The sequence below is a fragment of the Streptosporangium roseum DSM 43021 genome (assembly GCF_000024865.1).
Taxonomy (GTDB): Bacteria; Actinomycetota; Actinomycetes; order Streptosporangiales; family Streptosporangiaceae; genus Streptosporangium; species Streptosporangium roseum.
The window spans coordinates 4289305-4346975 of record NC_013595.1 but is presented as its reverse complement, the minus strand read 5'-3'; the positions used below and the strand labels follow the sequence as shown (position 1 = coordinate 4346975).

50 protein-coding genes (2 of these 50 only partly in view) are annotated in these 57671 nt (G+C 72.8%); 20 read left to right on the top strand and 30 right to left on the bottom strand.

Going from position 1 to position 57671, the window contains the following annotated elements; genetic code table 11:
• The 3 genes from SROS_RS18935 to SROS_RS18925 all read right to left on the bottom strand — a co-directional run.
• Positions 1-2 carry a 2-nt sliver of an MBL fold metallo-hydrolase gene (locus SROS_RS18935; RefSeq protein ID WP_012890562.1) on the bottom strand. The gene continues 1114 nt to the left of window position 1, outside the view, so a 2-nt sliver of its 1116-nt coding sequence is all that appears in the window; the start codon is cut by the window's left edge — 2 of its three bases fall inside, at positions 1-2; its stop codon lies off the left edge, out of view.
• Between the two features lie 169 nt (positions 3-171).
• The gene (locus SROS_RS18930) at positions 172-474 is read right to left on the bottom strand and encodes a thiamine-binding protein (RefSeq protein ID WP_012890561.1); all 303 of its coding nucleotides are present in this window, start codon (positions 472-474) and stop codon (positions 172-174) included.
• Positions 475-501: 27 nt separating this feature from the next.
• Positions 502-1245: an MOSC domain-containing protein gene (locus tag SROS_RS18925; RefSeq protein ID WP_012890560.1), complete on the bottom strand. Its 744-nt coding sequence runs from the start codon at positions 1243-1245 to the stop codon at positions 502-504.
• A 26-nt stretch (positions 1246-1271) separates the two neighbouring features.
• Between SROS_RS18925 and SROS_RS18920 the strand changes: the two genes are divergently transcribed.
• The 8 genes from SROS_RS18920 to SROS_RS18885 all read left to right on the top strand — a co-directional run bounded on the left by SROS_RS18920 (position 1272) and on the right by SROS_RS18885 (position 10912).
• Positions 1272-1943, top strand: a complete 672-nt coding sequence (locus tag SROS_RS18920) for an endonuclease V (RefSeq protein ID WP_012890559.1) — start codon at positions 1272-1274, stop codon at positions 1941-1943.
• 23 nt (positions 1944-1966) lie between these two features.
• Positions 1967-2962: an ankyrin repeat domain-containing protein gene (locus SROS_RS18915; RefSeq protein ID WP_012890558.1), complete on the top strand. Its 996-nt coding sequence runs from the start codon at positions 1967-1969 to the stop codon at positions 2960-2962.
• Between the two features lie 12 nt (positions 2963-2974).
• Positions 2975-3523: a hypothetical protein gene (locus SROS_RS18910; protein ID WP_012890557.1), complete on the top strand. Its 549-nt coding sequence runs from the start codon at positions 2975-2977 to the stop codon at positions 3521-3523.
• Between the two features lie 187 nt (positions 3524-3710).
• Positions 3711-4673, top strand: coding sequence for a LysR family transcriptional regulator (locus SROS_RS18905; protein WP_043652325.1), 963 nt, complete (start codon positions 3711-3713; stop codon positions 4671-4673).
• A gap of 138 nt (positions 4674-4811) precedes the next feature.
• Positions 4812-8045 carry a M28 family peptidase gene (locus SROS_RS18900; protein WP_012890555.1) on the top strand — a complete coding sequence of 1078 codons (3234 nt, stop codon included), beginning with the start codon at positions 4812-4814 and terminating at the stop codon, positions 8043-8045.
• 245 nt (positions 8046-8290) lie between these two features.
• Positions 8291-9763, top strand: coding sequence for an MFS transporter (locus SROS_RS18895; RefSeq protein ID WP_012890554.1), 1473 nt, complete (start codon positions 8291-8293; stop codon positions 9761-9763).
• Between the two features lie 500 nt (positions 9764-10263).
• The gene (locus SROS_RS18890) at positions 10264-10473 is read left to right on the top strand and encodes a hypothetical protein (protein ID WP_043652322.1); all 210 of its coding nucleotides are present in this window, start codon (positions 10264-10266) and stop codon (positions 10471-10473) included.
• A gap of 82 nt (positions 10474-10555) precedes the next feature.
• Entirely contained in the window at positions 10556-10912 is a 357-nt protein-coding gene (locus SROS_RS18885; protein ID WP_012890552.1) for a type II toxin-antitoxin system VapC family toxin, read from the top strand.
• A 96-nt stretch (positions 10913-11008) separates the two neighbouring features.
• Here the strand turns inward: SROS_RS18885 and SROS_RS18880 are convergent, their stop codons facing one another.
• The 9 genes from SROS_RS18880 to SROS_RS18840 all read right to left on the bottom strand — a co-directional run bounded on the left by SROS_RS18880 (position 11009) and on the right by SROS_RS18840 (position 28308).
• Complete coding sequence (locus SROS_RS18880) at positions 11009-11653, bottom strand: lysoplasmalogenase (protein WP_012890551.1); 645 nt, start codon at positions 11651-11653, stop codon at positions 11009-11011.
• A 526-nt stretch (positions 11654-12179) separates the two neighbouring features.
• Positions 12180-12575, bottom strand: a complete 396-nt coding sequence (locus SROS_RS18875) for a GNAT family N-acetyltransferase (protein WP_012890549.1) — start codon at positions 12573-12575, stop codon at positions 12180-12182.
• A gap of 264 nt (positions 12576-12839) precedes the next feature.
• The gene (locus SROS_RS18870; protein WP_012890548.1) at positions 12840-13643 is read right to left on the bottom strand and encodes an SAM-dependent methyltransferase; all 804 of its coding nucleotides are present in this window, start codon (positions 13641-13643) and stop codon (positions 12840-12842) included.
• 190 nt (positions 13644-13833) lie between these two features.
• Positions 13834-14994: a saccharopine dehydrogenase family protein gene (locus tag SROS_RS18865; protein WP_012890547.1), complete on the bottom strand. Its 1161-nt coding sequence runs from the start codon at positions 14992-14994 to the stop codon at positions 13834-13836.
• Between the two features lie 133 nt (positions 14995-15127).
• Positions 15128-17188 carry an SWIM zinc finger family protein gene (locus tag SROS_RS18860; protein ID WP_012890546.1) on the bottom strand — a complete coding sequence of 687 codons (2061 nt, stop codon included), beginning with the start codon at positions 17186-17188 and terminating at the stop codon, positions 15128-15130.
• The gene (locus SROS_RS18855; protein WP_012890545.1) at positions 17185-21177 is read right to left on the bottom strand and encodes a vWA domain-containing protein; all 3993 of its coding nucleotides are present in this window, start codon (positions 21175-21177) and stop codon (positions 17185-17187) included. Before SROS_RS18855 ends, SROS_RS18860 begins: the two co-directional genes overlap by 4 nt.
• Positions 21174-22349 (bottom strand): ATP-binding protein, encoded by a 1176-nt coding sequence (locus tag SROS_RS18850; RefSeq protein WP_012890544.1) that lies wholly within the window; start codon positions 22347-22349, stop codon positions 21174-21176. Before SROS_RS18850 ends, SROS_RS18855 begins: the two co-directional genes overlap by 4 nt.
• Positions 22350-22525: 176 nt before the next feature.
• Positions 22526-27436: a DNA-binding protein gene (locus SROS_RS18845; protein ID WP_218919873.1), complete on the bottom strand. Its 4911-nt coding sequence runs from the start codon at positions 27434-27436 to the stop codon at positions 22526-22528.
• Positions 27433-28308 carry a DUF4132 domain-containing protein gene (locus tag SROS_RS18840; protein WP_012890542.1) on the bottom strand — a complete coding sequence of 292 codons (876 nt, stop codon included), beginning with the start codon at positions 28306-28308 and terminating at the stop codon, positions 27433-27435. Before SROS_RS18840 ends, SROS_RS18845 begins: the two co-directional genes overlap by 4 nt.
• 370 nt (positions 28309-28678) lie before the next feature.
• On the opposite strand from SROS_RS18840, the gene SROS_RS18835 reads away from it, so the two are divergent.
• Together SROS_RS18835 and SROS_RS18830 are read left to right on the top strand one after the other, a co-directional pair.
• The gene (locus SROS_RS18835) at positions 28679-29161 is read left to right on the top strand and encodes a cation:proton antiporter regulatory subunit (protein WP_012890541.1); all 483 of its coding nucleotides are present in this window, start codon (positions 28679-28681) and stop codon (positions 29159-29161) included.
• Positions 29162-29169: 8 nt separating this feature from the next.
• Complete coding sequence (locus tag SROS_RS18830) at positions 29170-30330, top strand: cation:proton antiporter (RefSeq protein ID WP_012890540.1); 1161 nt, start codon at positions 29170-29172, stop codon at positions 30328-30330.
• Between the two features lie 82 nt (positions 30331-30412).
• On the opposite strand, the gene SROS_RS18825 is transcribed toward SROS_RS18830, so the two are convergent.
• The 4 genes from SROS_RS18825 to SROS_RS52990 are packed head-to-tail and all read right to left on the bottom strand — an operon-like array spanning position 30413 to position 35101.
• Positions 30413-31534, bottom strand: coding sequence for an MsnO8 family LLM class oxidoreductase (locus SROS_RS18825; RefSeq protein ID WP_012890539.1), 1122 nt, complete (start codon positions 31532-31534; stop codon positions 30413-30415).
• Positions 31531-32604: an LLM class flavin-dependent oxidoreductase gene (locus tag SROS_RS18820; RefSeq protein WP_012890538.1), complete on the bottom strand. Its 1074-nt coding sequence runs from the start codon at positions 32602-32604 to the stop codon at positions 31531-31533. Before SROS_RS18820 ends, SROS_RS18825 begins: the two co-directional genes overlap by 4 nt.
• Positions 32601-33926, bottom strand: coding sequence for an NtaA/DmoA family FMN-dependent monooxygenase (locus SROS_RS18815; protein WP_012890537.1), 1326 nt, complete (start codon positions 33924-33926; stop codon positions 32601-32603). The genes SROS_RS18820 and SROS_RS18815 overlap by 4 nt, the downstream gene beginning before the upstream one ends.
• A complete protein-coding gene (locus SROS_RS52990) occupies positions 33923-35101 on the bottom strand; it encodes an LLM class flavin-dependent oxidoreductase (RefSeq protein ID WP_012890536.1) in 1179 nt (392 codons plus the stop codon). Before SROS_RS52990 ends, SROS_RS18815 begins: the two co-directional genes overlap by 4 nt.
• Positions 35102-35219: 118 nt before the next feature.
• On the opposite strand from SROS_RS52990, the gene SROS_RS18805 reads away from it, so the two are divergent.
• Positions 35220-35774 carry a carboxymuconolactone decarboxylase family protein gene (locus SROS_RS18805; protein ID WP_012890535.1) on the top strand — a complete coding sequence of 185 codons (555 nt, stop codon included), beginning with the start codon at positions 35220-35222 and terminating at the stop codon, positions 35772-35774.
• 108 nt (positions 35775-35882) lie between these two features.
• Here the strand turns inward: SROS_RS18805 and SROS_RS18800 are convergent, their stop codons facing one another.
• Both SROS_RS18800 and SROS_RS18795 read right to left on the bottom strand, forming a co-directional pair.
• Positions 35883-36245, bottom strand: a complete 363-nt coding sequence (locus SROS_RS18800; protein WP_012890534.1) for an MmcQ/YjbR family DNA-binding protein — start codon at positions 36243-36245, stop codon at positions 35883-35885.
• Positions 36242-36667 (bottom strand): MarR family winged helix-turn-helix transcriptional regulator, encoded by a 426-nt coding sequence (locus tag SROS_RS18795; protein WP_012890533.1) that lies wholly within the window; start codon positions 36665-36667, stop codon positions 36242-36244. The genes SROS_RS18800 and SROS_RS18795 overlap by 4 nt, the downstream gene beginning before the upstream one ends.
• A gap of 84 nt (positions 36668-36751) precedes the next feature.
• Here SROS_RS18795 and SROS_RS18790 point away from each other — a divergent pair, with 84 nt between their 5' ends.
• Positions 36752-37162 (top strand): organic hydroperoxide resistance protein, encoded by a 411-nt coding sequence (locus SROS_RS18790; protein WP_012890532.1) that lies wholly within the window; start codon positions 36752-36754, stop codon positions 37160-37162.
• Between the two features lie 3 nt (positions 37163-37165).
• Here SROS_RS18790 and SROS_RS18785 read toward each other — a convergent pair whose 3' ends face one another.
• The gene (locus tag SROS_RS18785) at positions 37166-37534 is read right to left on the bottom strand and encodes a DUF2203 domain-containing protein (protein WP_012890531.1); all 369 of its coding nucleotides are present in this window, start codon (positions 37532-37534) and stop codon (positions 37166-37168) included.
• A gap of 83 nt (positions 37535-37617) precedes the next feature.
• Positions 37618-38916, bottom strand: a complete 1299-nt coding sequence (locus SROS_RS18780) for a cation:dicarboxylate symporter family transporter (protein ID WP_245564672.1) — start codon at positions 38914-38916, stop codon at positions 37618-37620.
• A 138-nt stretch (positions 38917-39054) separates the two neighbouring features.
• Between SROS_RS18780 and SROS_RS18775 the strand changes: the two genes are divergently transcribed.
• The 3 genes from SROS_RS18775 (at position 39055) to SROS_RS18765 (ending at position 41731) form a co-directional block, all read left to right on the top strand.
• On the top strand, positions 39055-40638 hold the full coding sequence (locus SROS_RS18775) for a sensor histidine kinase (RefSeq protein WP_245564752.1): 1584 nt from the start codon (positions 39055-39057) through the stop codon (positions 40636-40638).
• Positions 40635-41306 (top strand): response regulator, encoded by a 672-nt coding sequence (locus SROS_RS18770; RefSeq protein WP_012890528.1) that lies wholly within the window; start codon positions 40635-40637, stop codon positions 41304-41306. The genes SROS_RS18775 and SROS_RS18770 overlap by 4 nt, the downstream gene beginning before the upstream one ends.
• A gap of 80 nt (positions 41307-41386) precedes the next feature.
• A complete protein-coding gene (locus SROS_RS18765) occupies positions 41387-41731 on the top strand; it encodes an anti-sigma factor antagonist (RefSeq protein WP_012890527.1) in 345 nt (114 codons plus the stop codon).
• Here SROS_RS18765 and SROS_RS18760 read toward each other — a convergent pair whose 3' ends face one another.
• Positions 41732-41956 carry an HGxxPAAW family protein gene (locus SROS_RS18760; RefSeq protein WP_012890526.1) on the bottom strand — a complete coding sequence of 75 codons (225 nt, stop codon included), beginning with the start codon at positions 41954-41956 and terminating at the stop codon, positions 41732-41734.
• Between the two features lie 27 nt (positions 41957-41983).
• Positions 41984-42421 (bottom strand): MarR family winged helix-turn-helix transcriptional regulator, encoded by a 438-nt coding sequence (locus SROS_RS18755; protein ID WP_043656048.1) that lies wholly within the window; start codon positions 42419-42421, stop codon positions 41984-41986.
• A gap of 89 nt (positions 42422-42510) precedes the next feature.
• On the opposite strand from SROS_RS18755, the gene SROS_RS18750 reads away from it, so the two are divergent.
• On the top strand, positions 42511-42693 hold the full coding sequence (locus tag SROS_RS18750) for a hypothetical protein (RefSeq protein ID WP_012890524.1): 183 nt from the start codon (positions 42511-42513) through the stop codon (positions 42691-42693).
• A 4-nt stretch (positions 42694-42697) separates the two neighbouring features.
• Here the strand turns inward: SROS_RS18750 and SROS_RS50995 are convergent, their stop codons facing one another.
• On the bottom strand, positions 42698-42859 hold the full coding sequence (locus SROS_RS50995; protein ID WP_169369314.1) for a hypothetical protein: 162 nt from the start codon (positions 42857-42859) through the stop codon (positions 42698-42700).
• Positions 42860-42996: 137 nt separating this feature from the next.
• On the opposite strand from SROS_RS50995, the gene SROS_RS18745 reads away from it, so the two are divergent.
• From SROS_RS18745 to SROS_RS18735, 3 genes are all read left to right on the top strand, one after another.
• Positions 42997-44169 (top strand): Gfo/Idh/MocA family protein, encoded by a 1173-nt coding sequence (locus SROS_RS18745; protein ID WP_012890523.1) that lies wholly within the window; start codon positions 42997-42999, stop codon positions 44167-44169.
• A 358-nt stretch (positions 44170-44527) separates the two neighbouring features.
• On the top strand, positions 44528-44722 hold the full coding sequence (locus SROS_RS18740) for a DUF5302 domain-containing protein (protein WP_012890522.1): 195 nt from the start codon (positions 44528-44530) through the stop codon (positions 44720-44722).
• Positions 44723-44938: 216 nt separating this feature from the next.
• Positions 44939-46162, top strand: coding sequence for an exonuclease domain-containing protein (locus SROS_RS18735; RefSeq protein ID WP_012890521.1), 1224 nt, complete (start codon positions 44939-44941; stop codon positions 46160-46162).
• Between the two features lie 19 nt (positions 46163-46181).
• Here the strand turns inward: SROS_RS18735 and SROS_RS18730 are convergent, their stop codons facing one another.
• From SROS_RS18730 to betA, 6 genes are all read right to left on the bottom strand, one after another.
• Positions 46182-46754 (bottom strand): sarcosine oxidase subunit gamma, encoded by a 573-nt coding sequence (locus tag SROS_RS18730; RefSeq protein WP_012890520.1) that lies wholly within the window; start codon positions 46752-46754, stop codon positions 46182-46184.
• 30 nt (positions 46755-46784) lie between these two features.
• Entirely contained in the window at positions 46785-49598 is a 2814-nt protein-coding gene (locus SROS_RS18725; RefSeq protein ID WP_012890519.1) for a 2Fe-2S iron-sulfur cluster-binding protein, read from the bottom strand.
• Complete coding sequence (locus tag SROS_RS52185) at positions 49595-49873, bottom strand: sarcosine oxidase subunit delta (protein WP_012890518.1); 279 nt, start codon at positions 49871-49873, stop codon at positions 49595-49597. The genes SROS_RS18725 and SROS_RS52185 overlap by 4 nt, the downstream gene beginning before the upstream one ends.
• 32 nt (positions 49874-49905) lie before the next feature.
• Positions 49906-51132: a sarcosine oxidase subunit beta family protein gene (locus SROS_RS18715; RefSeq protein ID WP_012890517.1), complete on the bottom strand. Its 1227-nt coding sequence runs from the start codon at positions 51130-51132 to the stop codon at positions 49906-49908.
• Between the two features lie 42 nt (positions 51133-51174).
• Entirely contained in the window at positions 51175-53601 is a 2427-nt protein-coding gene (locus SROS_RS18710) for a GcvT family protein (protein ID WP_012890516.1), read from the bottom strand.
• Between the two features lie 152 nt (positions 53602-53753).
• Positions 53754-55412 carry a choline dehydrogenase gene (gene betA / locus SROS_RS18705; protein ID WP_245564670.1) on the bottom strand — a complete coding sequence of 553 codons (1659 nt, stop codon included), beginning with the start codon at positions 55410-55412 and terminating at the stop codon, positions 53754-53756.
• A 115-nt stretch (positions 55413-55527) separates the two neighbouring features.
• Between betA and SROS_RS18700 the strand changes: the two genes are divergently transcribed.
• Positions 55528-56319 carry an IclR family transcriptional regulator gene (locus SROS_RS18700; RefSeq protein WP_012890514.1) on the top strand — a complete coding sequence of 264 codons (792 nt, stop codon included), beginning with the start codon at positions 55528-55530 and terminating at the stop codon, positions 56317-56319.
• Here SROS_RS18700 and SROS_RS18695 read toward each other — a convergent pair.
• On the bottom strand, positions 56291-57671 hold the 3' portion of the coding sequence (locus SROS_RS18695; RefSeq protein WP_012890513.1) for an FdhF/YdeP family oxidoreductase. It continues 908 nt past the right edge of the window; the window shows 1381 of its 2289 coding nt (coding positions 909-2289); the start codon falls outside the window, past its right edge — the gene reads right to left on this strand; it ends in the stop codon at positions 56291-56293. The genes SROS_RS18700 and SROS_RS18695 overlap by 29 nt on opposite strands.

Below are 57671 nucleotides of genomic sequence, written 5' to 3'. Positions count from 1 at the left end.
ATCAATCCACGCTCCAGAAATAGCTTTGATCTTGCGACTGTCCCCGGCCCCGCCGGCGTCCCCGGCCGGAGGGCCGCGCCGCGCGCCCGCCGGAGGGCGGGGCGGCAGGGCTCTGCGGACGCCTCCGGGACGCGGGGGCGGGGAGCCCGCCGCGGGACGGCGTCCAGGAGTTTAGGGGGCGAGATGGCGCTCGACGGTGGCCACCTTGGCGTCCAGCCGCCCGCTCTGCCCGGCGCGGACGTCGGCCTTCAGCACGAGACTGACCCGCCCGCAGCGCGCCTCGACCGCCGCGACCGCGCCCTTCACCACACCCATGACCTCGTCCCAGCTCTCGCCCTCCACGGTGGTGAACATGGCGTCGGTCCGGTTCGGCAGTCCCGACGCGCGGACCACCCGCACCGCCTCGGCGACGAGCTCGCCGACGTCCTCTCCCGCTCCGATCGGCGTCACACTGAATGCCACGAGCACCGACATGTCCGGCTCCCTTCTCCGCGGATCTGCTTACCGCACCCTAATTTCCCCGGCCGCGGGACGCGGATCCGCGACCGCCCGGTCCCCGCGCCGGGCGGTCCCGGGCCGGGTCACCCGCATGATCACGCCGAACTTGTTCTCGTGCTCCCTGATCAGCCACTTCTGCAGCCCGGGCCAGCGCTCCCGCCCGTCCGGATCCCAGCTGGGCACGGCACAGCGGATGCACGGTCCGGTGTGGTCGCCGGTGACCGCGAGCTCCACCTCGCCCACGGTGAGCGTGGTGCCGGGGCCCCAGCCCTCCTCGGCGAACGCGGGCGCGTCGAGCCCGAGGTGCAGGTTGGGGCGGAACCTGCGCAGATCGACCGGCGCGCCGAGCTCCTCCTCCAGCGCCACCAGGGAGGCCTCGAAGGTGACCAGCACGGTCGGCCCGCGGTCCTGCTGCCCGTCGGCCGCGCGCAGGTGCAGCGGCGTCCCGAGCGACCGCGCCAGCGCCCCGGCCAGGCCGGGGTCGTGCCACTGCCAGACCGTCCCGTCCGGAGCGGTCAGCTCCGGCGCGTCGCCGCTCCCGTAGGCGGCACGCCAGTGAAGCATCTCGGAACGCCGGCGCACGGTCAGCACCTTGCCGGCGGGGCCGTCCCGATCGTCGACGAGGGAGTAGGCCCGGTCGCCCGCCATCCCCCGGTCGTCGAACAGCGCCTCCTGGAGCTCCTCACCCCGCAGTGACTTCACCGGCCACCTCAGCAAACGCCGCAAACTCCCACTGTGTGTCTTCATGCTCTAAAAATAGCGATCATGTATACATGAAGGCACAAACTCCCCGCACCATCCTGGAGGCCGAGGCGATCCAGGACGAGCTCCGGCCCCTGCTCGACCTGACCGGACCGGGCCCCGGAACGCCCGCCACGGTCGCGGGCGTGGACGTGGCCTACGACGGGGAACGGCTCGCGGCGGCGGTGGCCGTACTGGACGCGAGCACGCTGGAGGTCGTCGAGCAGGTGACCGTCGGCGGCCGGGTGGCCTTCGACTATGTCCCCGGCCTGCTCGCCTTCCGGGAGGTCCCCGCCCTCCTCGAGGCCCTCGAACGCCTGACGGTCACCCCGGACCTGGTCGTCTGCGACGGATACGGCCTGGCCCATCCACGCCGCTTCGGGCTGGCCTGCCATCTGGGCGTGCTGACCGGCCTGCCCACGATCGGGGTCGGCAAGACCGCCTTCGTGGGCTCCTATCCCGATCCAGCCCCCGAGCGGGGCTCGTGGACCGACCTGACCCTGGACGGCGACGTCGTCGGCCGCGTGCTCCGCACCCGGCACGGGGTCAAGCCGGTCTTCGTCTCCGTCGGCCACCGCGTCGACCTCGACACCGCCTGCCGCAACGTCCTGGCCCTGACCCCTCACTACCGGCTGCCGGAGACGACCCGCGTCTCCGACCGGCTTTCACGGTTGGCTTTGATCGAAAATGTCACCTTCGACTGATTTGATCCACTCAGCACTACGAGATGGGAACGACAGTGAGCGACAACGAGTGGGTCGGTGGCGCGGGCGCCTGGAGTGACACGAACCTGGCGGAGATCCAGGAACGGCTGGCCGACGGGTTCGACCCCGGACAGCGGCTCTTCTGGCTCCGTTCGACGCCCCTGCACCAGGCCGCGCAGGAAGGGGCGGTCAAGGTGATCGAGTTGCTCCTGGCCTCGGGAGCCGAGGTGGACCCCGCCGACAGCTACGGGGCCACTCCCCTGTGGGAGGCCGTACGCCACGGCCAGGACGACGCCGTCCGGCTCCTGCTGGCCGCCGGCGCCGACCCCTGGCGGCCGTGCATCGCCGGACGCTCCCCCGGCCTTCAGGCGCTCTTCACCGAGCTCGCCGACCTGTTCGCCCACCTGCCCGGCGCTCCCCGCGTCAGCCCGCGGCTCCGCGAGCTCCAGGAGACCGTCGACGAGATGATGTTCTCCTACGAGGACTACAACGAGGGGTTCTGTATCGCCTTCGTCGGCGAGGTCGCCGAGGACGAGGTCATCCGCCGGCTGGGGGCCGATCCCGGACTCTGCCCGCCGGTGGAGGCCGGGGCCCTGTGGGAGGCCGAGCACGCCTCCCCCGCCGAGCTCCTGCGGGTCGCCAGCCCTCCCGGGGGCGGGGTCGTGCTCATCCAGACGGAGGGCGTCCTGCCGGTGCACGACGGCGTCGCCCGGCGGGTCACCACCGGCGGCGGGGTCCTGGCCGGCGCGTTCCCGCTCGCCGGCACCTCGGTCGACATCTGGCGGGACGGCTTCAGCATCGCCCGCCCCTCGGTCCACGAGCAGCTCAGCGACGACAGCCTGTTCGAGCTGTGGATGTGCCGGTTCGGCGACTGCGGCGCGCACCCGTCCGTCTCCATGGAACGCATCCTGGCGCTGATGACGCTCCTGACCGCCACCTACGTCACCGAGGAGTGGCTGTGGAGTGCCCCGATGAGACTGGTCCCGGTCGAACTGCGGAGCGACGGCCAGGGTAGATAGGGTCGCAAAACCATGAGAAAGCACACGATCACTGCAGTATGGGAAGAGATCCCCGACGACGCCGACGATCTCGTCCTGGTCCGCGGCGGTTTCCGGCTCTACCTGTGCCTGTGCGGTACGCACCTGGCGGACCGGGCGGCCGCGGAGCTGCACGCCGCGGAGACCAACCAGTGCACCACGTGCCTGGGCTCCGCCACCGAGGAGATCGTGCCGGGCTTCTCCCAGGAGTGCACGGCCTGCGCCGGAACCGGCCGGCGCAAGGCGCAGCTCACCTGGGAGCTCGCCTACGTCGAAGCCGAAACCATGATCACCGTTGACCTCGTCCGCACGGTGATCGCCCCGTTCACCGAGCCGTTCCAGCTCTCCCTGGTGGCCGACACGGTCCGCTCCACCCTCGGCCTGCCGGTCGGCCGGCTGCCCGTGGGCCCGCGCGTCCGCGACGTCCTGCGCCAGCTCGAGGCCGCCGGCGAGCTCACCCTGGTCTCCGCCCCGGACGAGCTGCTCCGCGGCACCACCGTCGTGCTCTACCGCGACCCCTACTGGCAGCACGCCTCCGAATAGGGACGGGCCGCGGGCGGGGACGGCCGCCCCGGAGCCGGACGGTCCCGGGGCGGGGCATGCGCCGGCCGCGGCCGGCCACGCGGCCCGGGGGCGGCCGGCGGCAGGTCACGTGAGGTCGGGGCACATGGGACCGCCTTTCCGAAACTTGGGTCTTACCGGAAAGATTCTTTACTATTAACCTTTCGGTGTGGACCTAGAAGTGCGTCATTTACGAGCCATCTGTGCGATCGCCGAATCGGGCAGCATTTCCAAGGCGGCGACCGCACTCAAGATGTCGCAGCCCGCGCTGGCCACGCAACTGCGACGCATCGAGCGGATGTTCGGCGGGCCACTGTTCGAGCGGGGCCGGGAGGGAACGCGGCCCACGCAGCTCGGCACGTGGGTGCTGATCAGGGCACGGTCGCTGCTGCCGGCGTTCGACGAGCTTCGGCGGGACGGCATGCGCTACGCCGAGCAGGCCGCGGAGAAACTCAAGATTCGGCTGGGCTGTATGTCCAGTCATCTAGCGATAAATGTCATTAAATGCCTTAATGAACTGCTGACCGGTGCCGACATCACCGTCCGCACCGAGGAGGCAATGGACCTGCTGCCCGGACTGCTGGAGTCCGAGCGCCTGGAGCTCGCCACCCTCGGCGACTATCCGGGACACGAGCTCCTTCCGCCTCCGGGCGTGGTCTACGCGGGCGTGGCCGTCGAGCCGATCTTCGTCGGGCTGGCCGTCTCCCATCCGCTCGCCCAGCGGGAGGAGATCGAGCTGCGGGACCTCGCCTCCGAGGACTGGACCCTGCACGCGCTGGCCGAGGCGGGACACCGCGAGCACTTCTGGGCCGCCTGCGGCCGGCAGGGCTTCGCGCCGAAGATCGCCTACTCCGCCGACCTCAGCCTCGCCATCGACCTCATCTCCTCCGCCCGGTGCGTGGGCATGTTCCAGGCGACCAGCAAGGGCTACCCGGGGATCGTCATCCGGCCGCTCGCCGGGACCCCGCTCCGGTTCCGGCACATGATCGGGTGGACCGAGCACGGACCGGTCGCCCGGCACGGGCCCGACCTGGTCCAGGCGGTCACCAAGACCTACTGGGCCGAGGTGCGGCGCGCCCCCGTCTACGCCTCCTGGCTGAAGCGCCATCTGCCGCTCTCACCACCTGTTTAGCCGCCTATATCGCGAAGTTATGGAATTTCGTGGGGTACTCGCCCCGCATTCACGGTGTCAGCTTTGGTCCAGCCCAAACCGTCAGGGCTCCTTGCATCCCTCTAACCCCCCAAGGGACACCGAGAGGAGTCACCCCGCGTGAATCCCAAGGTCAAACTGGGCGCGGTCGCCGTACTGGCCGCCGTCGCCATGACCGCCACCTCGGTGGTGAGCGCCGCCGGCGCCGCCACAGCCCCCGCGGGCATCGTCGCCCGCACCATATCCGCAGACCCACCGGCGTTCGCCCCGCCGGACCCCGAATCCCGCAAGCGCGCGATATCCAGCGCCGACGGCGCCCTCGCCCTCAGGTCCGACGTCCTGTTCAAGGCGGCGGAGGACGACTTCACGCTGACGAACACCGTCGCGGGAACCCGCGGCCTGCAGTACCTGACCTACTCGCGGACCCACCGCGGGCTGCCCGTCTACGGCGGTGACGTCGTCGTCACCACCGACAAGACGGGCCAGGAGGTCGGGTCCGTGGCCTCGGGCCAGCGTGCCGAGATCAAGGTCGGCGTCAAGAGCAAGGTCGACGCCACCACCGCTGCCGTCACCGCCCGCGGCGAGCTGCCGACCGTGGAGAGCGTGAGCACGCCCCGGCTGGTCGTGCACGCGGCGGGCAAGCGGCCCAGGCTGGCCTGGGAGGTGGTCGTCACCGGCGCCACGAAGCAGGCCCCGAGCGTCCTGCACGTCTTCGTGGACGCCCTCGACGGGTCGGTCGTGGACTCCTACGACGACGTCCGCGCCGGAACCGGCAACGGCTTCTACAACGGCAACCCGGTGACCATCCAGACCTCCGGGTCCGGTGGTTCGTACTCGATGACCGACACCACCCGGCCGGGGCTGCGCTGCGGCGGCCAGAACGGCTCGGCCTACACCGGCACCGACGACGCCTGGGGCAACGGCCAGGGCACCAACCTGGAGACCGCCTGCGTCGACGCGCTGTACGCCGCCCAGACCGAGTGGAACATGCTGCGCGACTGGCTGGGCCGCAGTGGCTTCAACGGCTCCGGCGGCGCCTTCCCCGCCCGCGTGGGGCTGACGGACGTCAACGCCTACTGGAACGGCTCCTACACCAACTTCGGCCGCAACCAGGCCAACACCCAGCAGGCCACCCCGATGGACGTGGTCGGCCACGAGTACGGCCACGCGATCTTCCAGTTCTCCGGATCCGGCGGCGCGGGCAGCGGCAACGAGGCCGGCGGCCTGAACGAGTCGACCGGTGACATCTTCGGCGCGCTGACCGAGCACTTCGCGGCCAACGCCTCCGACCCGCCGGACTACCTGGTCGGCGAGGAGGTCAACCTGGTCGGCCAGGGCCCGATCCGCAACATGTACAACCCTGGCGCGCTGGGCGACCCCAACTGCTACAGCTCCTCGATCCCCAACACCGAGGTGCACGCGGCGGCCGGACCGCAGAACCACTGGTTCTACCTGCTGGCCGAGGGCACCAACCCGGGCGGCGGCAAGCCCTCCAGCACGGTCTGCTCCGGCCCGTCCAGCCTGACCGGCATCGGCATCCAGAAGGCCGGCCAGATCTTCATGTCCGGCCTGAACAGCAAGACCACGCCGTGGACGCACGCCAAGGCCCGCTCGACCACCGTGGCCGCGGCCAAGCAGCTCTTCCCCAACAGCTGCGTCGAGGTCAACGCGACCAAGGCCGCGTGGGCCGCCGTCAACGTCCCGGCGCAGAGCGGCGAGGCGCCCTGCACGGCGAACCCCGGCAACGACTTCTCGCTCTCGCTCAGCCCGACCTCGGGCAGCGTGCAGGCCGGGCAGTCCGCCACCACCACCGTGAGGACCACGGTGACCGGCGGTAACGCCCAGTCCATCACGCTGCGGGCCTCCGGCCTGCCCTCGGGCGCGACCGCGTCCTTCAGCCCGGCCACCATCACGGCCGGCCAGACGTCGACGCTGACGCTGGCCACCTCGGGGAGCACCCCGTCCGGCACCTCCTCGGTGACGGTTACCGCCGACGGCGCCGACGTGGACAGGACAGCGAGCTACTCGCTGACGGTCGGTACCGGCAACCCGCCGGGAGCGCCGGACATCCCCGTGGCCAACGTGACGGCGCACCTGAACCAGCTGCAGTCGATCGCCTCCAGCAACGGCGGCAACCGGGCCTCGGCCACCTCCGGCTACACCGCCTCGCTGAACTACATCAAGGGCAGGCTGGACGCGGCCGGCTACACCACCGCGGTGCAGAACTTCACCTACAACGGCCAGACCCACTCCAACCTGATCGCCAACTGGCCGGCCGGTCCCACCGGCCCGACGATCATGCTCGGCAGCCACCTGGACAGCGTCAGCTCCGGGCCCGGCATCAACGACAACGGCTCGGGCTCGGCGGCGCTGCTGGAGGTCGCGCTGACCCTGGCGAACCGCAACCCCACGCTGGACAAGCACGTCCGCTTCGCCTGGTGGGGCGCCGAGGAGCTGGGCCTGCGCGGCTCGCAGTACTACGTGCAGAACGGCGGAGCCACCGGGGTCGAGACCTACCTCAACTTCGACATGATCGCCTCGCCGAACCCGGGCTACTTCGTCTACGACGACAACCCGGCCATCGAGAAGATCTTCAAGGACTACTACGCCACGCTCAACGTCCCGACCGAGATCGAGACCGAGGGTGACGGCCGCAGCGACCACGCCCCGTTCAAGAACGCGGGTGTGCCGGTCGGCGGCGTCTTCACCGGCGCCTCCAGCGTGAAGAGCTCGGCTCAGGCCACCAAGTGGGGCGGCACCTCGGGCCTGGCCTTCGACCGCTGCTACCACTCCGCCTGCGACACCACCTCCAACATCAACAGCACCGCGCTGGACCGCAACGCGGACGCCATCGCCAACGCCCTGTGGAAGCTCGCCGTGGGCGACACCCCCACCCCGACGGACGACTACTCGGTCTCGGCGAGCCCGTCCTCGGCCTCGGTGCAGCCCGGCCAGTCGGCCGGCACGACGCTCAGCACCCAGGTGACCTCCGGTAACGCCCAGGCCATCACGCTGAGCGCCTCCGGCCTGCCCGCCGGCGCGACCGCGTCCTTCAGCCCGGCGAACATCAACTCCGGCCAGTCCTCCGCGGTCACGATCGCCACCTCGGCGAGCACGCCCACGGGGACCTACACCGTCAACCTCAACGCGGACGGCGCGAGCTCCGACCGCTCGGCCACCTTCACCCTGACCGTCGGCGGCGGGCAGGGCGGCACCACCTGGCAGACGTGGACCCTCTACGCGGCCGGGGACACCGTGACCTACAACGGCGTCAGCTACCGATGCCTGCAGGGGCACACCTCACTGCCCGGATGGGAGCCGCCGAACGTTCCGGCCCTGTGGCAGCAGCTCTGACCGGATGACGACCCCCTAGCGGAGTACGGCGGGCGGGCATGGCCGCCCGCCGTACTCGTTTCCCGTGAGCCGCCCGGCACGCTGTGATTGGACTACCCGAAAAGGGTAGGTATGCGCTGCTGAATCACGGGAAGTTGCGCCGAGGTCGAGGACGAGGCGGTCATGATGATCCCCAGCCGATTGCTCACGTTGCCGGGAGACCCGCGATATGCCGGACAGAGTCGTACAGGTCGGCACCCCACAGGATGAGCACCGGGGCCCGGCCGGGCGGCACGTCGACCGCGCGGCGGTCGGACGGGGCGGACCCTCGCCGGTGGAAGGCGCTGACCGTCTGCCTGGTGGCCGGCTTCATGACGCTGCTGGACGTCAGCATCGTCAACGTGGCACTGCCGTCCATCCGCGCCGGGCTGCACGCCCCGCAGAGCGACCTGCAGTGGGTGGTGTCGGGCTACGCGCTCACCTTCGGGCTGGTGCTGGTGCCCGCGGGGCGGTTCGGCGACATGCGGGGCAGGCGCAACGCGTTCGTCTTCGGCGTGGCGCTGTTCACCCTGGCCAGCGCGGCGGCGGGAGTCGCCCAGAACTCGACCTGGCTGGTCGTCGCCCGGCTCGTCCAGGGAGTGGCGGGCGGAGTGATCAACCCGCAGGTCAGCGGCCTGATCCAGCAGCTTTTCCGGGGTGCGGAGCGGGGCCGGGCGTTCGGGCTGCTGGGCGCCACCATCGGCATCTCCACCGCGATCGGCCCGCTCCTCGGCGGGCTGCTCATCCACCTCGGCGGCGGGCAGGAGGGATGGCGCCTGGTCTTCTACGTCAACGTGCCGATCGGCATCCTGGCCGTGGTCCTGGCGTACCGCTACATCCCGCACCGGACGCGGGAGGAACGGCGGCGGGAGAGCATGGACCCCGTGGGCGTGCTGCTGCTGGCCGCCGGAGTCGTGCTGGTGCTGCTGCCGCTCGTGGAGGGGCAGGAGTGGCAGGGCGGAGGGAAATGGCTGCCGCCGGCTGCCGGAGTCGTCGTGATCGCCGCGTTCGCGGGGTGGGAACACCTGTACGGGCGGCGTCGCGACCCGGTCGTCAACCTGTCGCTGTTCAGCAGGCGCTCCTACGCCCTCGGCGCCCTGATCGCGGCGCTCTACTTCGCCGGCTTCACCGCGATCTTCTTCGTCCTCACCCTCTACCTGCAGGACGGCCTGCACTACTCGGCCCTGGCGGCGGGGCTGGCGAGCACGCCGTTCGCGGCCGGATCGGCCGCGACCTCCGTGCTGGGCGGCCCGGTCGTCACCAGGTTCGGCCGCCCGCTGGTGGTGCTGGGGCTGGTGCTGGTCTCCGTCGGGCTGGCCGCCACGGAGCTGGCCGTACGGCTGGTCCCCGGCCCGCAGGTGGCCTGGGCGATCGCGGTGCCGCTGCTCGTGGCCGGGCTGGGCAGCGGCCTGGTGATCTCCCCGAACCAGACGCTGACGCTGTCGGAGGTGCCGGTGGCCGAGGCCGGCACGGCCGGCGGCGTGCTGCAGACGGGGCAGCGGATCGGCACCGCCGTCGGCATCGCGGGGATCGGCTCGGTGTTCTTCGCCGGGGTCGCCTCCTCGCACGGCGACTACGCCCTGGCGTTCCGGCACGCGCTGCTGGTCACCATCGGCTTCGTGCTGGTCGCGCTGGCCGTGGCCCTCGCCGACGTGGCCGCCGACCGCCGCGCCCGCCGCAACCGGGCGGCCGCGCGGTGAGCCGGCGGACCGGGGCGGGCAGGCAGGCGGAGATCCGGCCGGTGAGCCGGTACGGCGGGCAGACGTGGGGGTCTGCCCGCCGTACCACCCCGGCGGGGACCGCCCGATGAGCCGGTACGGCGGGCAGGTGTGGGGCCTGTCCGTCGTACCACCCCATCCGCCCGGCAGCTCAGCCCGTACGGTCACAGCATGATCGATACTCGGTCCCTGACGGACCGTCTCGACCGCGTGGAAGCTAGCCGGCGATCCAGCACCTGATCCACGAGTACTGCCCCGGTGCCGGCGAGCAGGCCCTGGAGCGCTTCCCCGCGTCGTCCGCGTGGGCATGACAGGTTGCCTCCCTCAGCTTGCGGTGCAGCACGCGCTCGTCATAGGCGTCGTTCAGCGCGGCCAGGTCACGCGCGAGGTTCGCGTAGTCCTCGGCGGCGTACTCGAATACGTAGTCGCATCTCTTTCCACAAACCCCTGATCAACTCTGCGTAAGCATCTAAAATCTCTACGTGACCATTTATGCTGGCATGAACGGACCGGCGAACGCATCCGACCCGGAGGCAGTCGACTACGAGGCCATCCGGCGGCGCTTCCCCTGGGTCGGCTGCTTCGACAGCGGCGAGGACGACCTTTCGTCTCGCTATCGGGACATGATGGCCGAGGCCCTTCGCGACCGGGAGATCGTTGAAGCAATCGACGCTGCCCGGCATCGTCCGTGAAGAAACTTCTCTGCGATTCAGGCCCACTGATCGCCACCAGCGATCAAAGGGACACCTATCACCTCACCGCCGATGTGTTCAGATGCTCGGATCCTGGCCGGGAAGCCTGGTGATTCCCGAACCGGTTCTCGGGGAGACCTGCAGCTTTCTCCGGAACAACGTACGGCGCGGCGCCTTCCTCGAAGCGACACTGCTCGAACAACTGACCGTCGGCAACTACGAGATCGTGAACCCCACGCAGGCGGATCGGCAGCGAGCCACGGAGCTTGTCCGGCACATGGTCGCGGCACCGCTCGGTTACGTCGACGCCACAGTGATCGCGATGGCGGAGCGCCTTCACATCACCGATGTGGCCACAACCGATCTGAAGTTCGTCGGCATGACCCAGGGCATCACAAAGATCAGACCCCTCGCCTGGCCGTTCCACGAGTCACACTGAGCGCCCGAGCGCGCTCATCGAGGCCAGCCCCCGTCGGCGGATGAGGGGTAAATCTCTCACTTCACTCATTTGCCGGACTTCTCTTCCTTGCAGGTTTCAGGCACGGAGACGGTTGACGATGCCCGAGGCCAGGAGATATTGGGCCGCGATGTAGGTAGCCATGACCACGAGGCCGTTCATCGGAGGGAGGGGAAGGTCCGCCAGGTCGAACGCGATCAGCGTGTCGGACAGCAGGAACAGGGCGCCACCGGCTCCGATCCGCAGGCCGTGGCCGGCCGCGGTCACCGCGGTGGCGGTCAGCAGCAGCGAGTAGCCGGCCACCGGCAGGCGCAGGTCGCCGAGGCCCGGCCAGAGGAAGAACACCAGGCCCGCCCAGACGACGGCGTAGACCACCGGAATCACCGGGCGGCGGCGCAGCCCGTCGAGCGCTCCTTCCCGGACGAAGTAGGTCACGTAACAGACGTGCGCCCCGGCGAACAGGACCATGCCGACGAGGAAAAGACCGTCGATCTCCAGAGCCACGTCACCGCCGCAGGAGAGCAGGAGCGCCGCCACCACCGGCCGCGGTCCCCTCTGCGTCAGCACCCAGACCGCGAGCAGCGGCATGAGCAGTGCCTTGGTCATGGAGTTCATCGGGTCGGCGTCGGCGGCGACCAGCACCAGATGAACCGCGGAACAGACCCAGAAGGCGATCAGGACAGTGCGGGAGAGCGGCCCGGTCCGTAGAACATCGTTCTGCACACGTGGATGCTAGGGCCTGCCGCCACGGTGATCCAAGTCGCCCGAGCCATGGAGAGGGAGGCGGTCGCCGAACACGCCCACAGCCGCTTCCGCACTGGTCAAGGTAAGGCCGTCCAGATCATTCCCACCGCCGCCCTGCGACGGGAGCCTCATCAGGCGTGCTCGCGGGAAGCCGTCCTCCAGCGTCGCGCACCTTCTGCTCGTGCGCCGCCCTCTCCGCCGGGACGGCCATGACCCCGGTCCCCGGCGGAATCGACTTCACGGAGCCCTCCGCCGGCTTTGATGCCGGAACGCTTTTTCGTCGTCACCTTCCCCCGGCTCGGAGCCACGTATTTGTGTGGTCTTTGCGCCGTCGGCCGCATCGCCGGGTCCATGTCCCTCAAAGAAGAAGAGTCGGCGTCCGGCAAGCGCTGAATGCCCTCCTGAGTAGGGGCCAGCCCACATCGAGCCGATTTCATCCTGACGAGACGGGTCGCAGAGCTGCCGCGGATCCCGAGCCGGAAAGCGACTGCCGTACCGGGCCGGGCTACAGAGCGATAAGGCCGGCGTGCGTCGGCTGAAACCCGCAGGCCCCGAAGTAGAAGTCTTTCAAGTCATCGTCGAAGTCGACGTGGAGCCATTCACATTTGGCTGCGCGGGCCTCTCTGACGGCGACGGCGACGAGTCCGGTCCCGACACCGTGCCGCCGGGCTCTCCCCGTCACGAGGGTGTCGAGGATGAAGGCGTGGACGGCGCCGTCCCATGCCACGTTGACGAAGCCGACGAGTTCGCCGTTCTCCTTGGCGCAGACCCACCCGAGGCTGTGCCGGTTGACCTGGGCCCACCAGTCGTCCTTCAGGGGCGCGTGGCCGAAGCCCTCCGCGTGCAGTGCGTTGATCGCCGCATTGTCGAAGTGGCCTCGCCACTCGTATGCAATTGTCATGGAGCGACCGTAGGAAGAGACTCACGCCATCGGCAACGAGTTTTCCGCCAAGGCGGCAGTCGCGCGGTAACGGCCCTGGCGGCGGTGCCGGGCAGCGGGCTCTGCCCGGAGCCCGCGATCCGCCTTGCCGGCGCCCTTCTCGCCGGTCAGGGCGCCGGTTTCGACATCACCGCAGGCAGCAGTGGCGGATCCGGGCCGGCCGCGAGGCGTTCGCCGGTCGGCCCGCCTCGGCGCAGCAGGCCGCCGACAGGGGCCGGCACCGATCTACCGCTTGTAGGCGATCCCGCCGTACATCAGCTGCTGGCCCACCGTGAGCTTCCCGGGGACGGGACCGTCGGGCCGCCACAGGGGCAGGGGGACGACGCCCGGTTCGAGGAGCTCGAACCCGTCGAAGAAGGCGGTGATCTCCTCCGGCGTGCGGAACCGGCCGGTGCCCAGCAGCGCGAGGTACTTCTGCTCGGCGTCGCGCGATTCCTGGGTGGAGGCGCAGAAGTGGGTGATGAACAGGTAGCTGCCTGATGGGACCGCCGCCATGTAGGCCTCGACGATCGCCCGGGGGTCCTCGTCGTCGTGCAGGTGGTGCAGGATGCCGACCAGCATCACGGCCACCGGGCGGCCGAGGTCGATGAGGCTCTTGAAGGCGGGGTCGGAGAGGATGGCCTCGGTGTCGCGCAGGTCGGAGGTGATGACCGCCGTGCGGTCGTTCTCCGCCAGCAGCGCCCGGCCGTGGGCCAGCACCATCGGGTCGTTGTCGACGTAGACGACCCGCGACTCCGGGTTGGCGCGCTGCGCGACCTGGTGGGTGTTCTCCTCCGTCGGCAGCCCCGAGCCGAGGTCGACGAACTGGGTGATGCCCTGGCCGGACAGGAAGCGCACCCCCCGGCCGAGGATCTGCCGGTTGTAGGCCGCCACGTCGTAGATCTCGGGGATGACCTTCACGATCTCGGCGACGAAGGCTCGGTCGACCTCGAAGTTGTCCTTGCCGTTGAGGACGACGTCGTAGGCCCTGGCGATGCTGGGCCGGGTCGTGTCGATGCCGGCGTTCCGCTCACTCGGCTTGTCCGCCACAGGAGTCCTTCCTCGCTGTCCCGGGGTGATTCAAATGATCATAGGTGCTGAAAAGCCTGCGAAATCCGTTCTGCGCCCATGAACGGAGGGCGACTTTCCCGAATCGGCGCAGGCTCGCTCCGGCGGACCGGCCGACACGGTGGCCCGCGGGCCTGCTCCGGCGGACCGGTCGGCGCGGGGGCGTCAAGGCCTACTTCGGCGGGCCGCTCAGCACGGTGAAGGTGATGCCCGCCCGCCGGAGCCGCTCGATCAGCGCGTCTCCCATCGCCACGGCCGTGGTGACCTGGCCGGAGACCGGCGGCAGGTCGTCGAGGGCGAGGCAGAGCGCCGACTCGGCGAGCATCTTGGCGGTCTCGTCGTAGCCGGGGTCGCCGCCCGCGACCTCGGTGACGACGCGCTCGCCGCCACCCAGGCCGAGGAAGGTGACCTTGAACCAGCTCCCGGCCCGCTGCTCGGGGGTGGGTCCGTCACCGGGCGAGATCCGGCCGAGCAGCCAGGAGCGGACCGGGGGGATCTGGGCGAGCGCGACGAGGGCGCCCGCGCCCGCCACGAGCCCCAGCGCGGCGGGCAGCCGCCTGACGGCGATGTGGTGGCGGTAGGTGAAGTCGGGGCCGTAGCGCTCCAGCGCGCGGGCCGAGCGCGCCACGATCTGCGGGTCGATCGTGGGCAGCGGCAGGGCCCAGCCTCCGACATACCGGGGCGGTCCGGCGGTGCCACGCGCCCGCCGGCCTTGGGGGCGCTCCTCGACCTCGCGCCGGGCGAGCGCGGCCCGAGCGGTCTGCCGGGCCCGGGAGACCGCCGCGAGGGCGGAGTGGACGGTGCCGCCCGAGGGCCGGCCGTTCCCCCGGAGGAACCCGCTCACCTCGATCGGCACCCCCTCGGGGAGCCGGTTGACGGTGAAGTAGGCGCCGAGGTCGTGCGGGATGGAGTCGAACCCGCAGGCGTGCACGATCTTCGCCCCGCTCCGCCTGGCCCTCTCGTGGTGCCGGGCGAACATGAGGTCGACGAACTCCGGCTCGCCGGTGATGTCGGCGTAGTGGGTGCCCGCGGCCGCGCAGGCGGCCACGAGCGGCTCGCCGTAGGCGACGTAGGGGCCCACGGTGGTGGCGACGACCCTGGCCTGCCCGGCGATCCGCGCCAGGGAGGCCGGATCCGTCGCGTCGGCGTGGAGCAGCGGCAGCTCGGGCAGGCCGATGCGCTCCCTCACCGCTTCGAGCTTGGTCCGGCTGCGACCGGCCAGTGCCCAGCGGCAGCCAGGACTGGCGTTGCGCGCGAGGTACTGCGCGGTCAGCGCTCCGGTGAACCCGGTGGCGCCGAAGAGCACGATGTCGTACGGGCGGTCGTCAGACATGGGCTGAGACTCCTCTCTGGGAGCGCCGCGTGCAAGCCGTACGGACCGAATGTGGTTCTGATCACCTCGTCGTGATCACCCCCGCCCCGCCCCGCCGGGAAGCGGATCCCGGCGGAGCTCACGGAGGCGGCCCTCAGTACCCGGAGTGCCAGGAGGCCCGGACCAGGGCCTGGTCCGCGGCGGCGAGGTGGATCGCGGCCGCCAGCCATGCCCAGGCGTACCCGTCGGGGCCGGAGTCCGTCGACCGCCCGAACACGTCACGGCTCCGGCGGTCGGCCTCGGCGGTGAGCGCGGCGGCCAGTTCGGCGGCGGCCTCGAACCCGGCCCGGCGCAGCGGGGCCCCCTGGGCACGGGAGTCACCGCTGCGCGCGCGTTCGGCGACCGCCCGCCGTCCTCCGGCGACGGCGAGCTCGACCAGCCGCCGGACCCGCCACAGAGGGGCGTCGGCCACCGGGTCCACATCAGCCTCGGGGGCCGCCTGCCACGGCGCACAGGCGTCATGCGGCGGGAGATGGGAGCCCTGCAGGCGGTCGTAGCCGAGGTCGGCACGGCCCTGCCAGCCGGCGGGGAGACGCAGCGTCGCCTCGGTCCCGGGCACCGGCCCGATCGCGAGCGGGCGCAGGGTGGCCGCCCGGTCGGGATCCAGCCTGCCGACCACCCGTACGAGCGTGCCGGGCCGGGACGCAAGCTGCCGCAGGTTGGCGACGTGGGCCAGGTCCGGATGGGAGCCGGCCGGTATGAGCCGGATCAGCGGGCCGTCAGGCCGTACGGTGGGCGGCGGCCGCCGCGCCGGGTCGTCGCCCTCCGGACCGGATCTCTCCGGTGGCGTTCCGGCGGGCAGCAGCTCACGGGCGAGCACGTGATCACCCGCGGCGCCGACGATCACCAGGTCGCATCCGACCGGTTCCTGGGCCCGCTCCGCCGCTTCCGACTCGTTCCAGGCCTGCCCGGAGAGCCGCGCGCCGACCGCCTCGGCCAGCGGCCGGGCGAACAGGGCGGCCATCGGTCCCGCCGTCCACGACATGCCGTTGATCGGGGTGGCGCGCACGCCGCCGCCCGCCCCGAGACGGCCGTCCGGCGAGACAGTCGCGCCGGCGATCAACAGTCCTGCCCGCGCCAGCTGCGCGTGGTTCAGCATGGCCGGGCCGATGGCGACGGGCGCGGTGGCGGCGCCACGGGCGCGGGCCGGCCCGCCCGGCTTGACGTCGGCCACCGAGAACCAGCGGCCGTCCTCCGTGACGAGGTGGGTGACCACACCGCCGTAGCCGGTGCCGCTGATCACCGGCTCCCGGAAGACGCCGTAGACGCGCAGGCTCCCGCCCGGCTGGTAGCTCCGGCGGACGCTGCCGACCAGCGCCGGGTCGGGGTCGGCCGCGGCCAGCCTGCCCGCGGTGAGCAGGAGCTCGCGCAGCGCGGCCACCAGGTCGGCGAGGCGATGGCCGTCGTGGCGTTCACGCGCCGCCCGCAGGCCGCGTACGACGCGCAGGGCGGCGGCCTCGGCCCTGGGCAGCCCGGCCAGGCGGGCGGTGTGGGCGGCCCTGAGCAGCTCCGCCTGGGGCACCGCGCCGGCCGCGGGCACCCCGGCCGACAGCGTCGCGGCGGCGGCGGCCCACAGGCCCGAGGCCGCCGCCACCTGCGCGGCAGTGGGTCCGGCGGGCGTGCCGGCCGCCGTCCCGCCGTGGGACGGATCGTCACGTGCGGTGGCGCTTCCCGTCCCGGAGAGATGGACGTCGGGTGGCCCGCTCGCCGCGCCCGCACCGGCGTCTGCGCCCGCGCCGGTACCCGCACCGGCACCGGCATCCGTGTCAGCACCTGCGCCGGCGTCGGCACCGGCGCCCATTTCGGTACCCGTGTCCGTACCGGCGCCGGCACCCGCGTCCGCCACCGGGCAGGCGCTGAGCACGGCCGCGCGATGCAGGCAGCGTGGCGCCAGGAGGCAACTGCAGCACGCCTGGCCGTCGTCGGTGATCACGCCGGACGCCCCCGGCGAGAGGGTGACCACCGTGTCCTCGCCGCAGCTGATCCGGATGCTCTCGCCGTCGGCGACGGCGGGCGTGGCGGCGTACTGCTCGATCGCCGCGTCCAGCTTCTTGCGGAGCCTGGAGGTGAGACCCTCGACGGCGGCGGCGACCACGTGCGGTGCCGCCGGCGGGAGCTGTCCGGCCGGGGGGACGGTTGATGTGGAGGAATTCACCGGGACTCTCCGCGAAGGCGGTCGCCCACCCATCGGGCGAGGGCGAGCGGGCTGAGGGCGGCGACGGGCATGCCGGCCGCGACGAGCTGCTGGGCGACGGGGAGCGAGTAGCGGGGAACGCCGCTGTCGTCCAGGGCGGCACACCCCATCAGGTGGACGCCGGACCCGGCGAGGGAGCGGACCTCGCCGAGCAGGCCTCCGATCGGGTAGCCCTCCTCGAAGTCGCTGACGACCACGACAAGCGTGCGGCTCGGCACGGTGACCAGCGAGCGGGCGTGGGCGAGCCCCGCGGCGATGTGCGTCCCACCGCCGACCCGCACTTCGAGCAGCAGGGAGAGCGGGTCGGCGACCCGGTCCGTCAGGTCGATCACCTCTGTGGAGAACGACAGGAAGTGGGTGGAGAGCGTCGGCACGCCCGCCAGCACCGCGGCGGTCAGCGCGGACCAGACCACCGAGGCCTCCATCGAGCCGGACACGTCGACCACGAGGATCAGCCGCCAGTCGGCCTCCCGGCGGGCACGGGTGCTGAACACCGGTCGCTCCGGGACGACCACGAGCCGGCCGTCGCCCATGCGACGCGTGTGCTGCAGGTTGGCCCGCAGGGTGCGCGGCAGGTCGATCCGGCCGCCCGGGCGGCGGGTCGGACGCGGCGTCGCCAGCCCGGTCAGGGCGGGCCGCAGCCGGGTAGCGAGCTCCCGGGTGAGTTCGGCGACCAGACGGCGCACGAGTGGCCGGAGCTTGGCGAGCCGCTGCTCGGGCAGGCCTCCAGCCAGGGTCAGCACGGAGGTCAGCAGCTCGACGGATGGCCGTACCGCGGCCGGATCGAGTTCGGTGAGCACGTCGGTCCGTCCGGCGTCGGCGGCCCGGGCCAGCACCTCCTCTCGCACCTCGGTCCCGAAAAGGACCTCCAGTTCCTCGGCCCACTCGCGAGCGGTGGGGAAGGAGTCTCCCCGGCCGCCGGAGTCGCCCCCTTCCCCGGGGCTCTGCCCGAAGTGGCCCGCGCCTTCACCCCGTCCCGTTCCGTACAGCTCGTCCAACGCGCGCGCGTAGGAGCGGGCGCCCGCCGGGAGCCGCTCGGACTCCCGGCCGAGCAGCAGCCGCCACCGGTCGGCCGGCGTGAACCTCCGCCGGGCGCCGGGCCCCGCCTCCGTCACCTCGGCCGTCTCCGGCCGCGCCGGCGTCCGCGGATCCTCCGTCACCGCGCCCGCCTCCGGTGACGGAGGCTCTTGCGTGTCCTCCACCTCCTCGCCGTCCCGTGCGGGTCGGCGGTCCGGCGCGGGTGGCTCCGGCGCGTCGGATGGCGTGCCGGCCAGGGCGGGAGCGGACGCCGGGACGGGGAGCCGGAGCGCGTGCAGCGCGGCCAGCCCGGCGGCGTCGGCGGCGCTCCACAGGGCGAGCAGCCCGGGCGGAGCGCTCAGCGTCAGGTCGAGCCTGTCTCCGAGGCGCTCGGACACGGCCCCCAGCAGCCGGGTACGGCCGGCGGGGGTGAGGGTGTCGAACCCCCCGCGCAGCGCCGGCAGCCGGTCGAGGAAGTCCCTGTCGGCGAGGCCGTCGATGCGGTCCATGAGCGGATCGAGGGCCGCCGGCGCCGACTGGAGGAGCGGTCCGGCGGCCGTGAGCACGCCGGTCAGCAGGCGGCTCAGGCGATGGCGGCCGTCCGGTCCGGTGGCGGCGCCGACCCATCCGGCGGCCCGGGCTCCCAGAGTGCCGGGGCCGTCCAGGTCGAGCAGGACCCGGGCGGCCAGGGCCGCGCCCTGGATGAGGGGGGAGGCGGTGCCCGTGAGCGCGGCCAGGGTGTCGTCCATCCGCAGCCCGAGGCGCTCTTCACCGGCCCGGGTGGCGAGGGCGACCAGGGCGGCCGCGTCCTGCGGCTGGTCGCTGCCGGCCAGGCCCGGCAGCGCGCGGACCGCGGCCTCCAGCAGGGTGCCGGCCAGCTCGGCGGCCTGCTCGCGGCCCTCCGGCGTGGTGCCGGGAAGGTGTTCGCGGCGCAGCGCCTCAAGCAGGTCGAGAGCATCGAGCAGTTCGGCGAGCGTGGCGGTGGCGGGAAGCGCGACGGCGGCGTCGGCGAGGCGGTCGGCGACCAGCTCCGGCAGGTCGCAGCGGGCCGCGGCGCGGAGGCCGCTGAGGATCAGGCCGCAGGTGGGCCCTCCTTCGGCGGACTCTCGGCGGAAGGTCTCGCGCAGCGTGCCGGCCGCGGCCTGGGCAAGGGTGACACCGCGGACGCCCGCCAGGTCGAGCAGTGCCGGGACCGCGGGAGTCCAGGAGAGCCGCCACCTGGTGGTGAGCGCGGTGGAGTCACCCGTTCCGGTCACCTCGATCGGCTCGCCGTAGCCGACGCCGCAGAGCAGCAGGCGTTGCAGCGCGACCTCCCGGCGCGCGTCCAGATCGGAACGGAGCGGGTCCAGGCGTACTTCACGTCGTTCGGGGTTGTCGGGGCACGGGAGCCGGAGCGCGGCGAGATCGGCCTCGACGGCGGGGCCGAGTCCCGAACGCGGCGTGCCGGGCGCGATCCGGCCACGGTCGGTGCCGACGAACACCGCGTCGAGGGCCCGGGCGAGGGCCCGCCCCCGGCCCAGGGGCTCGCCCTGGCCGAGCACGGTCGTCACCGCTTCCAGCAGCTCCCCCCGTCCCGGCGAGGGCAGGCCGCGCAGCCGCGCCAGATCGCAGGCGAGCCGCAGCGCCTCGACGGCCTCTCCGGTGCCCGCGGTGTGCCCGGCGGAGCGGAGCTCCCGGCACAGGCCGGTGATCGCGCGGGCGGCGCCGTCCCTGACGCGGCCGGGGTCGCCACCGGCCATGAACACCGTCTGCTGCCAACGGGGGTCGCGGATCCCCGCCGGGTAACCGGATCGCGAGTCGAGCAGGTCGAAAGCGTAGGGGACGAGCGAGGTGGCGGCCGGCGAGCCGGCGCGCGCGGACGGGACAGCCGGAGGGGCGGCGACCGCACCATCCGTGGCCGGAGGGAGGACGACCTCGCCGTCCATGGCCGGAAGGGCGGCGACCGCACCATCCGTGGCCGGAGGGGGGACGACCTCGCCGTCCGTGGCCGGCCGGCCGGATGTCGCCTGGCCGCCTGCCGTACCAGGCGGCGGGGCGGCGCCGTCCGCGCCGGTCCGCCCCGGCTCGGCGGTGTCAGGGATGATCAGCGCGGGAGCGTGGAAGGCGCCGACCACCGCCGCGACGCGCCGGCCGCCCGCCGCGGCGTCCTCGAGGACACGGCGCATGTGCGCCTCACGCGCCATGTCCACGGCCGGCACGCCGCCCGCGGCCTCGGCGTCCCGGCGCAGTGCCCAGCCGACGCCGAGGGCGGCGCGGCGCACCGCTTCGGGCTCGCATCCGGGAGCGAGGACCTCCACGGCCCGGTCCCACATGTCGTCTCCCTCGCGGCCGGTGCCCGAGGCGGCCAGCGCGGCGGCGAAGGACGTTCCCCGCGAGGCCGCCGCGCCTGCCGGAACCGGAACCGCGTCCGGGCCCATCGGCCGAGCCGGATCCGGGGACCGTACCGTGCCGGGCGCCTGCGCCGTACCAGCGTCGGACGCCTGCGCCGTATCGGACGCCTGCGCCGTGCCGGGCGCGTGCCAGCCGGGGTCGGACAGCGGGAGGTCACAGCAGAGCACCTCCGCTCCGCGCTGCCGGGCCCAGCGGATCGCCACCAGCTCCGGGGAGAAGTCGGCGAACGGGTAGAAGCCCAGCCTCCCCTCCCCGTCGGCCCCGGCGAGGGCGACCGGCGCGAGGGTTCCCGGGTCGGCCAGGTGCGCCAGCCACGGCTGGAAGTCCGCCGGCAGCTCGACACAGACCACTTCGGCGTCGGCGGCGTCCAGCAGCGCGGGCAGGACCACGGCCAGCGCGGGACTGTGGTGGCGCACTCCCAGCAGGTACGGCCGGGCGGAGGAGGCCAGCGCGGCGACCGCCCGCCGGGGATCGGCCTCCCCGCCGTGGCGGGCGGATCGCCGCGCGTCCTGCCCCGTCTCCGGTTCGCTGTGACAGGTCAACGGAGGTTCTCCCGCAGGTCCCAGAGCCGGCGCCACATCGCGGAGCCGTCCTCGGCGCGACGTCGCACCGGGCCGTCCCAGTAGCCGAGCAGCCGCCCGTGGTCGGCGGGGTCGTCCTTGCGGACGACGCCGAGCAGGTGTCCCGGCAGCAGGTCGAGGACATCGCCGTCCGGCAGGTAGGCCGCGGCGACCCCCAGTGAGGCGGCGACCTGCACCGCCTCGGCGGTGGACATCACCGTGCCGGGCCGCTCCACGTCCCAGCCCTCGTCCGAGCGGCCGGAGCGCAGGTCGCGGAAGACCGTGACCAGCGCGTCGAGCACAGCGTCGTCCACGCCGAAGGCGGCACCCGCCCGCTGCACGACCGAGGTGGCCTGGCGGCGCACCAGGGAGGTCTCCGCCTCGGCGTCCGCGATGGGGTCGACGGTCTCGAAGTTGAACCGTCGCTTCAGCGCGGCCGACATCTCCGAGACGCCGCGGTCGCGCAGGTTGGCCGTGGCGATCACGCTGAAGCCGGGGGTGGCCGCCACCTGGGCGTCGGCGGTACCGGCGAGCTCCGGCACGCTGAGCCGCCTGTCGGACAGGATCGACACCAGGGCGTCCTGCACCTCGGGCAGGCAGCGGGTGATCTCCTCGACCCGGGCGACGCGCCCCGCGCGCATGGCCGTGAGCACCGGGGAGTCGACCAGCGCGTCCCGGCTCGGGCCCTGGGCGAGCAGCAGGGCGTAGTTCCAGCCGTAGCGGAAGGCGTCCTCGGTCGTCCCGGCGGTGCCCTGCACGGTGAGCGCGCTGGTTCCGCACACGGCGGCGGCCAGCAGCTCCGACAGCATCGACTTGGCGGTGCCGGGCTCGCCGACCAGCAGCAGGCCCCGCTCCCCCGCGAGGGTCACCACGCACCGTTCGACCAGGGCGCGTTCGCCGACGAACTTGGCGGCCACCCTCAGCCGGTCCGGAGCGCCGCCGGCCGTCCCGCGGCGGTTCTTCGGCAGTTCCAGCGTCTCGTCGCCGCTGCCGCAGACGAAGGTCACCACCGCGCGTGGCGTCAGCGCCCAGCCCGGCGGGCGGGGCCCGGCGTCGTGGGCGGCCAGGAAGGCGAGTTCGGTGGCGTACCGTTCCTCGGCCGCGAGCACCTGCCGGGCCGGAGGGACCGTCACCTGGTCGTCGGTCATGGTCATAAAGGGAAGTCCTTGTGCTCTGGATGATGATCTGTGAAGTGCCGCCCGTGGTGGGCGGCCCGGCCGGTGCCGGGTGTCTCCCCCGCGCCGCGGCGCGGTGAGGGCCCGGCCCCGTCCGGCGAGGCGGGTGCGCCCGCCGGACGGGACCGGGGTCGCACCCGCCCCGGTGCCCGGGTTCAGCGGCGCCTGCCGCGCCTGACCCTGAGCTCCTCGAACCGGGGAGCGTCGCCGTCCCGGACCCGCTGCCAGGCCCTGCGGTAGAGGTCGGCGGCGGGCTGGATCGGCACGATCGGTGTGCTCTGGCTCCCGGCCCCGTCGAACAGGGGGAGTTTCCACTGCTCCAGCGGGAGGCACGGCGCCTTCAGCTCCGTCCAGCCGCCGGGCAGGAACAGCGAGCGCCCGGCCCGCGCCCGGTTGGCCTCGACGACGAGGGCGCCGGCGGCCAGCTCGGCGCGGGCCTCCTTGAGGCGGGCGGGCTTCCAGCCCGTCCACCGGGCGACATTGCGGTCGGTCGGATCCGGCATGGCCAGCAGTGTCAGGTAGAGGACCGCGGCGTCCTCGCCGAGACCGTGCTCCTTCGCCACCTCGACGACCAGTTCGGGCACCGACCGGGTGGGATCCTGCGGCCACCACGTGCCGTCCGCGTCCCGCTCCCCCTCCACGGGGTCGCCCGGATCGGCCAGGAGCGCCTCGAACCGCGGGTCACGGGCGGTACGCAGCGCCGTCTCGACCGGGAACGAGCCCTCGGAGCCGACCAGGGCGCGCAGGTACGGATCGTCGCCGGCCGCGTCCAGCAGGGCCGTACGGATGCCCGGCGCCGGGCGGGTGTCATAGGTGGCCATGATGACGGCGCCGTATCTCTCGTAGCCCTCGCCGATCTCGGTCGGGGCTCCGGCGGCCTTGCGGAACCCGGGCAGGTCGACGTACCGGCCGAGGTCGAGCATCAGCTCCGGGCCGGCCAGCCGGTCGCGGACCATCGCCAGCGCCCTCGGCAGGGCGGCGCGGATCGGGTCTCCGGCGGGGAGCCGGTGGGCGAGCCAGCCCGCTGTGGCGACGGCCGTGACGAGCGTGCTCGCGGTGAATCCGGTGGCGTTCCCGTCGACGGGTCTGACCCGGTCGCCGTTGACGCCCCAGACCAGATCCCGGCTCAGCTCCGGCGCGGCGGCCGGGTCGGCGAGGGCGCGCAGTGCCCGGCCCGTGTCCCATCCCGTCCGCACCGCGCGGGCCGCCTCGCCGAGCAGCCATTCGGGGATCGCCGCCTGCCGCCCCACCTCGCTGTTCCACACCTGCGCCGCGCCGGCCGCGTCCGGGCCGTCCGTCCAGAGGCGGGCGGGGTCCTCGGGCAGGAGCGCCGCGACGACCGCGCGCCGGGCGTGGGCGCTCAGCTTGCGCAGCTCGTCCTTGGCGACGGCCGCATCGGCCATCTTCACCCCGAGGGTGGCCCGCGCCTCCTTGGTGATGAAGCCGCGCTCGTAGGCGTCCACGTACGGCAGGCCGGCCACGACCAGCCGGGCGACCGTCTGGGAGACGCCGGTGAGCCGGGCGAACTCCTCCGCGGCCTCGGGCCGCCAGGGCGCGGGGCCCCGCTCGGCCAGCTCGGTGAGGAACGCGCCGAGCCAGCCCTCCCGCCGGTCCTCGCCCACGGGGGACGAGGAGCGGACGGTGTACGGGCTGGGGACGTCGAAGCGGCCGGCCGGGTCGTGGAACAGCGCCGTCCACACGCAGCCGGAGTCGTCCGGGGACGACCGGCTCACGAAGGCGAGGAGCGCGCCGCCGCCCAGCGGCAGCACCCCGAGCCATGTGCCGCGGCGCAGGCTGCCGTCGACCACGGGCAGGTGGTGTTTTTCGAGGTGCAGCGACATCCGGCGCCACCGGGAGGGGTCGGCCGCGGCGGGCAGCCCGAGATCGCGCAGGTCACGCAGGAGCGCGTGCAGTGCGGTGCGGTGTTCCTCCTCGATCGTCGCCGTCGCGGCCCGGAACGCCAGGGCGGCGGAGTGGTCGAGCAGGGGGGCCCAGTTCAGGCCTGCGGGCGGCGACTCCGGCAGGTCGAGGTGGAGGCGGCCCGGGGGCGCCTCCGAGGGGGCCGCCGCCAGCGCCTGGCCGATCGACTGGATCTGCCGGAAGGCGCCGTCCAGCTCCTGGCTGTGCCACGAGTTGTCGGCGGAGCCGCCGAGGCCGCTGAGCGCCTGGTTGAGCAGCCGGTCCACCGGGCCGGTGGGCGACTCCTCCCGGTGTCCGCCGGCGAGTGCCTCGGAGAGCCGGGCCGCGACGGCGTCCAGCTCGGCCTGCCGGGCGGCGGCGAAGCGCACGACCCCGGTGATGCCCGCCACCAGCGCGTCATGGCTCACCTGCGGCAGCAGGGCCCGGATCCGCGCCCGCAGCTCCTCCTCTCCGGTCTCGCCCCCGGCGACGACCGCTTCCAGCAGGGCCGCCGAGGTGTCCCGGTCCATGCGGCGCAGCAGCGCGGAGCCCTCCGGGTCCCTCGGCCGGAGGCAGTGCCAGTAGCGCGGCGGCGGCAGGACGAGCGTGCCCGCGGCGAAGGCGCCGGGGACGTTGTCCGTCTTGGCCACAGCGGTGACGACGCCGTCCAGGTCGACCAGGTCGACCTGGTAGCCCCCGTTCTTCACGACGGCCCGGGGCCGGTCGTCGCCGGGGAACGTCAGGGCGCGCAGCGGGGCTCTGGAATCGGGCGCCACGGTGACGGCGCGGCCGGAGAGGTCCTCACCGCGCATCGACCCGTCGGGCAGCACCACCACCCGCCAGCCGAACAGGCCGCCCACCGGCGTGCCGACGGGGGTGGGCCCGTCCGAAGGAGCGGGCAGCAGCCAGCCCGACCGGAACGTGCTGCCCGCCGGGGCGGTGCGGAGCGCGTCGGCGAGGAAGCCGGGCACGCCCTTCCTGCCCTGCTCCCCGCTGAGCGGGTCGTATTCGTACCATCCGGTGCTCTCGTGGTCGGAGCCGTCCCAGGTCCACACCCAGAACGAGGTGCCGTCGGTGATCACCGACCGCTCGCCGGGCACGGCCGTGTCTCCGGGGTGCAGCACCCCCTGGCCGGTCGTCCGCCCGCCGCCGGGCAGCGGCAGGCTGACCGGATCGTCGCCTCGGTACCAGTTCAGGCGCGTGCCTCGGGTGCTGCCGATCCCCTCCAGCAGATGGATCCGGTCGGCCGAGGTGTGCCAGTATCCGCGCAGCTCGCTGCCGAGCTGCCGGGAGTGCCAGTAGACGAGCAGCTCGCCGTCCACGTAGTGGAAGCCGTGGTCGTCGCCCCAGGTGTCCCCGGCCGGGACACGCAGGTCGTGGGTGAGCACGGTGCCCTCGGCGCTGAGCACCCGGACCTGCGAGGGTCCCGCGACGATCAGATGCGGCCAGGCGTCGGCGACGACGAGGTCGTCGACGTCCTTCCTCGGCACGAGGGTCTCGGCCGCCTCCTCCCAGGCCGGCCAGCCCAGTTCGTCGAAGAGCCCGGCCCTGAGCGTCCGGGCGAGCACCAGCGCGACGTCGGCCCCGGCCGCCTGGCGCACCTCCTCCTCGGCCAGGACCAGCGCCTCGCCCGGCAGCCAGGACAGCCGCCGCATGGCGTCGGGCAGCTCCGGCAGTCCGGCGGCCGACGACCGCAGGGCCACCTTCCGCATCCACTCGGCGAGCATCGGCCGCCCGCCGGGGGACTCCGCCAGGACGCGGACGGCCCGCTGCCCGTACTCGTTGGCGCCGAACCCGTCGGCCCCGCGCTGGAAGGCGGGCCGGAAGCGGGGGTCGGCGGCCAGGGCGAGCAGATCGCGCCGGCCTTCGCCCTTCGCCCAGGGAATCAGGTGCAGCGACCGGCGCTCGTCGGGGTCGGCCACGGGGATGTCCAGGGCGAGCAGCAGGTCCAGCAGGTCGACGTCGTATTCGACCGTCGGCGCCTTGCGGCCCGGCTCGGCGAGCTCGGCCCGCAGCCGGTCGGCCACCCGCTCCACCAGCGTGTACAGGCTGGGCAGGCGCGGCGGGATCCCCCCGGCGCGGTCCCGTGCCAGCAGGAATCTCCCGAGCCAGCCCGCGGTGCCGTCGGCGGGCCGCTCCCGCTCGGGCACCTCGCCGCCGGCCAGGCCGGCGGTGGCGCCGGACTCCTCGAGTATCTCCAGCCACAGGCCCGGCAGCTCGCCGTCCCTGACCTGCGGCATGCTGTTCAGCAGCGTCCCGCGGACCTCGGGCTCCCGCCGGCCCAGCGACGCGACCGCCGGGCGGTGGGCCTTCCACCAGCCCGCCGCGGCCCGCTGGGTGGCCGGCAGGCCGAGCAGTTCGGCCAGGTACGCCTGTTCCGCCTCGGCCGCGTCCGCGCCGGCGGCTCTGGCGAGCCGCCGCAGGTCGTTCGCCATCTGCGCCGACGGCGGCAGCCCTCCCGCGGTGCGCCGTACGCACAGCCGCGTGAACCGGCGCAGCGCCTCGTCCGCGGGCAACCGGCCGGCCATCTCCCTGGCGTATCCGGAGAGCACCTTGACCGGCAGCGCCCCCGCGAGCGCGAACTCCAGGAACACCGCGTCGAGCCGGTCCTCGTCCACCGCGAGCCCGTGCTCCGCCTCGGCCTTGCGCGCCTGGGCGAACATCTGCGCGGCGTAGGTGGTGTTCTCCACGCCCAGGAACACCCGGCCGGCCTGCTCGTAGAACGTGGGCAGGAAGTGCGGGACGGACGCGGCCAGCTGACCGGCGAGCCGCTGGTAGGCGTCCAGCGCGGCCTTCGGCTTGGACTTGACCTGCCGGGCCGTACGCTCCAGCTCGGGCACGACGGCGAGCGCGTGGTGCCCGTCCCCGGGGTGGTGCACCAGCACCCATTCCGGGAAGCCGAGGGAGCGTCGCGCCCCCAGCCCGACGACGGCGGGCTCCCCGTCCGGCTCCAGGCCCAGGAAGCCCGCCGCCAGGTCCTCGGCCGCGCCGAGCTCCCCGGCGACCAGGCGTACGACCACCCGGTCGTCCAGCCCGGGGTGACGGTAGCGCCGGGCGGTCAGCGGCACCGCCCGGTCACCGGCCCCCTCGGTGTCCGGGGGCAGCACCGCTCCGGCCTTCAGCAGTTCCGCGGTCCTGGCCTCCGCCTGCGACATGTCCCCGCTCACGCGTCATTCCCCTCTTCGACCTGCCGGCCGGCGTGGAGCGCCGCGGCCATCCGCATACCCTCCGACCAGGCGACCGGGCCGACCTCGCGCAGCGGAAGCGATCTTCCGTCCTGGTCGTGCCAGGTGAGGCCGCCCGTCGTCACCTCGCCGTCCCAGTACGGCTCGCCGATCCACACGGCCGCCTCCGCGATCCGCCCGGCGTCGCGGACCCGGCACGTGGCGTAACCTCCGGACACCCGGTAGCCGAGCGAGGTGGCCCGGGCCGCCAGGCCGAACCGGGAGGTGTATCTGCCCCCGGCGAACTCCGTCACGTCGGTCGCCTTCTCGCCGCGCTCCGCGAGGTCCGCGGGCCTGCGCCAGGTGGCGCGGTGGATCTGCTCGACCTTCTGGACCACGCCCAGCTCCGCGGCGAACTCCCGGAGGTCGTCCAGTTCGGGCAGCAGCACGGGATGCGGCAGGGTCACCGTCCGCGGGGACAGCCGGACGGTCTCGCCGTCCAGGTTCACCACCCGCAACTCCCCGGAGTCGGTGGCGTCCCGCAGGAAGCCGACCTCGTCCGGGTCGTCGCCGACCACGGCCAGGTCCCGCAGGGCCGTCTGCCACGCCTCGTCCGGCCACACGCGGGCCAGCAGCCCGGTCGGAACGGGCAGGGACGACACCATCCAGATGTCCACCTGTGCCACGCACGCGGCGGCGTGCCGGTCGAGCCACTCGGCGAAGCGGCGCAGCCGGTCCACCTCCGGATGCTCCCGCAACGCCTTGGGCAGCGACTTCAGCTGCCGCCCCGCCGACCTGCCCGAGGCGGCTCTCGCCGTGATCCGGCCCTCTATGAGGGCGACTTCGTACGCGTCGCCCACCGCCAGCCAACCCACCGGTTCCGCCTTTCGCCGTCCATGATCTGTCACATTCTGCAGGGATTCGTCACCTGTGCCGATGTGATGCGCGGAACGCTAGCGACCCCGACCGACAAACGCGATCACGCGCCCGAGGTTCCACGGGCGGGGCGGCCGGCGCGCCGCCGGCCGGCCGCTCACCGGCGCGGCGGGACGCGGTGTGGACGGCAGGCCCGGAGTTCAAGGGCGACGGTGCCGGCGGGCCGCAGGCGGGTTCCGCCCACCGCCGCACGGGCAGCACGCGAAGCCAGTCGGATGGCACATGTCACCTTGGAGATCCTCCCCTTATGTCATTGATTGGTAGGTTCAGGTAAACAGCCGCTACATGCACAAACGGAGGAATGGCACGGTGGAGGTCGAGCAGACGGCACTGCCCGGAATCGGACTACGGCACGAGTTCACCACTCGTTCGGGGCGGCGGATCGGGATCGTCTCCCACCGGACGGGCCGCCGCGACTTAGTGATATACGATCCAACCGACCCCGATCGCGCGTGCGAGACCGTCAAGCTGAACGACGAGGAGGCCGACGCCCTCTGCGAGCTGCTCGGCGCGCCGCGCATCGTGCAGCGTCTCAACGCCCTGCACCGCGAGGTCGAAGGCCTGGTCAGCCTCCAGCTTCCCATCCTGCCCGGCACCCCGTACGACGGGCGGCCGATGGGTGACGCGCGCGTGCGCACCCGCACCGGCGCCTCCGTCGTGGCCGTGGTCCGTGCCGGGCAGGTCTTCGCCAGCCCCGGCCCCGACTTCGTGTTCGCCGACGGTGACGTGGTCGTCGTGGTGGGCAGCCCGGAGAGCACCGCCTCTGTCGCCGACATCCTGACCAACGGTTAGGGCAGCGGGTGCACGACACGGCAACTCTGATCCTGGAACTCGGTGCCGTCCTCCTCGGGCTCGGCATCCTCGGTGCCCTCGCCATGCGCGTGGGCATCTCCCCCATCCCCCTCTACCTCCTCGCGGGCCTGGCCTTCGGGCAGGGCGGCATCCTGCCCCTGGCCACCAGCGAGGAGTTCATCTCGGTCGGCGCCGAGATCGGCGTCATCCTGCTGCTGCTCACCCTCGGCCTGGAGTACAACGCCGACGAGCTCGTGACGAGCCTGAAGGGCAACGCCCGTGCCGGGGTCGTCGACCTGGTGCTCAACGCGGCGCCCGGCGCGATCGCGGCGCTGCTGCTCGGCTGGGGCCCGGTGGCCGCGGTGGCCATGGCCGGCGTCACCTACGCCACCTCCTCCGGCATCACCGCCAAGGTCCTGTCCGATCTGGGCTGGATCGGCAACCGGGAGACCCCGGTGGTGCTGTCCCTGCTGGTCTTCGAGGACCTGACCATGGCGGTCTACCTGCCGATCCTCACCGCCATGCTGGCCGGGGTGAGCTTCGTCGGCGGCGCGGTCACCGTGGGGATCGCGCTGGGCACCGTCAGCGTGGTGCTGCTGGTCGCGCTCCGCTACGGCCGCTTCATCGAGGCGTTCATCTCCAGCCCCAACTCGGAGGTGCTGCTGCTGAAGGTGGTCGGGCTCGCGATGCTGGTCGCCGGAGTGGCCCAGCAGCTCCAGGTCTCCGCCGCCGTCGGGGCCTTCCTGGTCGGCATCGCGGTCTCCGGAGAGCTGGCCGAGGACGCCCAGGCGCTGCTGAGCCCGCTCCGGGATCTGTTCGCCGCGGTGTTCTTCGTCTTCTTCGGCCTGCAGACCGACCCCAGCAAGATCCTTCCGGTCGCCGGGCTGGCCGCGCTGCTCGCCCTGGTCAGCATGGTCACCAAGCTGCTCACCGGCGCCTACGCCGCCCGTCGGGCGGGGATAGCCAAGGCGGGACAGGCGCGGGCGGGCATCGCGCTCATCCCCCGCGGCGAGTTCAACATCGTGATCGCCGGGCTCGCGGTGGCCGCCGGGGTCCACCCCGACCTCGGCCCGCTGGCCGCCGCCTACGTGCTCATCCTCGCCGCGTTCGGCCCCCTGGCCGCGCGGCTCGTCCAGCCCCTCATCACCGCCATCGCCAAGCGCGCCTGAGCGCCTGACGGTCGCGTCCGGCGCGCGGTCTCCCCTGCGGAGCGCGCGCCGGACGCGGGTCCCCGATCCCCCGCCCGCGCTCTCAGCCGCCGGCCCACTCCTTTGCGAGCAGCTCGTAGGAGCGGACCCGGTCGGCGTGGTCGTGGGTGATGGTGGTGACGAGCAGCTCGTCGGCGCCGGTGACGTCGCGCAGGACGCGCAGCCTCTCGGCGACGGTCCGCGGCGAGCCGGCGAACTGGGTCGCCACCCGGTCGGCGACCAGCGCGTGGTCCTCCTCGCTCCACTCGTGCGCCGCGGCCTCCTCCGGCGTCGGGAACGGGATCGCGCCCGCGCCGGTGCGGATGCTGCGCACCCACAATCCGTACGGCGAGGCGAGCTCGCGGGCCGTGTCGTCGTCCTCGGCCACGACCACGTCGGCCGAGACGATCAGATGGGGTTCGGCGAGGGTCTCCGACGGCTTGAACGCCTCCCGGTAGGCCTCGGCCGCCTCCAGCACGGTGGACGGGCTGACATGGTAATTCGCCGCGAACGGCAGCCCGCGCTCCCCCGCCACCTGCGCGCTCTGACCGCCGCTGCTGCCCAGCACCCACAGCTCCACGTCCGCGCCCTCGCCCGGTACGGCGTGCGCCGCCACCCCCTCGGCCGACCGGTAGGTCCCGGCGAGCAGCGCGAGGATGTCGTCCACCTGGTCGGCGAAGTCGGGGCTCTCCGCGCCCGGCTGCTGCAGCAGCGAGCCGTACAGCGCCAGGAGCGGCGACGCGGCCAGGGCGGCGAAGGAGAACGGTTCCGGGATGAGCAGGCCGTCCACGACCCTGGCCGGTCCGGGCGGCTGCGGGGGCCTCTTGGCGAGCTCGGCGAACTCGCTCCCGCGCCGGCCCGACCGGCCGAGGCCCAGGTCGAGGCGGCCCGGGTACAGCGCGTCGATCAGGCCGAACTGCTCGACCACGGCGAGCGCCGTCTGGTGGCCGAGCTGCACGGCGCCGGAGCCGACCCGGATCGTGCTGGTCGCGGCCGCCACGAGGGCGATGAGCACGGCGGGGGCGGCGCCGGCGACGCCGGGCGCGAAGTGGTGCTCGGCCAGCCAGTAACGGCGGTAGCCGAACTCCTCGGCGCGCCTGGCCAGGTCCAGGGTGTTGCGCAGCGCGTCGCCCGTCGTGCCCCCGGAGGGGACGGGGGACAGGTCGAGGATCGACAGTGAGGTCATGACTGCCTTTCGAGCCGGGGGCTTCCGTGCCTCGGGAACGGCCTGCTGGGGATCTCCCTGCGCAGCACGGGGGCGATCTCGCTCTGGAAGAGTTCGAGGGCGGCCCGGTGCTGCTTGTCGGTCAGGCCGTCCGCGTCGGCGTGCAGATGCATGACCTCGTGCCCGAGCCGCTCGTGGTAGCGGTGGACCTTGTCGATGATCTGCTGGGGGCTGCCGACCAGGATCGAGCTGCGCTCGATCGCGTCCTCCAGCGTGTGGAAGACCGGGTCCACGCCGGCCTTCCTGAACAGCTCCAGGCGGGCCTCGAAGATCGGCCGGTAGGTCTCGATCGCGTCCTGGGAGTTCTTGGCCGCGTAGTAGCCCGCGCTGCCCGCGCCGACGAGGGCGTCGGCGGGGTCGTGGCCGTGGAACTCCCAGCGTTCCCGGTAGTGGCGGACCAGCTCGGCGTAGGGCTCGACCGGGTTGGTGACGTTGGCGGAGAAGAGCGGGTCGCCGTACTGCGCGGCGAGGTCCACCGACTCCTTGCTGGTGGCGCTGCCGTGCCAGACGCGGATGGGCCGCTGCAGCGGGCGCGGCCAGGTCTCGGCCTCCTCCAGGGACGGCCGGAACCGGCCTGACCAGGTGACCTTGTCCTCGCGCCACAGCCGGCGGAACAGCTCGTAGCTCTCCCGGTTGCGGTCCCACTGGTCCTCGCCGGTCACGTGGAAGAGCTGGGCCTGCGCGGCTCCGTTCCCCTTGCCGATGATCAGTTCGAGGCGGCCGTCCGAGAGGTGGTCGAGGGTGGCATAGTCCTCGAACGCCCGGACCGGGTCGAGCAGGCTCAGCGTGGTGACCGCGGTGAACAGCCTGATGGACGACGTCCTGGCGGCGATGTGGCTCAGCACGACCGGCGGGGAGGAGGAGATGAACGGCCGCTCGTGCCGCTCGCCGACGCCGAAGCCGTCGAAGCCGAGCTCCTCGGCGAGGACGGCGTTCTCCACCACCTCCCGCAGGCGGGCGTTGGTCGACTTCAACTCGCCGGTGATCGGGTTCGGCCCGTGCACGATCAGGGTGATGGCCAGGAACTTCATACGTCGCCCTCCAGTCCGAGATGGCCGCGGAGCGTGGTCGTCCCGTATTCGGCGCGCAGGACGCCGCGCTCCTGGAGCAGCGGGACGACCTTGTCCACGAACTCGTCCAGGCCGGTGGGCGTGAGGTGCGGCACCAGGATGAAGCCGTCGGCCGCGTCGGTCTGCACGAACTCGTTGATCTCCTCGGCGACCCGCGAGGGCGAGCCGATGAAGGACTGCCGGCCGGTGACCTCGATGATCAGGTCGCGGATGCCGAGCCGCTTCGCCTCGGCCAGCGCCCGCCACTCCGCCGCCGTCTTCAGCGGGTCCCGGGACATGCGGGTGCGGCCCTTGATGATGGAGTCCTCCGAGACGTCCGGGTCGATCTCCGGCAGCGGGCCCTCGGGGTCGTAGGCCGACAGGTCGCGGTTCCAGAGCTGCTCCAGCAGCAGGATCGCGGTCTGGGGGCTGACCTGCTGCCGCCGGATGTGGTCGGCGTTCTCCTGGGCTTCGGCGTCGGTGTCACCGAGGGCGAACGTGGCCCCGGGGAGGATCTTCAGCGAGCCGGGCGCCCTGCCGTGCGCGACGACCCTGGACTGGATGTCGCGGTAGAAGGCCTGCCCCTCCGCCAGCCTGCTGTGCCGGGAGAAGATCGCGTCGGCGGTGGCGGCCGCGAAGTCCCTGCCTCCTTCGGAGTCGCCGGCCTGGATGGTCAGCGGATGGCGCTGCGGGCTGCGGGGCACGGTGAAGCGGCCGCCGATGTCGAAGTGGGTGCCCCGGTGGGCGAACGCGCCGGCGTTCGCCGTGGCGAAGGTGCCTGTCGCGGGGTCGGCCACGAGGTCCTCGTCGGCCCAAGAGTCCCAGAGCTCGCGGACCGTCCGTACGAACTCCTCGGCGCGCTCGTAGCGCTGGGAGTAGTCCAGGTAGCCGCCCCGGCGGAAGTTCTCCCCGGTGAAGGCGTCGGAGGAGGTGACGACGTTCCATCCGGCCCGGCCGCCGGACAGGTGGTCGAGGCTGGCGAGCTTGCGCGCGAGCTCGTAGGGCTCGTTGAAGGTGGCGTTGACCGTCCCGGCCAGCCCGAGGTGGGTGGTGACCGCGGCGAGGGCGGAGAGCACGGTGAGCGAGTCGGGGCGGCCGACCACGTCGAGGTCGTGGATCCTGCCGCGCTGCTCGCGCAGCCGCTGGCCGTCGGCGAGGAAGAAGAAGTCGAACCTGCCTCGCTCGGCCGTCCGCGCGAGGTGGGCGAAGGAGGCGAAGTCGATCTGGCTGCCCGAGGCCGGATCGCTCCAGACCGTCTGGTTGTTCACGCCCGGGAAGTGGGCGGCGAGGATGACCTGCTTCATCGTCGGCTCCCTGCGTAACGGCTGGCGGGGCGGGGCAGTCCGAGGTGGCCGCGGAGCGTGGCGGCCCCGTACGCGCGGCGGAAGGCGTCGCGCCGCTGCAGCTCGGGGACCAGGCCCCGGGTGATCGCGGTCAGGTCGGCCGGCAGTACGGCGGGGCGGAGCCGGAAGCCGTCCAGGCCCGCCCCGCGCCATTCCAGGAGCAGGTCGGCGAGCTCGCCGGGCGTCCCGGTGAAGATCGCGGCGTCGGAGGCGTACTCGGCGCCGTCGAGCTCGTCGAGCCGGGCCTTGCGGTCGCGGGCGTCCTCTCCCACGAAGACGACCAGATCGGCGAAGATCTTCAGCTCGCCGCCGCCGAGGTCGCGGACCTCCGCCGCCACGGCACGCGCCTGCTCGGTGTCGTGCGGCGTGATGTAGACGACGTCGGCGCTGCGGGCGGCGAACTCGTACGGCAGGCGGGAGTGGGCCAGCGCGGTGACCGGCGGCTGTCCCTGCGGCGGGCGCGGGACGATCGAGGGGCCCCTGACGCTGAAGCGGGGGCCTTCGAAGTCGATGTAGTGCAGCCTGTCGCGGTCGACGAAGCGGCCGGTGGCCACGTCACGGATCTCGGCGTCGTCCTCCCAGCTGTCCCAGAGGCGGCGGACCACCTCGACGGAGTCGGCGGCCTCGTCGAACAGCTCCTGGAACACGGGGAACGTCTCGACGGCACCGGCGTGCTCCGGCCGGAGCTCGGGGATGTCACGGCGGCCGAAGTGGGCGGCCTCGGCGCGCCGCCCGGAGACCTGCACCCGCCATCCGGCCCGGCCGCCGCTGACGTAGTCGAGGGTGGACAGGGCGCTGGCGAGGTGGAACGGCTCGGTGTGGGTGGTGGTCGCCGTGGGCACCAGCCCGATCCGCCCGGTCAGCGGGGCGATCCGGGACGCCACGAGGACGGCGTCGAAACGGCCGCGCACCTGGTCGGTGCGGTCGTCGGGGCCGTCCAGGCGGGTGGTCTGCAGGGCCAGGGTGTCCTCGATGGTGACGAAGTCGAGCAGGCCGTGCTCGGCTTCGGCCGCGAGGCCGGCCCAATAGGCGGCGGTGAACAGGGTCTTCGGGGTGGCGGCGGGGTCACGCCAGGCCGCCGGATGCCATCCGGCGCCGTCGAGTGCGACGGCGAGATGGAGAGGAGCTGCCGACATATCCCGACGATAACACTAAAACCCGAAATTCCTACATGTTTAGTTGGCTTTATGAAGGGATTGACCGGAAGGGGTCCTTTCGCCCACGCTGCGTCTGAGCCGATCAACAGGAGGGCCCATGCCGCACATCGACCTGCCCACCGACGCACCTGGAATCGGAGGGCTGTTCCACTACCGGCCGCAGACCGCTCTCCCCATGGCGCAGCTCGCCGAGGTACTGCTGTGTGGCGAGCACTCCCTGTCCCGGGGCGAACGCGAGCTGATCGCGACCTATGTGTCCTCGCTGAACGACTGCGGGTTCTGCACCCGTTCGCACGCCGCGTTCGCCGCCGCGCAGCTCCCCGGCGGCATGGACCTGGTCTGCCAGGTCACCGACGACCCGGACGGCGCCCCCATCACGGAGAAGATGAAGACGCTGCTGGACATCGCCGGAGCCGTCCAGCGCGGCGGCCTCGAGGTCACCTCCGACCACGTCGGGGCCGCGAGGAAGGCCGGGGCCACGGATGTGGAGATCCACGACACCGTGCTGATCGCGGCCGCGTTCTGCATGTACAACCGCTACGTCGACGGCCTGGCCGCGCTGACCCCGGAAGACCCCGCCGTCTACGAGTCGATCGCCGAGCGCATGGTGACCGGGGGATACCTGCCCGCCGCGGCCGCCCCCGGCGGCTGAGGACCGGCCGCCGGGGGATCCGCCCGCCACAGCGTCCAGGCCTTCGCCCGGTATGGCCGGTCGGAAGACCCGCCGCCCAGGTGACCGAGCCGGCCAAGGAGGTCCACCTCAGCGGGACGTCGTGACCCCGGGCTCGCCGAAGTGGGCGGCCGCGACCCTTCTGGGCACGACCATCCGCCATGCCTCCTCGACGAGCTCCCGCGCCTCGGGCCCGTCGATCGCGCCCAGCCACACCCGCACCCAGTTGTAGCGCTCGTCGGAGGGCCGGGGCAGGTGGAACTTCCCCGGTTCGGCCGCGATGAGCGCCGCCCTCTCCTCCTTGGGGAAGGCGAAGCCCATGGAGGTCTCGTCGGGCGAGATCGCGGCGTAGACGATCCTGCCCACCCGGAACGTCACCCGGTCCCTGACGATCCTCTCCTCGGTCCGGGGCAGCGCCATGGCCACGCGGCGGACGTCGTCACCCGTGATCACCGGGCCGCCTCGTCGAGGGCGGCGGTGAGGCGGCGCAGCGTGCCCTGCAGTTCGAGCACCTCGGCGAGGTCGAGGCCGGTGGCCTCGAAGATCCTGCCGGGCACCTCCAGGGCCCGCCGCCTCAGCCCGGCGCCCTCGGGCGTGAGCCGTACCAGCACGGAGCGCTCGTCGGCGGCGCTGCGCTCCCTGTGCACCAGCCCCGCCGCCTCCAGCCTCTTGAGCAGCGGCGACAGCGTGCCCGAGTCGAGGCGCAGGGCCACGCCGAGCTCCTTGACCGTCACCGGCTGGCGCTCCCAGAGCACCATCATCGCCAGGTACTGCGGATAGGTCAGGCCGAGCTCGCGCAGTTCCTTGCGGTAGACACCGTCCAGCGCCCGCGACGCGGCGTGCACGTCGAAGCAGACCTGGTTCTCCAGCAGCATCTTCACGGCGCTCAGTATATCAATTTGACTGTCATCAATTTAGTTGTGCACAATCAAGTTGTCGGCAACTAAAGAGGAGACTCCATGAGCACGCTGTACACGGCCGTCGCCACCGCCTCCGGACGTGAAGGGCGGGCGGTGACCTCGGACAACCGCCTCGACGTGACGCTCGCGCCGCCGAAGGAGCTCGGCGGCTCCGGCGAGGGCACCAACCCCGAGCAGCTGTTCGCGGCGGGCTACGCGGCCTGTTTCGCCAGCGCGCTCCAGCTCGTCGGCAGGCGGATGAAGCTCGACGTCTCCGACGCCGCCGTGACGGCCGAGGTCGGCCTCGTGCCCGACGGCCAGGCCTTCGGACTGACCGTGACGCTACGGGTCGAGCTCCCCGAGGAGTTGCGGGGCGAGAGCGGCACCGCCCTGGTGGAGGCCACCCATCAGGTCTGCCCCTACTCCAACGCCACCCGGGGCAACATCTCAGTCACCCTGGTGGTCGAGTAGGGATCACGCCCGGCGGAGGGGGCGGCGACCGGCGAAGCCGAGGTCCTCGCGGTGATACCAGGCCAGGTCGCGGTCCCCTTCGAGCCAGCACAGCCGGACGGACACCCCGTCGAGCACCGAGGGGAAGTCCACCAGCAGGGGCGCGACCCCCTTGATCTCGATGCCGTGCGCCTCGAACCAGCCGAGGATCTCGTCCAGCCGCGCCTCGAAGGCCTTCGCCTCCGGCAGGCCCCCGGACTCCGAGACCCCGTGCTCGCGGAGGTCCCGCACGAGCTCGGCGAGGTCTCCCCGGAGGCTCACGAATTCGTCGGCCCGCTCCAGCAGCGCCGGCATCAGCGCCCGCGCCTCTTCGACGGTGAAGATCCTGCCCACTCCTGAACGTTAGCGCCTCACCGGCACATCCGGCCCGGCGCCTTCATCGCCCGCGCGATCCGGCGGCCTTCCCGGCCGGCCGGCTACACCGCCGACATCTCCGGATCGGCGCGTTCGGCCGGCGGAGCGGGCGGCTCCTCCTCCAGCAGGGTGGTCTCGTCGAACGGGACGCGGCCGGCCAGCACCTCGGCCGCGCGTTCCCGGTCGAACTCGCCGGTCCAGGTGCCGACCAGGACGGTGGCGACCGCGTTGCCGGCGAAGTTGGTCAGCGCCCGCGCCTCGGACATGAAGCGGTCGATCCCGACGATCAGGCCGACGCCGTCGACCAGGTCGGGACGGTGGGACTGCAGGCCCCCGGCGAGGGTGGCCAGGCCCGCGCCGGTGACCCCGGCGGCGCCCTTGGAAGCGATGATCATGAAGACCAGCAGGGAGACCTGCTCGCCGAGCGAGAGCGGGGCACCGGTGGCGCTCGCGACGAACAGGGTGGCCATCGTCAGGTAGATGGCGGTGCCGTCGAGGTTGAAGGAGTAGCCGGTCGGCACGGTGATGCCGACGACGGGGCGGCTCACGCCGAGGTGCTCCATCTTGGCGATCAGTCGCGGCAGGGCCGACTCCGAGGACGAGGTGCCCAGGATGAGCAGGAACTCCCGGCTGAGGTAGCGCAGCAGGGACAGCAGGTTGACCCGGGCGACCAGCCAGAGCATCGGCCCCAGCACGCCCAGCACGAACACCAAGCAGGTCACGTAGAAGGCGAGCATGATGACGCCGAGACTCGTGAGCGCGTCCACGCCGGTGGCGCCGACGACCGCGGCCATCGCGCCGAAGGCGCCGACCGGGGCGGCCCACATGACCATGGCGAGGATGCGGAAGACGAGCCGCTGGATGTGCCCGATGCCGGCCAGGACGGGCGCGCCCCGCGCCCCCATGGCCTGCAGGGCGAATCCGGCGAGCAGGGCCACCAGCAGGGTCTGCAGCACCTGGCCCTCGGTGAAGGCCGACACCAGCGTGGTCGGGATCATCCCGAGCAGGAACGTCACCGTGTCGCTCTCACCGCCCTTGGCCGCCTCGGCCTCGGCGCTCCTGCGGAGCTCGTCGGTGAGCTGGAGGCCGTGGCCGGGGTCGATCAGGTTGCCCACGGCCAGGCCGATGCCCAGCGCGACGGTCGACATGACGAGGAAGTAGCCCAGCGCCAGGCCGCCGACCCTGCCGACCTTGGCGGCCTGGGTGACCGATCCGACGCCGAGCACGATGGTGCAGAAGATGATCGGGCTGATCATCATCTTGATCAGCGCGACGAAGGCCGTGCCCAGCGGTTTCAGCTCCTTGCCGAGATCGGGGGCCACGAGCCCGACGGTGATCCCGGAGATCACCGCAATGATCACCGCTATATACAGATAATGAGTGCGATCTCGGGACATAGTGGACTCTCGATCTTCTCGATCTCGAGGAAAACTTCGGTCGAGCGACTATGCGTCCACCGTGTGACCCAAGTCACCATTGCGTACATTTTGGTCGTGGACATGAGGACGCTGCCGGGGCGGATGCGCCGCTGGAGCCTGGCCCGGCAGATGCTGGCCTTGCAGATCGCCGTCGTCGGGGTCACCGTGACGGGAGGCGCGGCGCTGGCCTTCCTCCAGGCCCGCGACCTGCTCGTGGAGGAGGCGGCGGGGAAGTCCAGGGCGGTGACCGTCAGCGTGGCCGACTCCCCCTCGGTCCTGGCCTCCCTCGGCGACTCCGTCGCGCTCCAGCCGTACGCCGAACGGGTCCGGCGGGAGACCGGGGTGGACTTCGTCACGATCATGAGCACCGGCGGGCTCCGCTACACCCATCCCAACCCGGCCCAGATCGGCCGCCGGTTCCTGGGCACCACCGCGCCCGCCCTGGAGGGCCGGACCTTCACCGAGACCTACACCGGAACCCTCGGCTCCTCGGTGCGCGCCGTCGCCCCGGTGCGCGACGCCGCCGGGAGGGTGCGGGCCCTGGTCAGCGCGGGCATCACGGTCGAGAGGATCGGCGTCAGGCTCCGCGGGCAGATCACCGGCGCGGTGGTCATCGGCCTGCTCGGCCTGTCCACCGGCGGCGCGGGCACCTATCTGGTCGGCAGCCGGCTGCGCCGCCAGACCCGCGGGATGGGCCCCGCCGAGCTCAGCCGGATGTACGAGTACCACGACGCGATCCTGCACGCCGTACGGGAGGGGCTGCTGCTGGTCGACGACGCGGGCAGGCTGACGCTGTGCAACGACGGCGCCCGGGAGCTCCTCGGCCTGCGCGGCGAGGCGGACGGGCAGCACGTCACCGAGCTGGGCCTGCCCTCCTCCCTCACCGGGCTGCTGGTCGCCGGGGAGAACCGGAGCGACGAGATCCACCTGACCGGAGAGCGGACACTCGTGGTGAACGTCGCGGTGGTCCGCTCCGGCAACCGCTCGCTCGGCACGGTGGTCACCCTGCGCGACCACACCGAGCTGCAGTCCCTGACCGGGCAGCTCGACGCCGAGCGCGGCTTCGCCGACTCCCTGCGCGCCGCCGCGCACGAGTCGGCCAACCGGCTGCACACCGTCATCACCCTGGTCGAGCTGGGCCGCGCCGAGCAGGCGGTGGCCTTCGCGACCGCCGAGCTGAGGGCGGCGCAGGAGCTCACCGACCGGGTGGTGGGCGCGGTGCGCGAGCCGGTGCTCGCGGCGCTGCTGCTGGGCAAGAGCGCCGAGGCGGCCGAGCGCGGCGTGGAGCTGGCGATCAGCCCGGACACCGAGCTCGACGACATCGGCCTGGACGGCCGGGATCTGGTGACGATCCTCGGCAATCTGATAGACAACGCGGTCGAGGCGGCCGTGTCGGGCGTCCCGCCCGCGCGGGTGGACGTCCGCCTGCGCGCCGACGGGACGACCTTCCTGCTCGGCGTGTCCGACAGCGGCCCGGGGATGGACGCCGCCACCGCGCGGGAGGCCTTCCGGCGGGGCTGGACCACCAAGGGCGACGGCCGCGGGCTCGGGCTGGCCATGGTGGGTCAGGCGGTGCGCCGCCTGGGCGGCACGATCGACGTCGGCGGCGGCCGGGGAGCGGTGTTCACCGTACGGCTGCCGCTGCGAGGGAGGGATGTTCCGTGATCTCGGTGCTGGTCGTCGAGGACGAGGAGATCACCGCCGAGGCGAACCGCCTCTACGTGGAACGGGTGCCCGGTTTCCGGGTGGAGGGGGTGGCCAGGTCCGGCGGGGAGGCGCTGCGTTTCGTACGGCGCCGCCCGGTGGACCTGATCCTGCTCGACCTCTACCTGCCCGACATGCACGGGCTGGAGGTGTGCCGGGCCCTGCGGGCGGCGGGCGTCCTGTCCGGCGTCATCGCGGTCACCTCGGCGCGCGACCTGTCGGTGGTCCGGTCCGCGGTCTCCGTCGGCGTGGCGCAGTACCTGCTCAAGCCCTTCACGTTCGCCTCGCTCAGCGAGAGGCTCACGCGCTACGCGGAGTTCCGGTCGTCGGTGGAGGGATCGGGCGAGGTCGGCGGCCAGAACGAGGTGGACCGCGCGCTGGCCGCCCTGCGGGGCCCGGGGCACAGCCCGCTGCCGAAGGGGATGGCCCCGGTCACCCTCGACGCCGTGCTGGCGGAGCTGCGCAAGGCCCCCGCGGGCGTGTCGGCGCAGGCGGCCGGCACCGCGATCGGCATCTCGCGGGTGACCGCCCGCCGCTACCTGGAACACCTGACGGACAGCGGCGTCGCGTGCCGGGTCCCGCAGTACGGCGGGGTCGGGCGGCCCGAGCTGCTCTATCGAATCGTTTGAGTTCCGATGCGCCGCCGGGGCCGCAGACCTGGTAGGACAGAGGCAGCCCGCCCTGCGACCCGCGGGCGGAGGGGTGAGGCATGGCCTTTTTCACGGTTTCGACGAGCCGGCACGGGACGGCGTGCGTCGTCCGGGCGGACGGGGAGCTCGACTACGGCAACGCGCCCGTCTTCCGCGACGAGATGACCAAGGTTTGGGAGGCCGAGGCCCCTCCCACGATCGTCATCGACGTCACGGCGCTCACCTTCTGCGACTCCACCGGCGTCGCGGAACTGATCGTGAGCCTCCGGCGGAGCCGCACCCTGGGCACCCGCCTGGTCCTCGTCGGCGTTCACGGCACCCTGGAGCGGATCCTGACCATCACCGGTCTGCGCTCCGCCTTCGAGCTCTCCCCCTCCGTGGAGGAAGCCCTTCGGGAGATGTGATCAGCTGGTGTGGTCCAGCGGCACCCGGGGCGCGTCGATGATCACGTCGGAGAAGATGTCGACCAGCAGGGCGATCACACCGCCGACGGCGACGATCCCGGCCCCCACCCAGAACAGCATCCAGCTGGGACCGATGCACAGGGCCACACCGCCGACGGTGAACCCGATCAGAATGACGATCACCGCAAGCCAAGACTTGGGGCTTCCTCCGTGGCTTCCAGCCATGAGCCTTTCCTGTCCTCTCTGTGTGGATCAGGGATCCGTGCCGTTCGCCGCGGCGATCACCCTGGTCAGCGACCGGTGGAGCTCCTGCAGCTCCTCCAGTCCCATACCCAGGCGTTCGACGACTGACGGCGGGATCCTCTCAGCTTCGCTCCTCAGCTCCCGGCCCTTCGGAGTGAGCGTGACCTCCAGGACGCGCTCGTCCCGGGTGCCGCGCCGCCGCCGGACGTAGCCGATCGCCTCAAGTCGTTTGAGGAGCGGGGACAGCGTACCGGGGTCGAGTTGCAGTAGCTTGCTCAGCTCCTTCACAGACAGGGGCGCGTGCTGCCAGAGCGCGAGCATCACCAGATACTGCGGGTGGGTGAGCCCCATGGGTTGCAGCAGCGGCCGGTAGACCCCGATGACACTGCGCGAGGCGACTGCCAGGGCAAAGCACACTTGCCGCTCCAGATGGAGCGCATCGGTCATCTCGCTCACGCACACCTCCTATCGACATAGTACGATAATTGGTGCACAAACTATTGTGACCCCAAGCATAGGTCTGCCAAAGGAGGCCCATGTTCAACCGCAAGCCGATCGAGGAGCGGATCGCCGAGCGAGAGTCCCGGCGGCCGGCCCTAGCGGAGGGCAAGCACTTCGAGCACGGACCGGCGAAGTTCATCTTCATCTTCGTCATCGTGTTCGTGGTGGTCGGTCACCTCGCCGGACTACTGCTGCTGATGGCCATGGGCCTGCACTGAGACGTCACCCGGACCGGAGGCCGAGCGTGTCGCAGTCCTTCGGCAGGCCGTACCGCTTGCCGTCGAGGGTGTAGAGGCCGCCGAGCAGCCGGGGGAACTCGGCGGCGCCCACCCTGCCGGCCGCGATCGCGCCGGCGCGCAGAAGTGCCCGCACCTTCCTGCTCAAGTCATCCCTGTCCCCTGCTCAAGTCATCCCTGTCCGCCGAACCCGTGAGAGCGAGTACGGCGACTGGCGCTCATTTATGAAAATAACTAGAATAATTGGAGTATGAGCGAGCAGCCCCATGGCGAACAGGAGCGACAGTGAGGAACGACCTCCGCATCGGAGTGGCGGGATACGGCCTGAGGAGGTCACTGGCTCGCGAGGCGCACCGGCCGGGGAACGGCAGCCGGGTGGTGGCGCTGTACGACCCCGACCCCGCGGCACAGCGGCAGGCCCGCGACGAAATAGGCTCCGACCTGCGGGTGGCCGCCGATTTCGACGCGCTGCTGCACGACGACGTGGACGCGGTGATGATCCTCACGCCCGACCACACCCATGCGGAACTGGCCGTCGCGGCGCTGAAGGCGGGCAGGGCGACCCTGGTGGAGAAGCCGCTGGCGATCACGGTCGAGGACTGCGACCTGATCTTGCGCACCGCCCACGAGCACCGCGCCCGGCTGTACGTGGGGCACAACATGCGGCACATGCCGGTCGTCCGCACCATGCGGCAGCTCATCACCGACGGCGCGATCGGCGAGGTCAGGGCCGTGTGGTGCCGCCACTTCGTCGGGCACGGCGGCGACTACTACTTCAAGGACTGGCACGCCGACCGGCGCAACACCACCGGCCTGCTGCTGCAGAAGGGCGCCCACGACATCGACGTCATCCACTGGCTGGCCGGGTCCAGGACCGCCCTGGTCGCCGGCATGGGCGGCCTGACGGTCTACGGGCAGGTCACCGACCGTTCCGAGGGACTCCCGGAGGACTGGTTCAGCCCGGAGACCAACTGGCCGCCCCTCGCCCAGCGCGGCCTCAACCCGGTGGTGGACGTCGAGGACCTCTCCATGGTGCAGATGCGCCTGGAGAACGGCGTCTACGCCAGCTACGAGCAGTGCCACTTCACCCCCGACTACTGGCGCAACTACACCGTCATCGGTACGGCCGGCCGCCTGGAGAACTTCGGCGACCACGGGGAGGGGGCCGTCGTCCGGGTCTGGAACGGCGGGCGGCGCGGCTACGACCCCGAGGGCGACCTCCAGGTGCCGATCGCGGCGGGCGTGAGCGGCCACGGCGGCGCCGACGAGGGGCTGATCAACGAGTTCGTCCGGTTCGCCGTCGAGGGAGGCCCGACCGACACCTCCCCCGTGGCCGCGCGCGACAGCATCGCGGCCGGGGTCCACGCCACCGAGTCCCTGCGGGACGGCTCGACGCCCCGCCAGGTCCCTCCCGTCGCCCCCGAGCTGGCCGCATACTTCGCCGCCGGGCAGGTTTGAGCGGAATTATGTAAACCCTTTGAATAAATAAACTCCCGTGTCCGGCCCGGCACTCGGGGGCCGCCCGGGGGCTTCAGGAGGTCGCGGCGGACAGCGTCCGGTCGAGGTGGTCGAGGGCCGGCCGTACCGCGCCGAGCGCCGCCGGCTCGTTGCCGGGTTCAGCCTGCGGAGCAGGGACGCGTCACCGCCCTCCTGTCCCGTCGCACCTCTCGACCTCGCTCGCAACCACTTCGGAGGGCTATCCTCCTTAGGCAAGAGCCTTACATATTTCCAGCCAACCGACTCTCTATTTAGGACGTGAGAGGATGATGATCCGGTTGGCCGGAGTTGGACTGCCCGCCCAGATCAGGAGGTCCGTATGTCTGACGTCACGCCGGAACCCGAGAGTTCCGAGGACGAGCTGAAGCGCAAGTTCCGCGAGGCCCTGGAGCGCAAGAAGGTCGCGCAGACGGAGGCGAGCACCGGGGGCAAGGGGAAGAACGCCTCGAAGATCCACGGCGCCCACGGCCCGGTCGGGGGCAAGCGTTCCTTCCGCCGCAAGAGCGGTGGCTGAGTGCGTCCGGTTCAGGCGTCCCGCCTGAACCGGACCACGTCGCCGCCCGGCTGGCCACCGACCAGTGGGCGGCGCACTCCCCCGCGCGCCGGGGTACGCTCGCGCTCTGGAGAGAGTTCCCGCCCGGGCCTTCGCCCGCCGTCGTGGACAGCGGGGCGCCGGCGCGCGCCGTGACACGACCTCCGTTCCGGGGCGGCTCCATTCCGAAGGAGGGCGATGCCCGGGCCGGGCCGGCCGCGTGGATACGCGGTCATCGACCTTGAGACGACCGGTCTGCGGCCGTCGTGGAACGACCGGGTGATCGAGATCGGGATCGTGCACCTGGATCTCTCGGGCGAGGTCACCGGGGAGTGGGCGACCCTGGTCAATCCCGGGCGCGATCTCGGCCCCCAGCACATCCACGGCATCACCGCGGCCGACATCCGGCACGCCCCGGCCTTCGGGGAGATCGCGGGCGCGGTCGCCGAGCGGCTCGACGGCAGGGTGGTGGCCGCCCACAACCTCCCCTTCGACGCGGGCTTCCTCTCCCACGAGTTCGGCCGCCTGGGCCTCGACACCCCGCTCGACCACACGGCCGGGGTCTGCACGATGGCGTGGTCGGCGCAGTTCCTGCCCGGGGCCCCGAGGAGCCTGGCCGCCTGCTGCGCCAGGGCCGGGGTCTCCCTCAACGGCCACCACGAGGCCCTGGCCGACGCCCGCGCCGCCGCCGGGCTGCTCCGCCACTACCTGGCGCTCGCCGGCCCGGCCGCTCCCTGGGAACCGCTGATCGAGGCCGTCCGCGGCGCCGCCTGGCCGGCGGCCGGCGACCCGGGGACCGCCGGGGTACGGCGCGGCGTCGCGGCCGAGCGCGACCCGCACTTCCTGACCAGGATCGCGGACCGGCCGGCGACCCCGCCCCGGCCCGAGGCCGCGACCTCCTACCTCGCCCTGCTCGACCGGGCACTCCTCGACCACCACGTCTCGGTGGCCGAGTCCGACGCCCTGGTCCGGCTCGCCTCCGCCCTCGGGCTCGGGCGGGGCGAGGCGGAACGGCTGCACCTCGGCTACCTCGCGGCCCTGGCGCGGACCGTCCTGTCCGAAGGCCCGGTCACCGAGGACGACCGGCACGAGCTGGCCCTCGTCGCGGCCCTCCTCGGCCTGCCTGCGGAGGCGGCGGACCGCGCGCTGGCGGGCGACCCCGCGAGCCCGCCGCCGGATTTCACGCGGTTCCGCCTCTCCCCCGGCGACCTGGTCGTCTTCACCGGCGAGATGGACGGTCCCCGCGACGACTGGGAGTGGCGCGCCCTCCAGGCGGGCTACATCCCGCACGGCTACATCACCAGGAAGGTCAGGCTCCTGGTCGCGGCCGACCCGGACAGCCTGTCCGCCAAGGCGCGCAAGGCCCGTGACTACGGCATCCCGATCGTCACCCCCGACGCCTTCGCCCGCATGCTCGGCTAGGGTCCCGGCCCCGCGGCGGTCATCCCGGCTGCCCGGAGAGGTATCCGGCGGCGGCGTCGAGCAGCCACGTGGCGAGGTAACCGGCGAACGACGGGCGGACGAGCACCAGGAACTCGCCGCCGTCGCGGGCGACGAGCAGGACCTGCGCGCGGGCCAGCATGGTCTGGGCGCACCGGCCCGGGCCGAAGACTCCAGGGTGCAGGTCGAGGGCACAGCCGTGGGCCAGCAGGTCACGCGCCTTCGGCCCGGCCACCAGCAGCGTGGTCCGCTGCGCCGAGACGTCGGTGACCGCGACGTGCCCGGTCCCGGCCGCGGCCCGCAGCCGGGTCTCCAGATCGCGTGCCCGTCCGGGCTCCCCGACGACCAGCCATTCGTCGGGGCCGAGCCACAGCACGTCGGCGTCCGCGCTCCCGTACGTGCCGGGTTCGGTGGGGAGCGGCACGCCGAGGGCGCGCCCGAGGGCGCCGGCCGCGGGGCTGCCGGGATCCAGACGCAGGTTGACCTGGGTGAGGAACGGCACTTCCGCGATGCGCAGGTTGCCGTCCGACACCGGCTCGAACCGGGCCGGCGGGCTCGGTCGCTCATCCGTCACGGCGCGCTCCCCCGAGGTCGTGTCGATCGCTCATCCGTCACGGCGCGCTCCCTCGGGGTCGTACAGGACGTGGCGGGTGACGGTGACGGGGACCTGATCGGCCCCGACGGGCACGTAGAGCCGCTCGCCGACGCGCTCGCGCCCGCCGCTGACGAGGGCGAGGGCGAAGGTCCGCCCGAGTGCCGCGCTGCGGTAGCCGGAGGTGACGTGGCCGAGCGTGGGGACCGGCGGCTCGGGCAGCCGGGCGGTGGCCACCAGGTGGGCGCCTTCGGGCAGCAGCCGGTCCGGGTCGTCCGGCAGCAGGCCGACCAGGTGCTTGCGGTCGGGCCTGAGGTCGCCGGGGCGGGCGTGTGAGCGCTTGCCGACGTAGTCGGCCTTCTTCCTGGAGACCGCCCAGTCCAGGCCGAGGTCGGCGGGGGTGACCGTGCCGTCGGTGTCCTGGCCGACGATGGGGTAGCCCTTCTCCGCCCGGAGCACGTGCATGGTCTCGGTCCCGTACGGCGTGACCGCCCCGCTCCCCTGCACCGCCTCCCACAGCGCGAGCCCGTCCCAGGCACTGACGTTGATCTCATAGGCCAGCTCGCCGGAGAAGCTGATCCGGCACACCCTCGCCTCGATGCCCGCCACCCGGGCGTCCCGCCACGTCATGAACGGGAAGCTCTCCCTGTCCACGGCCAGGCCGGGGGCGAGCCTGGCCAGCACGGCCCGGGAGCCCGGCCCGGCGAGCGCCACCGTCGCCCACTGCTCGGTGACCGAGGTGCAGTACACCCTCAGCGACGGCCACTCGGTCTGCAGCCACTCCTCCATCCAGTCCAGGACCGCGGCGGCGTTCCCCGTGGTCGTGGTGGCCAGGAAGCGGTCCTCCGCCAGGCGGGCCACCGTTCCGTCGTCGAAGACCGTCCCGTCCGGCCGGCACATCACGCCGTAGCGGATCGCGCCCACGGGGAGGGTGCCCATCATGGTGGTGTAGAGCCGGTCGAGCAGCTCGGCGGCGTCCGGCCCCTGGAGATCGATCTTGCCCAGCGTGGAGACGTCCATCGCCCCCGCGCCCTGCCGTACGGCCGCGCACTCCCGCAGGACCGCGGTCCGCATGTCCTCGCCCGCGCGGGGGTAGTACCGGGGCCGCTTCCACTGGCCGACGTTCTCGAACAGCGCGCCGCGGGCCACGTGCCACCCGTGCAGCGGGGTGACCCGGACGGGATCGTGCAGCGCCCCCCTGTCGCGCCCGGCGAGGGTGGCGAAGCTCACCGGCACGTACGGCGCGCGGAAGGTGGTGGTGCCGAGCTCCGCGACGTCCACTCCGAGGAGGTGGGCGACGACCCCGCCGGTCAGCAGCCCGGAGGTCTTGCCCTGGTCGTGGGCGGTCCCGGCGGTGGTGTAGCGCTTGACGTGCTCGACCGAGCGGAGCCCGGCCCCGGTCGCCCGCATGACGTCGGCGACGGTCACGTCCCGCTGCAGGTCGACGAAGTGGCCGCGGTAGTCGGCGGCGGGGACGAGCCACACGTGCTCGGCGGGCGCCTCCGGAGCGTCCTCGGCGCGGGCGGCGGGCCGGTGCCCGGCGCGGAACCCGGCCGCCTCCGCCGCCCGCGCCCCGGCCGCGGCTCCGTCGGCGAGACAGCGGCCCAGGGTGGACAGCCCCCGCGCGGCGCCCGCGACCTCCACCGCCTGGCGGGTGGCGGCGGGCAGGAAGGCGCCGAGCCGCTCGTCGTAGCGGAGCCGTCCTCCCGCCTGGCCGAACAGGTGGACCACGGGGTTCCAGCCGCCCGACACCAGCAGCAGGTCCGCCTCGAACTCCCGGCCCCCGGCGGAGCCTCCGGAGAGCTCCCCGGCGGGGCCTCCCCCGGAGTCCGCGGAGACGGTCACCGAGGAGACGCCCTCCTGCCCGCCCACTCCGGTGACGAGGTGCCCGGCGAGCACCTCGCTCCCGTCCCATGACCGGCCGCCGCCCCGCCGTACGTCGACGACGGCCGCGACCTCGACGCCGGCGGCCGCCAGGTCGCGGGCCGCGGCGTAGGCGCTGTCGTTGGCGGTGAACACCACCGCGCGACGGCCCGGCAGGACGCCGTACCGGTTGACGTAGGCGCGGGCGGCGGAGGCGAGCATGACGCCCGGCCGGTCGTTGCCGGCGAAGGCGACGGACCGCTCGTGCGCGCCGGTCGCCAGCACGACGCGGCGGGCGCGGATGCGCCAGACGCGCTCGCGGGAGGACGCCCGCTCCCCCCGTCGCTCCACCGCGACCAGGTAGTTGTCGTCGTAGTAGCCGAGGACGCCGGTGCGGGCCAGCACCCGCACATCGGGGTGGCCGTCCAGCTCGGCCAGCGCGGCGGCGGCCCACTCGGCGCCGGGGACACCGTCGACCGTCTCGGCGGTGTCCGGCAGGCTGCCCCCGGGCACGGGCCGGTCGTCGGCGAGGACGACCCGGGCGCCCGAGCCGGCGGCGGACAGCGCCGCCGAGAGCCCGGCGGGCCCGGCCCCGACCACCAGGACGTCGCAGTGGGCGTACACGCCGTCATGGCGCGCCGGGTCGGCCCCGCCGCTCAGCCTCCCCTTCCCCGGCAGGCCCCTGGCCACCAGCCCGTCGTACAGCTCGACGGTGGTGGCCTGCAGCATCGGTTCGGGGAAGGGGTGTTCGATCTGGACGAGCGCGTTGGGCTCCTCGGTCCACGCGGCGAAGACGCCCCGGGGACGGCCCAGCCGGACGCTCGTCGCGACCGTGCGCACCCCGTTGGCGAGCAGGGCGGCGGCGAGCGTGTCGCCCCGGCACCCCTCGTAGTCGCGGCCGTCGAACCGGAACCGCAGCGTCTCGCCCCGGTGGCCGTCCCTGCGGAACGGCTGGCGGGTCACGGGCTCACCGGCCTCTGCCCGCCCGCGCGGTAGACGGCGTGGATCTCGTTGGTCGCGGTGTCCCGGACGACGTTGAACCAGCGGCGGCAGCCGGCCGCGTGGCTCCACCGTTCGGCGAAGGGCCCCTTGGGGTTGTCGCGGAAGAACAGGTAGCGGGCCCATTCGGCGTCGGAGAGGGCGGCGGGGTCCGCGGGGTAGGCGACGTGCGCCTGCCCGCCGTAGTGGAACTCGGCCTCGTCGCGCGGCCCGCACCACGGGCAGGGGATGAGCATCATCGGTCGGTCTCCTTCAGTGCGCCGCCACGGCTTCAGTGGGCCACCGCGGCGGCGCCGTGCTCGTCCACGAGCGCGCCGGTGGTGAATCGTTCGAGGGAGAAGGGGGCGTTGAGCGGGTGCGGCTCGCCGTGGGCGATCGTGTGCGCGTAGCACCATCCGACCCCCGGCGTGGCCTTGAACCCGCCGGTGCCCCAGCCGCAGTTGACGTAGAGGTCCTCGACCGGGGTGAGCCCCACGACCGGGGAGGCGTCGGGGGTGACGTCCACCACCCCGCCCCAGGTCCGCAGCACGTGTGCCCGCGCGAAGACGGGGAACAGCTCCAGCGCCGCGGCCATCTGCCGCTCGATGACGTGGAAGGCGCCGCGCTGCCGGTAGGAGTTGCAGGCGTCGATGCCCGCTCCCATGACCAGCTCGCCCTTGTGCGCCTGGCTGACGTAGACGTGCACGGCGTTGGACATGACCACCGTCGGGTGCACGGGTTCCAGCAGCTCCGACACCAGCGCCTGGAGGGGGTGGCTCTGCACCGGCAGGTCCAGCCCCGCCATCCGGGCCACGACCGAGGAGTGACCGGCCGCGCACATCGCGACCCTGCCCGCCGCGATGCGCCCCCGGGTGGTCCGTACGGCCCGCACCCGCCCGCCGGCGACGTCGATCCCGGTGACCTCGCAGTGCTCGATCAGGTCGACGCCCATCGCCGCGGCCGCGCGGGCGAACCCCCACGCGACGTTGTCGTGCTTGGCGATCCCGGCCCGGGGCTGGTAGGTCGCGCCCAGCACCGGGTAGCGCACGTCCTGGGAGACGTCGACGATCGGGCAGACCCGCCTGACCTCCTCGGGGCTCAGCCACTCGGCGTCGACGCCGTTGAGCCGGTTGGCGTTGACCCGGCGCACGCCCTCCCGGACGTCCTGCAGGCTGTGGGCGAGGTTGAGCACGCCGCGCCGGCTGAACAGGATCGGGTAGCCGAGATCCTCCTCCAGCCCCTCCCACAGTTTCAGCGAGTGCTCGTAGATGCCCGCGCTCTCGTCCAGGAGGTAGTTGGAGCGGATGATGGCGGTGTTGCGGGCCATGTTGCCGCCCGCCAGCCAGCCCCTCTCCAGTACGGCCACGTTGGTGATCCCGTGGTCTCTGGCCAGGTAGTAGGCCGTCGCCAGGCCGTGGCCGCCCCCTCCGACGATCACCACGTCGTAGGAGGCCGCCGGCTCGGGGCTGTTCCACAGCCGGTCGGGGTGCTCGGGCGGGCCGGCGTCGTGGACGCTCATCGCGATCCCTTCCGTGAGGCGGTCATGGGTGCTCTCCCGCGCCTAGCCGCGCAGCCGCTCCATCGCCGGGTCGTAGAGCGGTTCCCCGGCGACGGCGGCGGCGATCCGCCGGTCGAAGTAGCCGATGTGGAGGGTCTGTCCGGGGACGGAGAGCGCGGCCGGCAGCCAGGCGTAGGCGACGCCCCTGCCGATCGTGTGTCCGTAGGCGGCGCTGGTGACGTATCCGACGCACTTCCCGCCGTCGTAGACGGGCTCCTTGCCCATGACGACGGCGTCGGGGCCGTCGATCGTCAGGCAGGTCAGCCGGCGCCGCACCGAGGCCCGGCGCTCCTGGAGGGCCTCGCGGCCGATGAAGTCGCCCGTGCCCGCCTTCCGTACGGCGGAGCCGAGTCCGGCCTCGTAGGGGTCGTGCTCGTAGGTCATGTCGGTGCCGAAGGAGCGGTAGCCCTTCTCCAGCCGGAGGCTGTCGAAGGCGCCTCGGCCGCCGGCGATGACCCCGTGCCGCAGGCCCTCCTCCCAGAGGGTGTCCCACAGCTTCGCGCCGAGGTCGGCCGTCGTGTAGAGCTCCCAGCCGAGCTCGCCGATGTAGGAGAGCCGCAGCGCGGTGACGGGCACCGTGCCGACGTGGCCGCGCTTGCCGCGGAAGTAGCGGAAGCCGTCCCGGGAGAAGTCCGGGCCGGCCAGCGGGACCATCAGGTCACGGGCCCGGGGGCCCCAGACGCCGACGCAGCAGGTGCCCGCCGTGATGTCCCGGATCACGACCGAGCCGTCGGCGGGGAGATGGCGGTGGAGCCAGTCGAGGTCGAGGTTGCCGTTGGCGCCGATCTGGAACAGGTCCGGGCCGAGCCGGGCGACGGTGATGTCGCCGCGGATGCCGCCGTCGGCGTTCAGCAGCAGGCAGTAGGTCACCGAGCCGACGGGCCTGCCGACGTCTCCGGTCGAGATCCGCCGCAGGAAGGCGGCGGCTCCCCGGCCGCCGACCTCGATCCGCTTGAGCGCGCTCATGTCGTACAGCGCGACTGACTCCCGCGAGGCCCGTGCCTCGGCGGCGACGATCGGCGACCAGTAGCGGGCGGCCCACTCGTCCGGCCGGGGGACGTCCCGGCCTCCGGCCGGCGCGGCGTTGGCGCCGTACCACTGGGGGCGCTCCCAGCCGCCGGCCTCCAGGAAGAACGCGCCGAGCTCGCGCTGCCGGGAGTGGAAGGGGCTGGTGCGGATCGGGCGCAGGTTCTCCGGCGGTTGCAGCGGGTGGATGATGTCGTAGACCTCGGCGAAGTTCTGGCAGCCGCGGGTCAGGACGTACTCCGGGGCGAGCTGGTGGGGCTCGAACCGGTTGACGTCGCACTCGTGCAGGTCGAAGGAGGAGCAGTGGCCGTCGGCCAGCCACTCGGCCATGGCCCGGCCCACGCCCGCCGAATGCGTCACCCACACGGCCTCGGCCACCCAGAAGCCCCCGACCTCGGGCGACTCGCCGAGCAGGGGCATGTTGTCGGTGGTGAAGGAGAAGAGGCCGTTGACGCCCTCCGCCATCTCGGCCTCCCGCGTCGCGGGCAGCAGCGAGCGGGTCTCGGTCCACGCCGGGGCGAAGTCGTCGCCGGTGAACGGCATCACCGACGGCATCACCTCCGCCACGCCGACCGGGAGGATCTCGTCGGGGCGGACCGGCATCGGGCGGTGCCCGTAGTAGCCGATGCCGATCCGCTCGAAGTGCTCCCGGTAGTACAGGTCGGCGTCCTGGTGGCGCAGTATCGGCCGGACGGCCTCCTCGGTCTGCCCGCGCAGCGCGGGGACGGGTCCGGTCCAGGCGAGCTGGTGCGCCAGCGGGGTCAGCGGGAGGGGCATCCCCACCATGCCCGCGATCTTCGGGCCCCAGATGCCCGCGCAGCAGACCACGAGGTCGGCCGGGATCTCTCCCCGGTCGGTGACGACGGCGGCGACCCGGCCGTCCTCGACGCGGATGTCCAGCACCTCGTGCCGGTCCAGCACGCGCACGCCGCGTTCCCGGGCGAGGCGGAGCTGGGCCTCGACGGCGCGCACCGTCTGCGCCAGGCCGTCGCCGGGGAGGAAGAGGCCGCCCAGCACCCGGCCGGGGTCCAGCAGGGAGTGCCGCTCCAGGCACTCTCCGGGCGTGAGCAGGTGCGCCTGGAGCCCCCAGGCCACGGCCCAGCCGTGGCGGCGGCGCAGTTCGGCGAGCCGTTCGGGCGTGGTGGCCACCTCCAGGCCGCCCACCTGGAGGAAGCAGCCGAGTGACACGAACTTCTCGACGGTGTAGCGGGCCAGCTCCGTCATGGTCTTGGACGGGTTCGTCTGGAACACCAGCCCGGGGGCGTGGGAGGAGGATCCCCCCGTGGACGGCACGGCGCCCTGGTCGACGACGGTGATGTCGTCCCAGCCCCTCGCGGAGAGCTCGTCCGCGAGGGCCGCGCCGACGACTCCGGCTCCGACGACGACGACGCGACGGCCTGCCATACCCACCTCCGCCGTTGCGCACTTCGAAACGTAGTGCGCTTCCCGCAACAGGTTCTCCCCTGCGGGCCGTACGGTCAAGGACGGATCGGGCGGCCGCCGGAGGGCCGGCCGGCCGCGCCCCGGCGGGAGGCCGCCAGGGGCGGGCCGTACGGTCAGCCGTCCGCGCCCCCGCGGTGCCGGTAGAAGCCGGCGGGTTCGGCCGCCATCGGCGTGTCGCCCAGGATGAGGTCCGCCGCCTTCTCCGCGACCATCATGACCGGCGCGTAGATGTTGCCGTTGGTCACGTACGGCATGACCGAGGCGTCCACGACGCGGAGCCCGTCGAGGCCGTGGACCCTCATGGAGAGGGGATCGACGACGGCGAGGTCGTCGACGCCCATCCGGGCGGTGCAGGAGGGGTGCAGCGCGGTCTCGCCGTCCTTGGCCACCCAGTCCAGGATCTCCTGGTCGGTCCGGACCTCCGGTCCGGGCGACAGCTCCCCCGCGTTGAACTCGTCCATCGCCCGCTGGGTCAGGACGTCGCGGGCGACCCGGACCGCCTCCACCCACTCCCGCCGGTCCCGCGCGGTGGACAGGTAGTTGAACCGCAGCGCCGGATGGACCCGGGGATCGGTGCTCCTGATCTTCACCGAGCCGCGCGCGTCGGAGTACATCGGCCCGATGTGCACCTGGTAGCCGTGCCCGCCGACGGGCGCGGACCCGTCGTAGCGGACGGCGACGGGCAGGAAGTGGAACATCAGGTTGGGGTAGTCGACGTCGTCGTTGCCGCGAACGAAACCGCCCGCCTCGAAGTGGTTGGTCGCTCCGGGCCCGCTGCGCAGGAACAGCCATTGCGCGCCTATCCACGGCCGGTTGCGCCACTTCATCGCGGGCTGCATCGACACCGGCCGCCTGCAGCCGTACTGGATGTAGACCTCCAGATGGTCCTGCAGGTTCTCCCCCACCCCCGGCAGGTCGTGCACGACGTCGACGCCGAGGGCGCCCAGTTCGGCGGCGTCGCCCACACCGGAGAGCTGGAGCAGCTGCGGGGAGTTGATCGCGCCGCCGCAGAGGACGACCTCGCCCGCGCGGACCGTCCGGCCGTTGTACTCGACGCCGACGGCGCGTCCCCCCTCGAAGAGGATCCTCGTGACGAACGCCCGGGTCCTGATCTCCAGGTTGGGGCGTCTCCTGACGGGATGCAGGTAGGCCCGCGCGGCGGAGAGCCGGCGCCCCCGGCGGATGGTGCGGTCGAAACGGGCGAAGCCCTCCTGGCGGTATCCGTTGACGTCGTCGGTCAGCGGGTAGCCGGCCTGCTGCGCCGCCTCGAAGAACGCCGCGAACAGCGGGTTGCGCACCGGCCCGCGCTCAAGCACCAGAGGCCCGTCGTGTCCTCGCAGGGGATCGTCCGGGTCCGCGGCGAGGCAGTTCTCCATCCGCTTGAAATAGGGCAGGCAGTGGGCGAAGTCCCAGGTCTCCATGCCCGGGTCGGCGGCCCAGCGCTCGTAGTCCAGGGGATTGCCCCGCTGGAAGATCATGCCGTTGATGCTGCTGGAACCGCCCAGGACCTTGCCGCGGGCGTGGTAGATCCGGCGGCCGTTCATGTGCGGCTCGGGCTCGGACTCGTACTTCCAGTCGTAGAACCGGCTGCCGATGGGGAAGGTCAGCGCGGCGGGCATGTGGATGAAGACGTCCCAGGGGTAGTCCGGGCGGCCGGCCTCCAGCACCAGCACCCGGTTGGCGGGGTCGGCGGACAACCGGTTCGCCAGAGCGCTTCCGGCCGATCCGCCCCCAACGATGACGAAGTCGTACATGTCTGCCTCGTCTCGCAAAAGCAGAGGGTAAGATCAACAATCGTACTGAATAGCGCAATTCATTGCACCATCCGCAACGGAGATCGGGCGGGCGCGTTGGACGCGCGTTCCTCACAGCGCCTACAGTCCCGCTATGGGCAACGATTCCTCCAGCCACCGGGCTGACGGCACCGGCGGGGTGCAGTCGGTCGACCGGGCCATCAGCATCCTGGAGATCCTTTCCCAGCGTCAGGAGGCCGGTGTCAGCGAGGTCGCCGTGGAGATCGGCGTCCACAAGTCGACCGCCTTCCGGCTGCTCGGCGCGCTGGAGTCCCGGGGGCTGGTCGAGCAGGCCGAGGACCGGGGGAAATACCGGCTCAGCTTCGGAATGGTCCGCCTCGCGGGCGGCGTGGCCGCCCGGCTGGACCTCACCCAGCAGAGCCGCCCCGTATGCCGGCGGCTGGCCGAGGAGATCGGCGAGACGGTCAACATCGCCGTCCTGCGCTCCCACTACGCGGTGAACCTGGACCAGGTGCGCGGGCCGGCGGCGGTCACCACCCAGAACTGGGTCGGCCAGCTCACCCCGCTGCACGCTACGTCGAGCGGGAAGGTGCTGCTGGCCCACCTCGACGCCCGCCACCGGGCGCGGCTGCTCGACGCCGCCGGCTTCGAGCGCTACACCCCCGGCACGATCACCTCGGTCCCCGCTCTCGAAGAGCAGCTGGACGAGGCCCGGCGCAGGGGCTACGCGGTCACCCTGGAGGAGTACGAGATCGGGCTGAACGCCGTCGCGGCCCCCATCCGCTCCCACGACGGCGAGGTCGTCGCCGCGGTCAGCGCCTCGGGTCCGGCCTACCGCCTCGGCGAGGAGCGGCTGCACGACCTCGCCCCGGTCCTCGTCGCCGGGGCGCGGGACATCAGCCACCGCCTGGGGCACACCGGCTGAGCCTCACCACGACGCTCTTGGACGTGGGGGTGTTGGAGGTCTCCGCGACCGAGTCCAGCGGCACGAGCACGTTGGTCTCGGGGAAGTACGCCGCGCAGCACCCGCGCGCGGTCGGGTAGGCGATGACGCGGAACGCCTCGGCCCTGCGCTCCCCGTCGGGCCACTCGCTGACCAGGTCCACCAGGTCGCCGTCGGCCAGGTCCCGCTCGGCCAGGTCGCCGGGGTGGACGAAGACGACGCGGCGGCCGCCGCTCACCCCCCGGTAGCGGTCGTCCATGCCGTAGATCGTGGTGTTGTACTGGTCGTGGCTGCGGACCGTCTGCAGCAGGAGCCGCCCGGCGGGGACGCGCAGCACCTCCAGGGCGTTGACGGTGAAGTTGGCCTTCCCCGTCGCGGTCGGGAAGCGCCGCTCGTCGCGGGGCGCGTTGGGCAGGGCGAAGCCGCCGGGTGCGCGGACCCGGGCGTTGAAGTCGCCGAACCCGGGCACCACCCGGGCGATGCGGTCGCGGATCGTGTCGTAGTCGGCCTCGAACTCCTCCCAGGGCACGTGGGGGTCGGCGCCGAAGACCTCCCGGGCCAGCCGGCAGACGATCGCCACCTCGGGGAGCAGGTCCGGCGAGGCGGGGCGGAGCCGGCCCCGGGAGGCGTGGACCAGGCCCATGGAGTCTTCGACCGTGACGAACCGGTCGCCGTCGCGCTCGGTGCGCCCCAGCGTCGGGAGGATGAGCGCCTGCTCGCCGCAGACGGTGTGGGAGCGGTTCAGCTTGGTCGACACCTGCACCGTCAGCCGGGCCCGGCGCATCGCCGCCTCCGTCACCGCCGTGTCCGGGGTCGCGGCCACGAAGTTGCCGCCCATCGCGAAGAACACCTTCGCCTCCCCCGAGCGCAGCGCCCTGATCGCCGCCACGGTGTCCAGGCCGTGGTGCCGGGGCGGCTCGAAACCGAACTCCTCACGCAGGGCGTCGAGGAAGCGCTCCGCGGGTCTCTCGTAGATGCCCATCGTGCGGTCGCCCTGGACGTTGGAGTGCCCGCGCACCGGGCAGACCCCGGCACCCGGCCGCCCCACGTTCCCGCGCAGCAGCAGGAAGTTGACCACCTCGCGGATGGTGGCGACGGAGTTCTTGTGCTGGGTGAGGCCCATCGCCCAGCACACGATCACCGAGCGCGCCCCGAGCACCTCACTGACCGTCTCCTCGATGGCGGGCCGCTCCAGCCCGGTCGCCTCCTCGACGTCCGCCCAGTCGAGGTCGCGGACGCTCTTGGCCCACTCGTCGAAGCCGTGGGTGTGGGCCCGGACGAACTCGTGGTCGACCACCGAGCCGGGGTCCGCCTCCTCGGCCTCCAGCAGCAGC

Excerpts from the sequence above, each read along its gene's own strand:
- SROS_RS18930 (WP_012890561.1), bottom strand. The coding sequence starts at position 474 with ATGTCGGTGCTCGTGGCATTCAGTGTGACGCCGATCGGAGCGGGAGAG.
- SROS_RS18925 (WP_012890560.1), bottom strand. The coding sequence starts at position 1,245 with ATGAAGACACACAGTGGGAGTTTGCGGCGTTTGCTGAGGTGGCCGGTG.
- SROS_RS18920 (WP_012890559.1), top strand. The coding sequence starts at position 1,272 with ATGAAGGCACAAACTCCCCGCACCATCCTGGAGGCCGAGGCGATCCAG.
- SROS_RS18915 (WP_012890558.1), top strand. The coding sequence starts at position 1,967 with ATGGGAACGACAGTGAGCGACAACGAGTGGGTCGGTGGCGCGGGCGCC.
- SROS_RS18910 (WP_012890557.1), top strand. The coding sequence starts at position 2,975 with ATGAGAAAGCACACGATCACTGCAGTATGGGAAGAGATCCCCGACGAC.
- SROS_RS18895 (WP_012890554.1), top strand. The coding sequence starts at position 8,291 with ATGAGCACCGGGGCCCGGCCGGGCGGCACGTCGACCGCGCGGCGGTCG.
- SROS_RS18885 (WP_012890552.1), top strand. The coding sequence starts at position 10,556 with ATGCTCGGATCCTGGCCGGGAAGCCTGGTGATTCCCGAACCGGTTCTC.
- SROS_RS18875 (WP_012890549.1), bottom strand. The coding sequence starts at position 12,575 with ATGACAATTGCATACGAGTGGCGAGGCCACTTCGACAATGCGGCGATC.
- SROS_RS18865 (WP_012890547.1), bottom strand. The coding sequence starts at position 14,994 with ATGTCTGACGACCGCCCGTACGACATCGTGCTCTTCGGCGCCACCGGG.
- SROS_RS18850 (WP_012890544.1), bottom strand. The coding sequence starts at position 22,349 with ATGACCATGACCGACGACCAGGTGACGGTCCCTCCGGCCCGGCAGGTG.
- SROS_RS18825 (WP_012890539.1), bottom strand. The coding sequence starts at position 31,534 with ATGACCTCACTGTCGATCCTCGACCTGTCCCCCGTCCCCTCCGGGGGC.
- SROS_RS18820 (WP_012890538.1), bottom strand. The coding sequence starts at position 32,604 with ATGAAGTTCCTGGCCATCACCCTGATCGTGCACGGGCCGAACCCGATC.
- SROS_RS18815 (WP_012890537.1), bottom strand. The coding sequence starts at position 33,926 with ATGAAGCAGGTCATCCTCGCCGCCCACTTCCCGGGCGTGAACAACCAG.
- SROS_RS52990 (WP_012890536.1), bottom strand. The coding sequence starts at position 35,101 with ATGTCGGCAGCTCCTCTCCATCTCGCCGTCGCACTCGACGGCGCCGGA.
- SROS_RS18805 (WP_012890535.1), top strand. The coding sequence starts at position 35,220 with ATGCCGCACATCGACCTGCCCACCGACGCACCTGGAATCGGAGGGCTG.
- SROS_RS18795 (WP_012890533.1), bottom strand. The coding sequence starts at position 36,667 with ATGCTGCTGGAGAACCAGGTCTGCTTCGACGTGCACGCCGCGTCGCGG.
- SROS_RS18790 (WP_012890532.1), top strand. The coding sequence starts at position 36,752 with ATGAGCACGCTGTACACGGCCGTCGCCACCGCCTCCGGACGTGAAGGG.
- SROS_RS18775 (WP_245564752.1), top strand. The coding sequence starts at position 39,055 with ATGAGGACGCTGCCGGGGCGGATGCGCCGCTGGAGCCTGGCCCGGCAG.
- SROS_RS18765 (WP_012890527.1), top strand. The coding sequence starts at position 41,387 with ATGGCCTTTTTCACGGTTTCGACGAGCCGGCACGGGACGGCGTGCGTC.
- SROS_RS18760 (WP_012890526.1), bottom strand. The coding sequence starts at position 41,956 with ATGGCTGGAAGCCACGGAGGAAGCCCCAAGTCTTGGCTTGCGGTGATC.
- SROS_RS18755 (WP_043656048.1), bottom strand. The coding sequence starts at position 42,421 with ATGACCGATGCGCTCCATCTGGAGCGGCAAGTGTGCTTTGCCCTGGCA.
- SROS_RS18750 (WP_012890524.1), top strand. The coding sequence starts at position 42,511 with ATGTTCAACCGCAAGCCGATCGAGGAGCGGATCGCCGAGCGAGAGTCC.
- SROS_RS18740 (WP_012890522.1), top strand. The coding sequence starts at position 44,528 with ATGTCTGACGTCACGCCGGAACCCGAGAGTTCCGAGGACGAGCTGAAG.
- SROS_RS18735 (WP_012890521.1), top strand. The coding sequence starts at position 44,939 with ATGCCCGGGCCGGGCCGGCCGCGTGGATACGCGGTCATCGACCTTGAG.
- SROS_RS52185 (WP_012890518.1), bottom strand. The coding sequence starts at position 49,873 with ATGATGCTCATCCCCTGCCCGTGGTGCGGGCCGCGCGACGAGGCCGAG.
- SROS_RS18715 (WP_012890517.1), bottom strand. The coding sequence starts at position 51,132 with ATGAGCGTCCACGACGCCGGCCCGCCCGAGCACCCCGACCGGCTGTGG.
- SROS_RS18710 (WP_012890516.1), bottom strand. The coding sequence starts at position 53,601 with ATGGCAGGCCGTCGCGTCGTCGTCGTCGGAGCCGGAGTCGTCGGCGCG.
- SROS_RS18700 (WP_012890514.1), top strand. The coding sequence starts at position 55,528 with ATGGGCAACGATTCCTCCAGCCACCGGGCTGACGGCACCGGCGGGGTG.